The organism is Microbacterium sp. M1A1_1b (assembly GCF_053345565.1).
Genome location: NZ_JBKFAJ010000003.1, coordinates 1 through 55,466, shown reverse-complemented (window position 1 = coordinate 55,466; position 55,466 = coordinate 1). Strand labels below are relative to the sequence as shown.

The 55,466-nt window shown below is 71.6% G+C and carries 57 protein-coding genes (1 of these 57 running past the window's edge); 24 read left to right on the top strand and 33 right to left on the bottom strand.

Annotated elements, in window-relative coordinates:
- A protein-coding gene (locus ACLBWP_RS08875) for a CE1758 family FMN-dependent luciferase-like monooxygenase (protein WP_243562190.1) crosses the window boundary here: on the bottom strand, positions 1–398 show its beginning. Its footprint begins 742 nt before the window's first position; 398 of the gene's 1,140 nt are visible here — the first part of the coding sequence; the start codon lies at positions 396–398; its stop codon lies off the left edge, out of view.
- A 258-nt stretch (positions 399–656) separates the two neighbouring features.
- On the opposite strand from ACLBWP_RS08875, the gene ACLBWP_RS08870 reads away from it, so the two are divergent.
- Complete coding sequence (locus ACLBWP_RS08870; protein WP_243562189.1) at positions 657–1,094, top strand: hypothetical protein; 438 nt, start codon at positions 657–659, stop codon at positions 1,092–1,094.
- A gap of 103 nt (positions 1,095–1,197) precedes the next feature.
- Here the strand turns inward: ACLBWP_RS08870 and ACLBWP_RS08865 are convergent, their stop codons facing one another.
- Positions 1,198–2,112, bottom strand: coding sequence for a phosphatase PAP2 family protein (locus ACLBWP_RS08865; RefSeq protein WP_243562188.1), 915 nt, complete (start codon positions 2,110–2,112; stop codon positions 1,198–1,200).
- 253 nt (positions 2,113–2,365) lie between these two features.
- Here ACLBWP_RS08865 and ACLBWP_RS08860 point away from each other — a divergent pair, with 253 nt between their 5' ends.
- On the top strand, positions 2,366–2,812 hold the full coding sequence (locus ACLBWP_RS08860; protein ID WP_243562187.1) for a DUF4383 domain-containing protein: 447 nt from the start codon (positions 2,366–2,368) through the stop codon (positions 2,810–2,812).
- Positions 2,813–2,897: 85 nt separating this feature from the next.
- Here ACLBWP_RS08860 and ACLBWP_RS08855 read toward each other — a convergent pair whose 3' ends face one another.
- The 11 genes from ACLBWP_RS08855 to ACLBWP_RS08805 all read right to left on the bottom strand — a co-directional run bounded on the left by ACLBWP_RS08855 (position 2,898) and on the right by ACLBWP_RS08805 (position 12,441).
- The gene (locus ACLBWP_RS08855; RefSeq protein ID WP_243562186.1) at positions 2,898–4,199 is read right to left on the bottom strand and encodes an ATP-dependent DNA helicase; all 1,302 of its coding nucleotides are present in this window, start codon (positions 4,197–4,199) and stop codon (positions 2,898–2,900) included.
- Positions 4,196–6,214, bottom strand: coding sequence for a cytochrome c oxidase assembly protein (locus tag ACLBWP_RS08850; RefSeq protein ID WP_447654886.1), 2,019 nt, complete (start codon positions 6,212–6,214; stop codon positions 4,196–4,198). Before ACLBWP_RS08850 ends, ACLBWP_RS08855 begins: the two co-directional genes overlap by 4 nt.
- A gap of 118 nt (positions 6,215–6,332) precedes the next feature.
- Positions 6,333–6,620: an HU family DNA-binding protein gene (locus ACLBWP_RS08845; RefSeq protein ID WP_111114318.1), complete on the bottom strand. Its 288-nt coding sequence runs from the start codon at positions 6,618–6,620 to the stop codon at positions 6,333–6,335.
- Positions 6,621–6,898: 278 nt separating this feature from the next.
- Positions 6,899–7,204 carry a 30S ribosomal protein S14 gene (gene rpsN / locus ACLBWP_RS08840; protein WP_243562184.1) on the bottom strand — a complete coding sequence of 102 codons (306 nt, stop codon included), beginning with the start codon at positions 7,202–7,204 and terminating at the stop codon, positions 6,899–6,901.
- Positions 7,205–7,206: 2 nt separating this feature from the next.
- Complete coding sequence (gene rpmG, locus ACLBWP_RS08835; RefSeq protein WP_056123557.1) at positions 7,207–7,377, bottom strand: 50S ribosomal protein L33; 171 nt, start codon at positions 7,375–7,377, stop codon at positions 7,207–7,209.
- The gene (rpmB, locus tag ACLBWP_RS08830; protein WP_056123559.1) at positions 7,377–7,613 is read right to left on the bottom strand and encodes a 50S ribosomal protein L28; all 237 of its coding nucleotides are present in this window, start codon (positions 7,611–7,613) and stop codon (positions 7,377–7,379) included. Before rpmB ends, rpmG begins: the two co-directional genes overlap by 1 nt.
- A gap of 322 nt (positions 7,614–7,935) precedes the next feature.
- Complete coding sequence (locus ACLBWP_RS08825; RefSeq protein ID WP_243562183.1) at positions 7,936–8,382, bottom strand: Fur family transcriptional regulator; 447 nt, start codon at positions 8,380–8,382, stop codon at positions 7,936–7,938.
- Positions 8,379–9,275 carry a metal ABC transporter permease gene (locus tag ACLBWP_RS08820; protein ID WP_447654885.1) on the bottom strand — a complete coding sequence of 299 codons (897 nt, stop codon included), beginning with the start codon at positions 9,273–9,275 and terminating at the stop codon, positions 8,379–8,381. Before ACLBWP_RS08820 ends, ACLBWP_RS08825 begins: the two co-directional genes overlap by 4 nt.
- Positions 9,275–10,156, bottom strand: coding sequence for a metal ABC transporter ATP-binding protein (locus tag ACLBWP_RS08815; protein ID WP_243562181.1), 882 nt, complete (start codon positions 10,154–10,156; stop codon positions 9,275–9,277). The genes ACLBWP_RS08820 and ACLBWP_RS08815 overlap by 1 nt, the downstream gene beginning before the upstream one ends.
- On the bottom strand, positions 10,153–11,067 hold the full coding sequence (locus tag ACLBWP_RS08810) for a metal ABC transporter solute-binding protein, Zn/Mn family (RefSeq protein WP_447654884.1): 915 nt from the start codon (positions 11,065–11,067) through the stop codon (positions 10,153–10,155). The genes ACLBWP_RS08815 and ACLBWP_RS08810 overlap by 4 nt, the downstream gene beginning before the upstream one ends.
- 108 nt (positions 11,068–11,175) lie before the next feature.
- The gene (locus ACLBWP_RS08805; protein ID WP_447654883.1) at positions 11,176–12,441 is read right to left on the bottom strand and encodes a PTS transporter subunit EIIC; all 1,266 of its coding nucleotides are present in this window, start codon (positions 12,439–12,441) and stop codon (positions 11,176–11,178) included.
- Between the two features lie 178 nt (positions 12,442–12,619).
- On the opposite strand from ACLBWP_RS08805, the gene ACLBWP_RS08800 reads away from it, so the two are divergent.
- Positions 12,620–12,856, top strand: a complete 237-nt coding sequence (locus tag ACLBWP_RS08800) for a PTS transporter subunit EIIB (RefSeq protein WP_447654882.1) — start codon at positions 12,620–12,622, stop codon at positions 12,854–12,856.
- A complete protein-coding gene (locus tag ACLBWP_RS08795) occupies positions 12,853–13,305 on the top strand; it encodes a PTS sugar transporter subunit IIA (protein WP_447654881.1) in 453 nt (150 codons plus the stop codon). The genes ACLBWP_RS08800 and ACLBWP_RS08795 overlap by 4 nt, the downstream gene beginning before the upstream one ends.
- Before the next feature lie 158 nt (positions 13,306–13,463).
- On the opposite strand, the gene ACLBWP_RS08790 is transcribed toward ACLBWP_RS08795, so the two are convergent.
- Positions 13,464–14,198 (bottom strand): GntR family transcriptional regulator, encoded by a 735-nt coding sequence (locus ACLBWP_RS08790; protein ID WP_243562177.1) that lies wholly within the window; start codon positions 14,196–14,198, stop codon positions 13,464–13,466.
- Between the two features lie 133 nt (positions 14,199–14,331).
- Here ACLBWP_RS08790 and ACLBWP_RS08785 point away from each other — a divergent pair, with 133 nt between their 5' ends.
- From ACLBWP_RS08785 to ACLBWP_RS08765, 5 genes are all read left to right on the top strand, one after another.
- Complete coding sequence (locus tag ACLBWP_RS08785) at positions 14,332–14,958, top strand: response regulator (RefSeq protein WP_447654880.1); 627 nt, start codon at positions 14,332–14,334, stop codon at positions 14,956–14,958.
- Positions 14,951–16,135 carry a sensor histidine kinase gene (locus ACLBWP_RS08780; protein WP_447654879.1) on the top strand — a complete coding sequence of 395 codons (1,185 nt, stop codon included), beginning with the start codon at positions 14,951–14,953 and terminating at the stop codon, positions 16,133–16,135. Before ACLBWP_RS08785 ends, ACLBWP_RS08780 begins: the two co-directional genes overlap by 8 nt.
- Before the next feature lie 96 nt (positions 16,136–16,231).
- Positions 16,232–18,274: a bifunctional lysylphosphatidylglycerol flippase/synthetase MprF gene (locus tag ACLBWP_RS08775; RefSeq protein ID WP_447654878.1), complete on the top strand. Its 2,043-nt coding sequence runs from the start codon at positions 16,232–16,234 to the stop codon at positions 18,272–18,274.
- Positions 18,274–19,620, top strand: a complete 1,347-nt coding sequence (locus tag ACLBWP_RS08770) for an alpha/beta hydrolase (protein WP_447654877.1) — start codon at positions 18,274–18,276, stop codon at positions 19,618–19,620. Before ACLBWP_RS08775 ends, ACLBWP_RS08770 begins: the two co-directional genes overlap by 1 nt.
- Entirely contained in the window at positions 19,617–19,796 is a 180-nt protein-coding gene (locus tag ACLBWP_RS08765) for a hypothetical protein (RefSeq protein WP_243562172.1), read from the top strand. Before ACLBWP_RS08770 ends, ACLBWP_RS08765 begins: the two co-directional genes overlap by 4 nt.
- A gap of 52 nt (positions 19,797–19,848) precedes the next feature.
- Here the strand turns inward: ACLBWP_RS08765 and ACLBWP_RS08760 are convergent, their stop codons facing one another.
- The 5 genes from ACLBWP_RS08760 to ACLBWP_RS08740 form a co-directional block, all read right to left on the bottom strand.
- Positions 19,849–20,424, bottom strand: a complete 576-nt coding sequence (locus ACLBWP_RS08760) for a GNAT family N-acetyltransferase (protein ID WP_243562171.1) — start codon at positions 20,422–20,424, stop codon at positions 19,849–19,851.
- A 68-nt stretch (positions 20,425–20,492) separates the two neighbouring features.
- On the bottom strand, positions 20,493–22,079 hold the full coding sequence (locus ACLBWP_RS08755; RefSeq protein ID WP_447654876.1) for a dihydrolipoamide acetyltransferase family protein: 1,587 nt from the start codon (positions 22,077–22,079) through the stop codon (positions 20,493–20,495).
- 52 nt (positions 22,080–22,131) lie between these two features.
- A complete protein-coding gene (locus ACLBWP_RS08750) occupies positions 22,132–23,091 on the bottom strand; it encodes an alpha-ketoacid dehydrogenase subunit beta (protein ID WP_243562416.1) in 960 nt (319 codons plus the stop codon).
- An 86-nt stretch (positions 23,092–23,177) separates the two neighbouring features.
- Positions 23,178–24,314, bottom strand: a complete 1,137-nt coding sequence (locus ACLBWP_RS08745) for a thiamine pyrophosphate-dependent dehydrogenase E1 component subunit alpha (RefSeq protein ID WP_447654875.1) — start codon at positions 24,312–24,314, stop codon at positions 23,178–23,180.
- A gap of 5 nt (positions 24,315–24,319) precedes the next feature.
- Entirely contained in the window at positions 24,320–25,417 is a 1,098-nt protein-coding gene (locus ACLBWP_RS08740; RefSeq protein ID WP_447654874.1) for a histidinol-phosphate transaminase, read from the bottom strand.
- Between the two features lie 49 nt (positions 25,418–25,466).
- Here ACLBWP_RS08740 and ACLBWP_RS08735 point away from each other — a divergent pair, with 49 nt between their 5' ends.
- Genes ACLBWP_RS08735 through purB form a run of 3 tightly spaced genes read left to right on the top strand, consistent with a single transcriptional unit; the run spans position 25,467 to position 27,793 of the window.
- Positions 25,467–25,865 carry a phage holin family protein gene (locus ACLBWP_RS08735; RefSeq protein WP_243562167.1) on the top strand — a complete coding sequence of 133 codons (399 nt, stop codon included), beginning with the start codon at positions 25,467–25,469 and terminating at the stop codon, positions 25,863–25,865.
- Between the two features lie 27 nt (positions 25,866–25,892).
- The gene (locus ACLBWP_RS08730) at positions 25,893–26,411 is read left to right on the top strand and encodes a low molecular weight protein-tyrosine-phosphatase (RefSeq protein WP_243562166.1); all 519 of its coding nucleotides are present in this window, start codon (positions 25,893–25,895) and stop codon (positions 26,409–26,411) included.
- Positions 26,408–27,793, top strand: a complete 1,386-nt coding sequence (gene purB, locus ACLBWP_RS08725) for an adenylosuccinate lyase (RefSeq protein ID WP_447654873.1) — start codon at positions 26,408–26,410, stop codon at positions 27,791–27,793. Before ACLBWP_RS08730 ends, purB begins: the two co-directional genes overlap by 4 nt.
- Before the next feature lie 78 nt (positions 27,794–27,871).
- On the opposite strand, the gene ACLBWP_RS08720 is transcribed toward purB, so the two are convergent.
- The gene (locus tag ACLBWP_RS08720) at positions 27,872–28,786 is read right to left on the bottom strand and encodes a LysR family transcriptional regulator (RefSeq protein WP_447654872.1); all 915 of its coding nucleotides are present in this window, start codon (positions 28,784–28,786) and stop codon (positions 27,872–27,874) included.
- Positions 28,787–28,857: 71 nt separating this feature from the next.
- On the opposite strand from ACLBWP_RS08720, the gene ACLBWP_RS08715 reads away from it, so the two are divergent.
- Positions 28,858–29,838 (top strand): EamA family transporter, encoded by a 981-nt coding sequence (locus tag ACLBWP_RS08715; protein ID WP_447654871.1) that lies wholly within the window; start codon positions 28,858–28,860, stop codon positions 29,836–29,838.
- Here the strand turns inward: ACLBWP_RS08715 and ACLBWP_RS08710 are convergent.
- Positions 29,807–30,799 (bottom strand): epimerase, encoded by a 993-nt coding sequence (locus ACLBWP_RS08710; protein ID WP_447654870.1) that lies wholly within the window; start codon positions 30,797–30,799, stop codon positions 29,807–29,809. The two genes, ACLBWP_RS08715 and ACLBWP_RS08710, sit on opposite strands and share 32 nt — an antisense overlap.
- The gene (locus tag ACLBWP_RS08705) at positions 30,796–31,467 is read right to left on the bottom strand and encodes a DUF4166 domain-containing protein (RefSeq protein ID WP_447654869.1); all 672 of its coding nucleotides are present in this window, start codon (positions 31,465–31,467) and stop codon (positions 30,796–30,798) included. The genes ACLBWP_RS08710 and ACLBWP_RS08705 overlap by 4 nt, the downstream gene beginning before the upstream one ends.
- A 48-nt stretch (positions 31,468–31,515) precedes the next feature.
- Here ACLBWP_RS08705 and ACLBWP_RS08700 point away from each other — a divergent pair, with 48 nt between their 5' ends.
- Positions 31,516–32,424 carry a cation diffusion facilitator family transporter gene (locus tag ACLBWP_RS08700; RefSeq protein ID WP_447654868.1) on the top strand — a complete coding sequence of 303 codons (909 nt, stop codon included), beginning with the start codon at positions 31,516–31,518 and terminating at the stop codon, positions 32,422–32,424.
- A 238-nt stretch (positions 32,425–32,662) separates the two neighbouring features.
- Here the strand turns inward: ACLBWP_RS08700 and ACLBWP_RS08695 are convergent, their stop codons facing one another.
- Both ACLBWP_RS08695 and ACLBWP_RS08690 read right to left on the bottom strand, forming a co-directional pair.
- Positions 32,663–33,262: a hypothetical protein gene (locus ACLBWP_RS08695; RefSeq protein ID WP_447654867.1), complete on the bottom strand. Its 600-nt coding sequence runs from the start codon at positions 33,260–33,262 to the stop codon at positions 32,663–32,665.
- 70 nt (positions 33,263–33,332) lie between these two features.
- The gene (locus ACLBWP_RS08690) at positions 33,333–34,604 is read right to left on the bottom strand and encodes an MFS transporter (RefSeq protein WP_447654866.1); all 1,272 of its coding nucleotides are present in this window, start codon (positions 34,602–34,604) and stop codon (positions 33,333–33,335) included.
- 49 nt (positions 34,605–34,653) lie between these two features.
- Between ACLBWP_RS08690 and ACLBWP_RS08685 the strand changes: the two genes are divergently transcribed.
- Positions 34,654–35,562, top strand: coding sequence for a LysR family transcriptional regulator (locus ACLBWP_RS08685; protein WP_447654865.1), 909 nt, complete (start codon positions 34,654–34,656; stop codon positions 35,560–35,562).
- Positions 35,563–35,717: 155 nt separating this feature from the next.
- Here the strand turns inward: ACLBWP_RS08685 and ACLBWP_RS08680 are convergent, their stop codons facing one another.
- From ACLBWP_RS08680 to ACLBWP_RS08660, 5 genes are all read right to left on the bottom strand, one after another.
- The gene (locus tag ACLBWP_RS08680) at positions 35,718–37,130 is read right to left on the bottom strand and encodes a DHA2 family efflux MFS transporter permease subunit (protein ID WP_447655130.1); all 1,413 of its coding nucleotides are present in this window, start codon (positions 37,128–37,130) and stop codon (positions 35,718–35,720) included.
- 31 nt (positions 37,131–37,161) lie between these two features.
- Positions 37,162–37,425 (bottom strand): hypothetical protein, encoded by a 264-nt coding sequence (locus ACLBWP_RS08675; protein ID WP_243562155.1) that lies wholly within the window; start codon positions 37,423–37,425, stop codon positions 37,162–37,164.
- Positions 37,422–38,081, bottom strand: coding sequence for a DUF308 domain-containing protein (locus tag ACLBWP_RS08670; RefSeq protein ID WP_447654864.1), 660 nt, complete (start codon positions 38,079–38,081; stop codon positions 37,422–37,424). The genes ACLBWP_RS08675 and ACLBWP_RS08670 overlap by 4 nt, the downstream gene beginning before the upstream one ends.
- Positions 38,082–38,225: 144 nt before the next feature.
- Positions 38,226–40,112, bottom strand: coding sequence for a hypothetical protein (locus tag ACLBWP_RS08665; protein ID WP_243562153.1), 1,887 nt, complete (start codon positions 40,110–40,112; stop codon positions 38,226–38,228).
- Between the two features lie 196 nt (positions 40,113–40,308).
- Positions 40,309–42,045: a glycoside hydrolase family 13 protein gene (locus tag ACLBWP_RS08660; RefSeq protein WP_447654863.1), complete on the bottom strand. Its 1,737-nt coding sequence runs from the start codon at positions 42,043–42,045 to the stop codon at positions 40,309–40,311.
- A 38-nt stretch (positions 42,046–42,083) separates the two neighbouring features.
- On the opposite strand from ACLBWP_RS08660, the gene ACLBWP_RS08655 reads away from it, so the two are divergent.
- The 4 genes from ACLBWP_RS08655 (at position 42,084) to ACLBWP_RS08640 (ending at position 45,128) form a co-directional block, all read left to right on the top strand.
- Positions 42,084–42,641 carry an NADPH-dependent FMN reductase gene (locus tag ACLBWP_RS08655; protein ID WP_447654862.1) on the top strand — a complete coding sequence of 186 codons (558 nt, stop codon included), beginning with the start codon at positions 42,084–42,086 and terminating at the stop codon, positions 42,639–42,641.
- Positions 42,642–42,802: 161 nt separating this feature from the next.
- Positions 42,803–43,315, top strand: coding sequence for a MarR family winged helix-turn-helix transcriptional regulator (locus ACLBWP_RS08650; RefSeq protein ID WP_243562150.1), 513 nt, complete (start codon positions 42,803–42,805; stop codon positions 43,313–43,315).
- A 96-nt stretch (positions 43,316–43,411) separates the two neighbouring features.
- Positions 43,412–43,918, top strand: coding sequence for a Dps family protein (locus ACLBWP_RS08645; protein WP_243562149.1), 507 nt, complete (start codon positions 43,412–43,414; stop codon positions 43,916–43,918).
- Positions 43,919–43,934: 16 nt separating this feature from the next.
- On the top strand, positions 43,935–45,128 hold the full coding sequence (locus ACLBWP_RS08640) for an NAD(P)/FAD-dependent oxidoreductase (protein ID WP_447654861.1): 1,194 nt from the start codon (positions 43,935–43,937) through the stop codon (positions 45,126–45,128).
- 85 nt (positions 45,129–45,213) lie between these two features.
- Here ACLBWP_RS08640 and ACLBWP_RS08635 read toward each other — a convergent pair whose 3' ends face one another.
- Positions 45,214–46,308 (bottom strand): alpha/beta fold hydrolase, encoded by a 1,095-nt coding sequence (locus ACLBWP_RS08635; protein WP_447654860.1) that lies wholly within the window; start codon positions 46,306–46,308, stop codon positions 45,214–45,216.
- Positions 46,309–46,484: 176 nt separating this feature from the next.
- On the opposite strand from ACLBWP_RS08635, the gene ACLBWP_RS08630 reads away from it, so the two are divergent.
- The 3 genes from ACLBWP_RS08630 to ACLBWP_RS08620 all read left to right on the top strand — a co-directional run bounded on the left by ACLBWP_RS08630 (position 46,485) and on the right by ACLBWP_RS08620 (position 49,396).
- On the top strand, positions 46,485–48,206 hold the full coding sequence (locus tag ACLBWP_RS08630; RefSeq protein ID WP_447654859.1) for an alkaline phosphatase family protein: 1,722 nt from the start codon (positions 46,485–46,487) through the stop codon (positions 48,204–48,206).
- Positions 48,207–48,272: 66 nt separating this feature from the next.
- Positions 48,273–48,569: a hypothetical protein gene (locus ACLBWP_RS08625; RefSeq protein ID WP_447654858.1), complete on the top strand. Its 297-nt coding sequence runs from the start codon at positions 48,273–48,275 to the stop codon at positions 48,567–48,569.
- 101 nt (positions 48,570–48,670) lie between these two features.
- Positions 48,671–49,396 carry a hypothetical protein gene (locus ACLBWP_RS08620; protein ID WP_447654857.1) on the top strand — a complete coding sequence of 242 codons (726 nt, stop codon included), beginning with the start codon at positions 48,671–48,673 and terminating at the stop codon, positions 49,394–49,396.
- 123 nt (positions 49,397–49,519) lie between these two features.
- On the opposite strand, the gene ACLBWP_RS08615 is transcribed toward ACLBWP_RS08620, so the two are convergent.
- The 3 genes from ACLBWP_RS08615 to ACLBWP_RS08605 form a co-directional block, all read right to left on the bottom strand.
- Positions 49,520–50,377, bottom strand: a complete 858-nt coding sequence (locus ACLBWP_RS08615) for a DUF1206 domain-containing protein (protein ID WP_447654856.1) — start codon at positions 50,375–50,377, stop codon at positions 49,520–49,522.
- A gap of 105 nt (positions 50,378–50,482) precedes the next feature.
- Positions 50,483–51,118, bottom strand: a complete 636-nt coding sequence (locus tag ACLBWP_RS08610; protein ID WP_447654855.1) for a DUF6226 family protein — start codon at positions 51,116–51,118, stop codon at positions 50,483–50,485.
- Positions 51,119–51,128: 10 nt separating this feature from the next.
- Entirely contained in the window at positions 51,129–52,295 is a 1,167-nt protein-coding gene (locus ACLBWP_RS08605) for an RtcB family protein (protein ID WP_243562141.1), read from the bottom strand.
- A 502-nt stretch (positions 52,296–52,797) separates the two neighbouring features.
- Here ACLBWP_RS08605 and ACLBWP_RS08600 point away from each other — a divergent pair.
- Together ACLBWP_RS08600 and ACLBWP_RS08595 are read left to right on the top strand one after the other, a co-directional pair.
- On the top strand, positions 52,798–54,627 hold the full coding sequence (locus ACLBWP_RS08600) for a glycoside hydrolase family 15 protein (RefSeq protein ID WP_447654854.1): 1,830 nt from the start codon (positions 52,798–52,800) through the stop codon (positions 54,625–54,627).
- A gap of 64 nt (positions 54,628–54,691) precedes the next feature.
- Positions 54,692–55,288 (top strand): DnaJ family domain-containing protein, encoded by a 597-nt coding sequence (locus ACLBWP_RS08595; protein WP_447654853.1) that lies wholly within the window; start codon positions 54,692–54,694, stop codon positions 55,286–55,288.
- The last annotated feature ends 178 nt before the right edge of the window (positions 55,289–55,466 follow it).

Below are 55,466 nucleotides of genomic sequence, written 5' to 3'. Positions count from 1 at the left end.
GCCAGGTTGACGCCCTGCCGGATGTCCTGCCCGAACCACGGGTAGACCGGGCCGGTGTTGCCGCGGCCCATCATCAGGTCCATGCGGCCGTCGGAGATGACCTGCAGCATCGCGTACTCCTCGGCGATGCGCACGGGGTCGTTCGTCGTGATGAGCGTGGTGCTCGTCGAGAGCGTGATGTTCTTCGTCCGACCGGCCAGGTAGCCGAGCATCGTCGTCGGGCTCGAGGCCACGAACGGCGGGTTGTGGTGCTCGCCGGTCGCGAACACGTCGAGGCCGGCCTGGTCCGCGTGCTCGGCGATCGTCAGGATGTCGCGCACGCGCTGGGTGTCGTCCGGCGTGGTGCCCGTCGTGGGGTCGGTCGTGACGTCGCTGACCGTGAAGATCCCGAACTGCATGGTGGTCGCCTCCTGCGTCCTCGTTCTATGCGTTTGCATCGAACTGACGAGTACAACGTAGCGCAGGCCGGGGCATTCCCGCCACCGTGCCCGACTCCCTCGTGGGCGCGTGGTGGGTCACCGGGTCCGCTGCCTGCCCCCCCGAGATCACCCCTGGTTGGGTGCCATCCGCGGGCAGCGCGACGGTGCCGATCACCGGTAGCGTCGATGCAACGCCCTCACCAGGCACGATGATCAGGACTCCACGGAGGTGTCAGCGTGACCACCATCACCTCGACCGCGCGTCTCGTCCGCGACGAGTGGGTCCTGACCTGCATGGACTATCCCGCGATCGAGCACCACGGGTCGTGGCTCGACGAGGTCGTCGTGCAGCACCGCTCGATGGTCCGCGAGTTCTCGGGCGTCGACCCGGACATCGAGTACCTGCTCGGGGACGCGGACACGATGGCCCGCATGGCGACCGTTCGCCAGGCCGCAGCACGGGCGCGGGAGCTCCGCGACGAGGCCAGGGCCGTCGAGGACTCGGTCGCCCTCGAGCGCGACCGTCTGGTGCAGGAGCTGTCGGACCTGCGCGTCGCGCCGTCCGAGATCGCCGTCGTGCTCGGCGTGCCGGTCCGGTCCGTGCGGCACGATGCCGGCGCCGACGAAGAGGCGCGCATCGCACGTCGGATCCTGCGGTCCATGCACGCGGTGTGACCGACCGGGCGGCGCTCTGGAGGCCCGGGGCCGGGTCCAGACACGGGTCCGGCCCGCTTCGTGGCCGCTTCCGTGCGCGGTTCCGGCCCGGTTCCGAGTCCGGTCAGACAGGCGTCGGCGTGCCGCTGGTGTCGGTCGTCGGCGCCGCGTGGTGCATCCCGTCCGCCAACCACACGACGGTGACCACCACCAGCACGCTCGCCGACGACGCCATACGGCCCGCGACGAGCAGCGCGTCGTGGTCGTGGCCCGAGCCGGTCGCGAGCGCCACGACAGCCGCGGCCGCACCCACGGCGAACGTCACACCGGTCGAGACGACGAGGATCGCGGTCACCAGACGGCGCGGTCCACGTCGGCCGTCGCGGTCACCGCGCGCACCCTGGTCGACCCGCGGACCGACCGCACGGACGATGCCGACCCAGAACAGGGCGACGGCGCAGGCCCCCACGATGTCACTGACGCGGTGCCAGCCGTACACGACGGTCTGGTTCGCGACGAAGACGGCGTAGGCGGCCCCGACCAGCAGCACCACCGGCCGGAAGCGCCTGGGCGTGACCATCAGCACGGCGAACAGCGCGGCGAGGGCGATCGTCGCGTGGCCCGAGGGGAACGAGTTCGGCGTCGTCGACTGGGCGATCTCCGGGCGGACGGCGATACGCTTCACCAGGGTCGAGGTGCCCGCCGACGCGAGCACCACCAGACCCGCCGCCAGTCCCACGGCGAGCCGCCTCCGGGCGAACGCCACGGCGGCGATCACGACGATGAGCAGCAGCACGACCGGGACCGAGATGACGTTCAGGGCGGTGTCCGACCCGAACAGGTCGGTCTCGCGGACGCCGCCGAGCGCGGAGTCCTCGACTCGCTGCCCGACGGGCGTCAGCACGGCGACCGCGTACACGAGAGGCACGATCACGAACCCCACACCGGCCAGCACCCCCCACCGCAGCCGCCGAGACACGCTCGGCCCGCGGGGGTCCTCACGCGAGAACGGCGCACGGCGGTCGGGCGTGCGGGTCACGGGGATCGTCCTCCTCGGCGTGGTCGTCGCGGGACTGCTCGTGCGCCTGGTGACGGCGCTTCGATTGGGTCGGTCGGGGCGGGACACGATACCGTTGACCGGCCGGTCGGACGCTGGGAACCAGGGCGCCGTCGCGCCGGGTGCGGGTCCGGTCGCAGCCCGCTCGCCGGGGACGTCCGCCCGGACGGCACCGGCAACAGCGTCCCGCACGACATCACCGTCGGCCCTGGTGGCACGAGAAGAGGAGACCGAAGTGGCAGTCAAGGAACCGAGCATCATCGCCTCGCCGAACCGAGGGCTCGCGCTGACCGTCGGCATGCTGCTCGCCGTCTGGGGCGTCCTGGGCTTCTTCTTCGCCGGTGACAACGGCGCCCGCTTCTTCGGCGACAGCGGCGGCCTGCTGTGGAACGCCTTCCTGGTGAACGCCGCCCTCGTCCTGATCTGGACGGTGCTCGCCGCTGCGCTGTTCATCGTCGGCCTCGGCAACACCATCGGCTCGCGCAACGTGAACCTGGTCGTGGGCGTCGTGCTGATCGTCATGGCCGTGTACGGCTTCGTGTTCATGAACACCTCGGCCAACGTGTTCGCGATGAACCTGGCGGACAACATCTTCAACGCGATCGTGGGCGTCGTGCTGGTGCTCACCGCGCTGGGTGCGGACAAGCAGAACATCGCCGCGCTGCGGGCCGCCCGCGCCTGACACCTGCTCCCTCGCCGCCCGTCTGCCGCACCGGCAGGCGGGCGTCGTCGTCGGGCGGGCGGGCGTCGTCGTCGGGTTCGCCGCGTCAGGCGTCGGGCTTCGGCGCTTCGAGCTGCGTCGCGACGACGCGGGGCGCCTCGGACATGAAGCGCCGGACGTCCAGGTCCACGATGATGTCCGACGGGCGCAACGGCCGCGTCAGGTAGAGCCCGTCCAGCGAGGTCAGTCGGGAGAGCGCGACGTAGGTCTGCCCCGCGCTGAACACCCGGTTGCCCAGGTCGATCACGGCCCGGTCGTAGGTGCTGCCCTGGGACTTGTGGATCGTCACGGCCCAGGCGAGCCGCAGCGGGAACTGCTGGAACTCCCCCACGGTGTCCTTCTTGAGTTCCTTCTTGTCGGCGTCGTAAGAGTACTTGAACTTCTCCCACACCGATGGCTGGACCTCGAAGGACTCACCGTCGATGTCGACCCAGACCGTGTCGCGGATGGTCTGCACGACGCCGAGCGTGCCGTTCACCCAGCGTTGATCGGGGTCGTTGCGCAGGAACATCACGTGGGCGCCGGGCTTGAGCTCGAGGGCTTCGTCCGCCGGGAAGTTCCGACCGCCGAAGTCGCCGTTGACGTCGGCCCGGGCGGTCTTCACGGTGCCGGGCAGCCGTTCGAGCGCCGCCTTGTTGATCCGCGCCACGGTGTCGTTGCGGGTCGCGAGGGTGATCGCGTCGTCCGGAGCCGGACGCGCACCGGCCTCGTTCAGGCGGTTCGCCACGTCCGCGGTGACCCGACCGTGCCGCACGGCCGTCAGCATCGCCGCGAAGGCGTCGTCCCGCTGCCGGTGGACGGTGGCGAGCTCGATGATGTTGAGCTCGGCCTCGAGCCACACCTTGGCGTCGAAGAACCAGAGCGATCGGTAGTGGTCGGTGAAGTACGCGCGCTCGTCCCCGTCGCCCGGCACCGGCGGCAGCTGGTACGGGTCACCGAACATGACGACCTGCACGCCACCGAACGCCTCGAACTGGCGGCCGCGGGCCTTGCGGAGTGAGCGGTCCATGGCGTCGAGCAGGTCAGCGTTGACCATCGAGACCTCGTCGATGACCAGGGTGTCGATCGTGTTGAGGAGTTTGCGGGTGTCCGGGCCCTGTCGCAGCTCGGCGTCCGCGATGAGCCCGATCGGCAGCCGGAACAGCGAGTGGATGGTCTGGCCGCCGACGTTGAGGGCTGCGACGCCCGTGGGGGCGCAGATGACGACCTGCTTCTCGGTGTTCCACGACAGGTGGTTGAGCAGCGTGGACTTGCCCGTCCCCGCGCGCCCGGTGATGAAGACGTGGTCGCGGGTGGACTCGATGTGGTCGAAGACGGCGCGCTGCTCAGCGCTCAGCTCGATGCTCACGAGACGCTCGTCTCGGTGCCGGGGGCCACGGCGCCGGGCGTCGCACCCCCGTGCGGACGTCGCGCCCCGTCCCCCGCGGGCGCGACGCCCGCAGAGGGGCGCGATCCGGAGTCGCGGGGCCCGGGCGCGCCCGCACGGTCGTGCCGCAACCGCACGACACCGACGACCACCACGGCGACGACCAGCAGCACGCCGGCCACGACCAGGACGACGCCGGCGCGGGCCTGGTCGACCAGCGGGTCCGGCCCCCACGTCCGCCCCGTCGCGCCGAACCACGACGCCTGCAGCAGTCCGAGGGCGCCCTGCATCGCGATGCCGAGCGACACCATGCCCCCGGCGACGACCACGGCACCGGCAGCCCGCACCGCGAACGCCGCCCGCGATGCCGACCGGGCACCGGCGGCGACGGGCGTCAGGAGCGTCGGCAGCGCGAGGAGCCCGACCAGCAGGAACACCACGTCGATCACGGTGCGACCGATCGAGTCACTGGCCGACCACCGCACCGCCTGGGTGCCGACGAACGCCCACCAGAGCGCCGCCAGCAGCACGAACGCCGGGAAGGGCTGCACCAGGTAGCGCACGGCGGCGTTGTCGACGAGGACACCGGTCCACTCGCGGACGCCCGTGCTGCCGTCGTCCCGCGGGTGCACTGCCGCACGGATGAGCTGCACCGGTGCCGCGGCCCACACCAGCGCGGGGACGACCACACCGAGCAGCACGTGCGCACCGACGTCGGCAGACAGCAGGAACCGGTCGTACTGGTGCAGCGAGCCCGAGGTCGCGACGACCAGGCTGACGACGGCGATCGCAGCCGCGACACTGCGACGGACCGGCCAGGACACTCCGCGACGACGGAGCCGGACCACGCCGGCGATGTAGGTGGCCACGAGGAGCACGGCGACCATGAGCCAGAACAGGTCGATGTTCCACTGCGTCAGCCACCCCCACGTGCCGGGCGCCCGGGGCAACGGGTCGTCGGTCAGGATCTCGGCCGGAGAGGGATCACTCGTCTTGCTCAGGGCGATCTGGTCGACCGGCGTCGCCGTGCGGCCGAGCGCCGCCGCGAAGCCCGAGGCGACGCCCATGACGGCGAGCTCGAGCACCACCAGGGTCCAGAACGGCCGTGCACGCCCAGGCGTGGCCGTCAGGGCGACGACGGCGCGACGACGCTGCACCGCCCCGAGGACGCCGAGCGCGATGATCGCCGCGGTCTTCACCAGGACCAGCGCGCCGTACGGGGTGAACAGGTTCGAGAACGCGCCGACCCGGATCTGCGCGGACGCGACACCGGAGACCGCGACCAGGACGAAGCACCCGAGCGCGATGCTGGAGTACCGACCGACCACGAGTGCCAGGCGGTCCCCCGGCACCACCGCACGGACGAGCGTCAGCATCACGAGCCCGCCGATCCACAGAGCGGCGCCGACCAGGTGCAGCCCGAGCGCGGTGACCGCGGCGTCGTGGCTGGCCGTGCCGGCGGCGTGCCCCTGCTGCGCGAGGGGGACGAGGCCGATCATCGCGACGCCGGCGGTCAGGGCGACCATGCCCCGCGACCGGACGGCGAAGCAGAGCACCGTGACGGCGGCCGCGACCAGCACGGTGACCAGCCACGCCAAGCCCAGGTCGGTCCCGGTCAGGAACACGCCCATCGACTGGCCGAACTGGTCGTCGAGCGAGATCCGCGACCCGGCGACGCTGAGGAACGTGAAGAAGGTCGTGACGGCCGACGCGACGGTCCAGACGCCGGCCGACGCGGCCGCGACGTCGATCGCACGGTTCCACTCGGGGGCCGTCCGTGACAGCCCGATGGTCACGAGCGCGAGACCGCCGATGGTGGCCGCAGCGGACAGGTCGACGACGACCCGGGCGATCGGCAGCCCGAAGCGCACCGCGGAACCGGGGTCGGCGATCAGCGCGGCGTCGGCCCCGCCGCCGATCACCAGGGCGACCAGCAGCGACACGAACGCGACGAGGACCAGCACGGCTGGCCCGGCGATGCGCGCGATCCGGTTCACCCGACAAGCCTAGGCGCTGCCCACCGCGGCACCGAACGCCGGACCCGGACCTGTGGAGGACCGGCAGGAACGACGAAGGGGACGGCCGGAGCCGTCCCCTGCGTGCCGTACGACAGTCTTACTTGACCGAGGCCTTGAGCTTCGAGCCGGCGCTGACCTTGACCGAGTCGCTCGCGGCGATCTCGATGGCTTCACCCGTCTGCGGGTTGCGGCCGGTGCGGGCGGCGCGGTGCGTCTTCTCGAAGGCGATCCACCCGGGGATCGTGACCTTCGTGCCGTCGGCGACGGAGCCCGAGACGACGCTGAAGAGCGCGTCGACGACGCCGTTGACGGTGGCCTGGCTCTGGCCGGACTCGGCGGCGACGGCAGCGACGAGCTCGGTGCGGTTCAGTGACTTGTCAGCCATTGGATGTCCTCCTCGGACTTCTTGCGTATCGGTCGGACGCACGTGGCGCCCGGTGCCCTGAGCGGTTGCCCCGGGGCTTCGGACCAGCGGGCCGAGGGCCCGGCGGAACCAGAGGTGAACCTACCAGCCGGTCGCGATGATGACCGCCGACTCGCCCGGATTTCCGGGGGTGTCGCGGGATGCAAGGGACGGATGGGGCCAATGTGACGAACCTGTCCCCCGAAACGACGAACACCCCGTCACCGGTGTGGGTGACGGGGTGTTCGTGGAGTGGGTGCTTACCAGGAGCTCTTGGTGATGCCCGGCAGTTCGCCACGGTGCGCCATGTCGCGGAAGCGGACACGGCTGATGCCGAACTCACCGAGGTGGCCACGGGGGCGGCCGTCGATGGCGTCACGGTTGCGGTAGCGCACCGGCGAGGCGTCGCGGGGGAGCTTCTGCAGCCCCACGCGAGCGGCCTCACGCGACTCGTCCGTGCCGTTCGGGTCCACGAGGGCCTTCTTCAGCTCGAGACGACGCTCGGCGTAGCGCGCGATGACGACGGCACGCTGGTTGTTCTTCGCGATCATGCTCTTCTTGGCCATGCTTAGCGCTCCTCACGGAAGTCGACGTGCTTGCGGACGACCGGGTCGTACTTCTTCAGCACGAGACGGTCCGGGTTGTTGCGACGGTTCTTCTTGGTCACGTACGTGAACCCGGTGCCCGCCGTCGAGCGGAGCTTGATGATCGGACGGACGTCCTGACCCTTCTTCGCCATCAGATCTTCTCCCCACGGGCGAGGACGTCCTTGACGACGGACTCGATCCCACGTGCGTCGATGACCTTGATGCCCTTCGCGCTCAGGGTGAGCGTGACGTTACGACGAAGCGAGGGCACGTAGTACGTCTTCTTCTGCACGTTCGGGTCGAAGCGACGCTTCGTCCGGCGGTGCGAGTGCGAGATGTTGTGTCCGAAGCCGGGGGTGGCTCCGGTCACCTGGCACACTGCTGCCATGGTTTCCTCCTGATGATTACCGTGCGGCCGATCGGTCGCACCCAAGGTCACTTGCCTGGCGCACACGCGCGTGGTCACCGTGGGTGACGTTGCGAGGGGGTTGTGTGCACCGCCCAGTTCGACTGCGAGAGACGAACACGTCCGTCTTCGAGAGACGGATCCGCGCAACCGCGGCGTTCGCGACGGTCGGAGGGCTGAACAACGGGCCCGCGCAAGCACGGACCAGCAGCCAACGATACGCGAAGGTCGGGCGTGTCGCAAACCCGGTCTGGAGGCCCGGCCCGGCTCGGTCCCGCCGGCGCGGTCCACGGGGTCGGCGGTCTCAGGCCCCGGTGCGCGCCGCCGTGCAGGCAGCACACTCGCCGAAGATGTCCACGACGTGGCTGGCGTTCGTGAACCCGTGCTCGGCGGCGACCTGCTGGGCCCACCGCTCGACCGGGTCCGCCTGGATCTCGACCGTCCGTCCGCAGTTCCGGCAGATCAGGTGGTGGTGGTGCTTGTCGGTCGTGCAGGCCCGGTAGAGCGACTCGCCGTCCTGCTGCAGGGAGTCGGCGTCACCCTCGGTCGCCAGGTCGGCGAGCGCGCGGTACACCGTGGCAAGCCCGATCGTCGAGCCGCCGTCACGCAGGTGTGCGTGCAGCGCCTGGGCACTGACGAACCCCTCGGTGGAGTCGAGCGCGCCGCGGACGGCCTCGCGCTGCCAGGTGTTGCGCTTGGCCTTGGGCGCTGCGGACTGCGGTGCGGCGGCGGGCTTCTGGACGGCGTTCATACGGCGACCTCCTGCTGGGGTGCGGACTGCTGTTCGCGGACGGTGACGCGGTCGCGACCACGTCGTTCGCGGCGCGCTCCGACGACGCGGCAGACCACCCAGATGGCGAACGAGATGGTGGTGACGTACGGGCTGATCGGCAGTCCACCACCGAGCGCCAGCAGGATCCCGCCGACGACCGACACGACGGCGAACAGCATCGACAGCAGCGGGACGAGCACGGGGTGCACGGTCAGGCGGAGCGCCGCGGCCGCTGGCGTGACCAGCAGCGAGAGCACGAGCAGGGCGCCGACGATCTGCACCGAGACCGCCGTCGCGAGCCCGAGCGCGAGCATGAAGACGAGCGCGAGTGTCCGGACGGGGACCCCCGCTGCCGCCGCGACGTCGGGGTCGACGGACGCGAACATCAGGGGGCGCCAGATGACGACCAGGATCGCCACGACGACGGCGCTGATCACGATGAGCGAGGTGAGCTGCGGGTTGTCGACCGAGACGATCTGCCCGGTCAGCAGCCCGAACTTGTTGGCCGCACGCCCCTTGTAGAGCGCCAGGCACAGGATCCCGAGTCCAAGCCCGAACGGCATGAGCACGGCGATGATCGAGTTGCGGTCGCGGGCCCGCGAGCCGAGCAGTCCGATCAGCAGCGCGGCGATCACCGAGCCCACCAGGGACCCGGTGACGACGTTGACGCCGAGCAGCAGCGACGCGCTGGCACCCGCGAACGACAACTCGCTGATGCCGTGCACCGCGAACGGCATGTTGCGGGCGACGACGAACGGCCCGATGAGCCCGCCGACGATGCCCAGCACCGCGCCGGCCCAGATCGAGTTCTGCACGAGCGCGACGAGCTCGGGCCAGTCCTGGAACGAGAAGACCGTCGACCAGACGTCCATCACAGCCGCCCTTCGTCCGGGCCCGGCGTGTGCGGGTCCGCTTCGCAGTGGTGGTGTTCGCCGGGGGCCTCGGCACCGCCGACGATGACGATCCGCCCCATCGTGCGCACGACGTCGACGGGCGTGCCGTACAGGTCGGACAGCACGTCGGCGCGCAGGACCTCGTCCGGGGACCCGATCCGGAAGCGGCCGCCCGCGATGTACAGGACCCGGTCGACGACGTCGAGGATCGGGTTCACGTCGTGCGTGACGAACAGCACTGCCGCGCCCTGCTGTCGGCGCTGGCGGTCGATGAGCTCGGTGACCCCGCGCTGGTGGCGCAGGTCGAGCGAGATGAGGGGTTCGTCGCAGAGCAGCAGGGCCGGGTCGGCCGCGATGGCCTGTCCGACGCGGGTGCGCTGCTGTTCACCGCCGGAGAGCTCGGCCACGGGGGCGTCGGCGAACGCGGTGGCCCCGACCTCGTCGATGATCCGGTCGATGCGCTCGCGCTCGGCCCCGCGCTCGGGTCGGATGCCCCAACGGTGCCCGGTCACGCCCTGGGCGATCATGTCCCGGGCGCGCAACGGGGTACCGGACTCCATCAGGCGCTGCTGCGGGATGTACCCGATGCGGCGGTGCCCACGGCGGATCGGCTGGCCGAGGAACGTCATCGACCCGCTGGTCAGGCGCTGCTGCCCGAGCACGGTCCGCAGCAACGAGGTCTTGCCGGCGCCGTTCGGCCCGAGCACCGCCAGGAACTCCCCCGGTGCCACGTCGAGGTCGAGGCCGTCCCAGAGCTTGCGCGCCCCGTAGGACAGCCCCGCGTCGTGCAGCGCGAGCACGGCGGGACCGCCGCTGCGCTGGGCAGCGGCGGTCCGCGTCTGGTCCTGGATCGTCGTCACTTCGTCAGCGCCGCCTTGACCGCGTCGATGTTCGCCTGCTGCCACGAGACGTAATCCTCCCCCTTCGGGAGCGTCTCCGTGACACCCACCACCGGGATGCCTGCCGTGTCGGCGGCCTTCTTGACCTGTTCGGTCTCGGGGCTGGAGGTCTGCTCGTTGTAGGCCAGCAGCTTGACGGTGCGGTCGCTGAACAGCTTCAGGGTGTCGTTGAGCGACGCGGGCGGGACGTCGTTGCCCTCTTCGATCGCCTCGGAGAAGGCCTGGGGCGTGACGTTGTCGAGTCCCATCGCCTGGAAGAGGTAGCCCGGCACGGGCTCGGTGTAGGCCACCTTGTCGCCCTGGTCGGACTGCTTGGCGGCGGCGGTCTGCGACTCGAGGTCCTGCAGCTTGGCCGTCAGGGCCTTGGCGTTGGACTCGAACGTCGCCTTGTCCGCGTTGTCGAGGGTGCCGAGGCGGTGGGCGATGTCCGCGACGAGCGTGACCATCGTCGGGTAGCTGTAGAACACGTGCTCGTTGAACTCGGTGTCGCCGGCCTTGTCGAGCCCGGACAGCTTCACGACGTTGATCGTGTCGGCCGTGGTGTTCGACGACTTCGCCAGCGTGGTCATGAAGTCGTCGTACCCGCCACCGTTCTCGATGAGCAGGTCGGCCTTGGACACGGCGAGCTGGGTCTGCGCGCTGGACTCGAACGAGTGCGGGTCCTGCGAGGGGTCCTCGAGGATGCTCGTCACGCTGACGTGCTTGCCACCGATCGTCTCGACGAGCGAGCCGTACACGTTGGTCGAGGCGACGACGCGGACGGTGCCGTCACTGCTGGCACCGGAGGACCCGGACGAGGTCGCGCAGCCCGTCAGGGCGAGCGCGGCGGCGCCGACGACGAGCGGCAGGGCGAGGAGGCGACGGTTCTGCATGTCGACGACGCTAGTGCTAGTTGATAACGATTGTCAAAACCAACGCGAGCCGAGACGGGAGGCTCGGTGCCAGCTGGCACCGAGCCTCCCGTCTGGTGGTGGTCGCGACTAGGCCTTGGTGGCCGCGTCGATCGCGTTCTCGGCGATCGTGTCCTCTTCGCGGCCGGGGGTCCGCAGGTTCCACTTCTTGATCACGAAGCTGAACAGGAAGTAGTAGACGACCGCGTAGCCCAGGCCGATCGGGATGAGCCAGATCGCCCCGTCCGCCTTGCCGAAGTTGAGCACGTAGTCGATCGCGCCGGCCGAGAACGAGAACCCGTCCCGGATGCCGAGCGCGTTGACCAGCGCGAGCGAGGTCCCCGTCAGCACTGCGTGGATGACGTAGAGCGGGAACGCCACGAACATGAACGAGTACTCGAGCGGCTCGGTGATGCCCGTCACGAACGACGTCAGCGCGGCGGAGATCATGATGCCGCCGACCAGCTTGCGGTTCTGCGGCTTGGCGTTGCGCCAGATCGCCAGGGCTCCGGCGGGGAGCGCGAACATCATGATCGGGAAGAAGCCGGTCTGGAAGATGCCCGCGGTCGGGTCGCCGGCCAGGAAGCGCGCGATGTCGCCGTGGTAGGTCACACCGCCGGTCGAGAAGCTGCCGAGCTGGAACCACGGGAAGAAGTTGAGCAGCTGGTGCAGGCCGATCGGGATCAGCATGCGGTTGACGAACCCGAAGACGCCGCCACCGATCACGGCGTTGTCGGCGACGGCCTGACCTGCCGCCGTCAGGGCGATGTCGAAGTAGCGGTACACGAAGGACATGAGCACGGCGATGACCAGACCGGCGACCGCCGTGAGGATCGGGACCAGGCGACGGCCCGAGAAGAACCCGAGGAAGTCCGGCATCTTCGTGCGGTGGAAGCGGCTCCACAGCCCGGCCGCGACCAGACCCATCACGATGCCGCCCAGGACGCCGAAGTTGATCGTCGCCTGGTCGCCGTTCGCGTCCTTGACCCCGGCGAGCACGATCGGGGACATCGCCGCGAACACCTGGTACATGACCATGTAGCCGACGACCGCGGCGAGCGCCGTGGTGCCGTCGGACTTCTTGGCCCAGCCGATCGCGATGCCGACGGCGAACAGCAGTGGCAGCCACGTGAAGACACCGTTGCCGGCGGCGGCGACGATCGTCGCCCCCTTGGCGAACCCGGGGATCGCGCCGAGCATGTCGGACTGGCCGAGGCGCAGCAGGATGCCCGCGGCGGGCATGACCGCGATCGGCAGCAGCAGGCTCCGCCCGAGGCGTTGCGCGTTGGCGAAGAGCTTGCTCTGCTTCTTCGGCGTCTTCTTCTCCGGCACATCCGTGGTGGCAGCAGTGCTCATCGGAGGTCCTCTCGTCATCGGGTGGAGCTGTCGGGGGTGGGTTGAGTCGTGGGGGCGGCGCAGGTAACCTCGGCGGTGTCGCCAGGTCCGGTCCTGTCCGGTCATGACCAGTCCGTAGTCTCCGTGACGACGGCATGCATGTCAACCTGGGCAACGACCCTGAACGAGGAGGAAACCGATGGCCGACATCAAGGCAGCCGACATCATCGCCGCGCTCGGCGGCGCCGACAACATCGAAGAGGTCGAAGGCTGCATCACGCGCCTCCGCGTCGAGGTGGAGGACGGCGACCTCGTCGACAAGGACGCGCTGAAGTCGGCGGGCGCGCAGGCCGTCGTCGGTGGCGGCACCGGCTGGCAGGTCATCGTCGGACCGATCGCCGACAACCTCGCGCAGGACATCCAGGACGAGCTGTGACCGCAGTCCTGACCCCGTTCGCCGGCCCGGTCGTCGCACTCGCCGACGTGCCCGACCCGGTGTTCGCCGGGCAGCTCGTCGGTGCCGGGGTCGCCGTCGACCCGACCGGCGTCGAGGGCACGGTCACCGCGGTGGCTCCCGTCGCCGGCACGATCGTCAAGCTGCACCCGCACGCGTTCGCGATGCAGGGTTCGGCGGGGACGGACGTCCTGGTGCACGTCGGCATCGACACCGTGAAGATGGCCGGGCAGGGCTTCGAGCTGCTGGCTGCCGAGGGCGACACCATCGCTGCCGGTGACCCCGTCGTCCGGTTCACCCCGGCGACGATCACCGCTGCCGGGTACTCCCCGGTGTGCCCCGTCGTCGTGCTCGGTTCCGCGCCGGACTCGATCCCGCAGGACACCGTCGGCACCAAGGTCGCCGAGGGCGCCACGCTCTACACGGTCTGACCCGCGAGAGCGACAGTTCGCGGGGCACTGCCGCGCAACTCCTCCGCGAAAGCGACAGTTCGCCGCCGATCTTCGGGCGCGAACTGTCGCTTTCGCAGAGGGGACCGGCGGCCAGCGGCGGAGCCGGCCTGCGGCGGGACCGGCCGGCGGCGGCCGGGTCAGGCGACCGCGCGGGCCGCCGTGACCTCCATCTGCACGCGGTAGCGGTCGGAGCGGTACCACGACATCGCGTGCTCGACGGGCCGGTCGCCCGAGTACGAGACCCGGTCGAACTCCAGCACCGGAGCACCCGTCTTCGTGCCGAGCAGCGTCGCGACGTCGTCGGCTGCGGGCTTCGCCGCGACGGTCTGCTGGGCCCGGTCGATGGGCATGCCGTACTCGTTCGCGACGATCGAGTACACCGACCCGGACAGGTCGTGTTCGAGGAGCCCCGGGAACGCGTCCGCGACCAGCCATGCGTCGTCGATCGACACCGGCGCCCCGTCGGCCATGCGCAGGCGCTTCAGGTGGTACGCCGCGACGCCCTCGCCCAGGCGCAGTGCCGCGGCGGTGTCGGCCGGCGGGACCCGCTCCTCACGCACCAGCACGACCGTGGTCGGCACGTGGCCCATCGCCCGCATCTCCTCGGTGAACGAGGCCAGGTGCAGGGTCGACTGCACGGGCCGGTGGGCGACGAAGGTGCCCTTGCCGCGGACGCGCTCCAGGTAGCCCTCGTTGACGAGCTGGCCGAGGGCCTCGCGCACCGTGATCCGTGATACGCCGTACTCGGCGATGAGTGCCCGCTCGGACGGGATCGCCGCCCCCGGGGCCAGTCGGACGGTGGCCAGCTCGAGCAGGATCCGGCGCAGCTGCTGGTGCTTCGGCTCCGCGCCTTCGGTGATGCGGCTCGTCATCGGTCCCTCGTGCTCCGTTGCGGTGTCGGTGGTCGGCCGGGTGGTCCTGGGCGGACATGACCAGTTCCATCACAGTAGCGATCCCTGGGCAGAAGGTCGATGTACCCCGGAGAACCCGTGCCAGGATGTGCCCGTGATCTCCGTGGTGATCGTCGACGACGAAGCGCTGGTGCGGTACGGCTTCGAGCTGATCCTCGGCGCGGCACCCGACATCGAGGTGGTGGCGACGACCTCGGACGTCGACGCGCTCGCCGTCGTCACCGAGCACCGCCCCGACGTGGTGCTGCTGGACGTCCGCATGCCCCGCATCGACGGACTCGACCTGCTCGGTGCGATCACCGCGTTGCCCGAGCCCCCGGCGGTCGCCATGCTCACGACGTTCGACGCCGCCGAGCACCTGGGCCGGGCGATGGAGCTCGGCGCCGCGGGGTTCCTGCTCAAGGACACCGACCCCGAGGGACTGGCCCAGTACGTGAGAGTCCTGGCAGCCGGCGGCGTGGTGCTCGCGTCGGAACTCGACCGGGCCAGGCTGTTCGCCCCGTCGGTCACCGCGACCGAGGCGCCACCGATGACGGACCGTGAGCTCGCGGTCCTGCAGCTCGTCGCCGACGGGGTCAGCAACCCCGAGATCGGTGCGCGGCTCGGCGTCAGCACCGGCACCGTGAAGGAGGACGTCCGCGCGCTGCTCGCGGCCTTCGGCGTCGCGAGTCGTGTGCAGCTGGCCCTGCGCGCGGCCGCGGCCGGGCTGCTCCGTGTCTGAGTCGCGCGTCCGTCGGGCGCTCGACACGACGGACAGGAGGCTCGACACCGTGGTCGACGCCGGCCTGCGCTGGATCCGTGGTCACCGGCCGCCCTGGTGGCTGGTCGACGCGTTCTTCGTCGCCGCCGCCGTCGGGGACGCCGTGCTCGACATCTCCGGCGCCACCACGTTCGAGACGTCGATGTCCCTGCTGGCCGCCGCAGCCCTGCTGCTGCGCCGTCGCCTGCCCGTGACGGCGTTCGCGCTGACCCTGCCGGGGCTGTTCGTCGGGTCCGCGGTGGTGGCATCCGTCGTGGCGCTGTTCACGATCGGGCAGCGGACCGAGCGGCGGTGGCTGATGCTGCTCGCCGCGGTCGTCGAGTTCGTCGGGTTCGGCGGGTTCGTCGGCCCACCGCAGACCTTCGAGGACGTCATCGTCTCGATCATCTACGCCCTGATCTTCGCGCTCGGCCCCCTGTCGATCGGGCTGCTCGCCCAGACCCGCCAGCGCCTGACCGAACGGCTCGCCGAACGTGACACCGCCCGCGCCGAGGAACGCCGACAGGCCGCCGAGGTCGCGCTGTCCCGCGAACGGGCCCTGCTGGCGCGCGAGATGCACGACGTCGTCTCGCACCAGGTCACCCTCATCGCCGTGCAGGCCGGCGGGATGCAGATGGCCGGCCGGGACGAGGCCGAACGCGGCTTCGCCCGGACCATCCGGCAGTTGTGCGTCGTGACCCTGCAGGAACTGCGCGAGATGGTGCAGGTGCTCCGGGCCGCGGGTGGCACCGACCGCCAGATCGCCCCGCAGCCCGTCCTGGCCGACCTCGACCGGCTCGTCGCCGCCGCGGGGCTCGACACCACGACCGCGGTCGCGTTGCCCGAGACCCTGTCCCAGCCGGTGCAGCGTGCGGTCTACCGCTTCGTGCAAGAGGCGCTGACCAACGTCCGGAAGCACGCCCCCGGCGCCGCCGTGCACGTGTCGGGAGCCGTCGTCGACGGGGCCGTCGCCGTGCACGTCGTGAACGGGCCACCGGCGTCGGCGCGTCTGGAGCTGCCGGGGTCCGGCCTCGGGCTCATCGGCCTGAGCGAACGGGCGTCGCTGCTCGGCGGTGCACTCGTGAGCGGTCCCACCGAGGACGGCGGGTTCGCCCTGCACCTGACGCTGCCGGTCGACCACCTGCCGCCGACCGGCTGAGCGGACGGGTCCGAGCACGTCCGATGGCCGATCGGCCATCGCGGTTCAACCCCAGGGTCGATGTCCTCGGACCCCCGGATGCACTGAGATGGCACCGTGGCCATCCGTCCCGTCCTCGACCGGCTCCGCCGGTACCCCGTCACCCTCGTCGTGACCGGGGCCATCGTCGTCCTCGTGGTCGGCGCACGCCTGGCGCACGCCGAGCCCGACTTCCCGCACCACCCGCCCGTCGCCTGCCTGGCGCTCGTCGCGACGGTGCTCGCCACGGCACTCGCCGAGCGCACCCTGGGGTCCGTCCGGACGGCCGTCATCGGTGTCGTCGTCCCGACGGTCGCCGTCCTCGGCACGCAGCTCGCGGTGACGATCGGCGACGCGCTCGGCGAGGCCCACGCCGAAGCGACGCGCGGGCAGCCGATGCTCGCGCCGTCCGTCATCGCCGTCACCCTGTTCGCCGCGGCATCGGCGGGCCTGCCTGCCCAACGCCGCTGGCGGATGCGGACCGTGTTGTGGACGCTGACGCTCACCCTGCTGCTGTTCGCGGGTCACGGGTCGGACGTCACCCGCGCCCTGGGCGCCCTGCTCGGCACAGCGGCCGGCGCGCTCGTCGTGCACCGAGCCTCCCGTCCGACCACCCGGGACCACCTGACCCCCCGCACCGTCGTCGTGGCCACGCTCGTCGCCCTGGGCGGCGGCACCCTGGTGACGCTCGTCGTGCCGGACCCGGACGGCGTGCTGTCGCCGTTCGCCGACGCGATGAGCGACCGTGCCGGCGTGCTCGTCGGCGTCCTGCTGCTGGTCGCCGCGTGGCTGGTGCACCACGGGCGGCGTGCGGGCGTCGTCGTGGCGACCGGCGTGCTCGTCGTCCTGACCGCGGTGCTGGCGGACGTGTTCCTCATCGAGCCGATGACCGACTCGGCCGTGCAGTGGCAGGGCCTCGGGCTGGACGAGGTCGAGTGGCAGGTGACCCTGCTGGGCGCGTGGGTGGTCCCCGCGGCCGTGCTGCTGGCGATCCTGGTGCTGCGCGGTCGACTGGTCCGCGCGCCGTTCCGCGCCGCGTCCGAACCGTCCGCGCTCGTGGCGATGCTGCGGGGTGGCGACGCCGGTTCCCTCGGGCACATGGGCACGTGGCGCGGCAACGCGGTCTGGTCGCACCCGGACGGACTCGGCGCGGTGGCGTACCGCGTGCGGGGAGACGTCGCCCTGACCGTCTCCGACCCGGTGTGCGCCGCAGCGGACCGGGCCACGGTGATCGACGCGTTCGTCGTGCACTGCCAGGACAACGGCTGGATCCCGGCGTTCACGAGCGTGCACGAGCCGGTGCGGGCGATCCTGGCGCCCGAGGGCTGGACGGCGCTGCCCGTCGGGGTCGAGGCCGTCCTCGACGTCACCACCTTCGACCTGCGCGGCAAGCGCCGACAGGACCTGCGGACAGCGTCGAACCGTGCCGACCGCGAGGGCGTCCGCGACGAGTGGACCCGCTTCGAACAGCTCGACGCCGGGCAGCGCGCCGAGGTCGAGGCGATCTGCACCCGCTGGGCCGCCGATCGTCGCCTGCCGGAGATGGGCTTCACGCTGGGCGGCTTCCGCGAGCTCGACGACCCCGACGTCCGCCTGGCGTTGGCGGTCGACGCGTCCGACCGGGTCGTCGCCGTCACGAGCTGGCTGCCCGTGTACGCGCACGGCGCCCTGACCGGGTACACGCTCGACGTGATGCGCCGCGGCGACGGGGGGATGCCCGGTGTCGTCGAGTTCCTGATCGCCCGCACCGCTCTGCGCTCGCGCGAGGCCGGCCTGACCACGCTGAGCCTGTCCGGCACCCCGCTCGCCGCGCACGACCCCGCGTCGCACGCCGTGATGGACCGGGGTTCGCGGCTGCTCGCCCGTCTGCTCGAGCCCGCCTACGGGTTCCGGTCGCTGCAGCGGTTCAAGGAGAAGTTCGGCGCAGCGCACGAGCCGCTCTGGCTGGTGGTCCCGACCCCGTTGCACGTGCCCCGGGTCGCCCGGGCGCTGGCGAGCGCGTACCTGCCCGGGCTGCGACCGCGGCACCTGTGGGAGCTGCGTCGCGCCCACCGGGCTGCCGGGGCCACGGCAGCCGCCGGAGCGGGCCGGACCGAGACACCCGCCGGGGGCCGCGACTGATGCTCGACCCGTTCCACTGGGCGATGGGGACCCGGCTCGAGGTCCCCACGAAGCTCGTGCCCGCCGACGTCGTGTTCGGGGTGCTGGCCCTGCTCGTCCTGCTGCCCGCGCTGCGCACCGGACTGCGTTCCGGACCGGCGTGGCGGCGCACGGGCCTGCGCGCCGCGATCGCCGCGGGCGGAGCGGTGCTCGGGCTGCTCGCCTGCTGGGTCGTCGGGGACCTGCTCAACGCCTTCGACGTCCGGCTGACCGACGTCACGAGGATGTGGGTGGCGTTCGCCTTCGCGGCGCTCGCCCTGGCCGTCACCGGGATCGTGCACGGCGGACGCGGACGCCGGGTGCTGGCGGCCGTGCTGGTCCCCGCGGCGCTGCTGGTGCCGGCCCTGGGCATCAACGTCGACTACGCGGCCTACCCGACGCTCAACGCACTCGTGCAGACGAACCCGTTCCCGACCCTCGACCTGGGATCCGAGTCGGGCATCGACGCCGCGGCGGTCCGGCCGGCGTCACGGTGGACAGCACCCGTCTCGATGCCGACCGCCGGCCGCGTCGGCACCGTCCGCATCCCCGGTACCCGCTCCGGCTTCCCGGCCCGACCGGCCGTCGTGTACCTGCCCCCGGCCGCGCTCACCGACGACCCCCCGACCCTGCCCGTGGTCGTGTCGCTGTCCGGGCAGCCCGGCACCCCGAGCGACATGTTCACCGCGGGTGGCATCGCGACGGTGCTCGACCGGTACGCGGCCGCCCACCACGGACTGGCGCCGATCGTGGTGTCGGCCGACCAGCTCGCCGTCCCCGGCCACAACACCATGTGCGTCGACTCGTCGATCGGCAACTCCGCGACCTACATCACCCGCGACGTGCCGGACTGGATCACGGCGCACCTGCGCGTGCCGACCGATCCGCACGGATGGGGCCTGGTCGGGTTCTCGCAGGGGGCGACCTGCGCGATGCAGTTCCTGACCGGTGACCCGGACCGCTTCAGCGCGGCGCTGGCGATCTCGAGCGAGCTGCACCCGGTCGACCGGTCGCCGCAGAACAGCGCGGACGAGGCGTTCGGTGGGTCCCTGGCACGCTGGCGTGCGGCGTCCCCCGGCGCCCTGATGGCCGCGAACGGTCCCTACTCCGACGCGCACCTGTGGTTGACCGCCGGCGCGAACGACCACGAGTTCACCGAGTCCGCCCGCACGCTCGGCCGGGATGCCGTCCGCGCGGGGATCCACACCGCGGTGGCGTCGTCGCCCGGCAGCGGACACGACTGGAACACCGTGCAGTGGTCGCTCACGAACGAGCTGCCACGCCTGGCCGACGAGCTGTTCGAGGCGCCGGGGAGCGTGCGCTCGTGAACGACGCGTCCGGCATGCTGCTCGTCCGTCTGGGCCTGCTCGGGACCGCGGTGCTCGTGCTGGTCGCCGTGCTGTCGTTCAGCCCGTGCGAGGTCTGCGTCGTCGCGGCCGTCGTGCTCGGCCTGGCAGCGGCCGCCGCCGGGCTGGTCGGCGCGATGGTGCTCGGACGGCGCTGAGCGATCCCGCGGCCCAGCGGTCACAGCGGCTGCCGCAGCCACTGCGGCGGTCTCAGGCGTTCGCGACGAGCCAGGCGTGCTGCTGGTCGGTGAGCGCGCGGTCGGTCCAGACCTGCCGCTCGGCTCCGTCCGGCGCCGGAGCAGCGGTCGTGCCCTGCCAGACCAGCGCGAGCCCGGCCTTCGCGAGCACCCGCGCGGACGCGGGGTTGCTGGTCAGGACCCGGCCGGTCACGGGCACACCGGGGGCCGTGTCGTGCGCCGCGGTCATCGCCGCGCGGGCGATCTCGGTCCCCAGACCCGTGCCCCACGCCGACGGTGTGAGTCGGTAGCCCAGGTTCCAGACGCCGCCGGCGGTCATGTCGACCCCGCCGACGCCGAGCACGTCGCCACTGTGGGCGTCGCGGACCGTCCACGACCCCAGCCCGTGCCGGACCCGTCCGCCGATCTTGCGCTGGACCAGGTCGACGGTCTGCTCGCGCGCCGTGTGTCGCCCGCTCGGCAGGTGGGTCCAGGTGCGGGCGTCGGAGAAGACCGCGTGCACGGCGTCGATGTCGGCCGGGGTGACGGGAGTCAGCAGGAGGCGATCCGTTCGGATCTCCTGCGGGGCGCTCAGGAGCTGGTGGACCATGTGCTGATCATCGCCCGCTCCACCGACATCCGCGTGAACACCACGCCAACGAGCGGCAAGCCCGTGTGTCAGTCGAGCAGCAGCGCGGGTTCCTCGATGACCGAGGCCACGTCGTGCACGAACCGCGACGCCACGTCGCCGTCCACCACGCGGTGGTCGAACGAGGCGCCGATGGTCGTCACCATGCGCGAGCGGACCTCGCCGTCGACGACCCACGGCTTCGGCTTGATCGTGCCCATCGCGACGATGGCGACCTGACCGGGGTTCAGGATCGGCGTGCCGGTGTCCATCCCGAACACCCCGATGTTCGTCACGGTGATCGTGCCGTCGGCCATCTCGGCGGGGCTGGTCTTGCCGTCGCGGGCCGTCAGGGTCATCGCTTCGAGGGCCTTGGCCAGCTCGAACAGCGACATGTCCTGCGCGTCCTTGATGTTCGGCACGATCAGACCGCGCGGGGTCGCGGCGGCGATGCCGAGGTTCACGAAGTGGTGGACGATGATCTCGCGGTCGGTCCACGACGAGTTGACCGACCGGTTGCGGCGGACGGCCCAGATGACGGCCTTCGCCATGATCAGCAGCGGCGAGACCTTGACCCCGGCGAACGTCGGCGACGCCTTGAGCCGCTTGACGAAGTCCATGGTGCGCGTGGCGTCGACGTCCACGAACAGCGACACGTGCGGCGCGGTGAACGCGGACGTCGTCATCGCAGTCGCGATCGCCTTGCGGACGCCCTTGACCGGGATGGTCTCCTGGCGGACGTCACCCCACTCGGGAGTCTGGATGTTGCGGAAGACCGTGGCCTGCGTGGCGTGGCGGATGACGTCGTCACGGGTGACCTCACCGGCGAGTCCGGTCGGCACCACGACGGCCAGGTCGACGTCGAGGTCCTTCGCGAGCTTGCGGATCGGCGGCTTCGCCATCACGGCGGGCGCTGACGGGCGCGCGGGACGCTGTCCCTGTGCGGCGACGGCGTCGGCGGTCGCGGCCTCGCCCTCGTCCGTCAGGACCAGGTCGGTCTCCCGACTGGAGGCCCGACTCGCCTGGGCAGCGGCGGCTGCGGCCCGGCGGGCGCCCGGCTTGCGGCGTGACGGTGCGCTGGTCGCGGAGCCGTAGCCGACCAGGACGGCCCCGGAGGACTCGTCGGTGCCGACGACGGACGCACCCTCGGCCGCGGGCAGCGAGGCGGGCATGCGGGACTCGGCAGGCGCGGGCGGGGCCGCCTGCGCCGGGGCGATCACGGGTGCCGGCGCCGTGGCCCGGGCGGGAACCGCGACGGGCGGGGCGGGCGTGACCGGGGCACTGGGAGCGACCACGGGCGACGTCGGAGCGGCGTCGTCGACGTCAGCCGCGCCTCCGGTCGGGGCAGCCGGAGCCGGGTCGGCCGGAGCCGGCACAGCCGCAGCCGGCACGGACGAGCTGGACTCGACCCGGATGATCGGGCGACCGACCTCGACGGTGTCGCCCTCGGCGACCAGCAGACCCGTCACCGTGCCCGCGAACGGGGACGGCAGCTCGACCAGGGACTTGGCGGTCTCGATCTCGACCAGGACCTGGTCCACCGCGACATCGTCACCGATCGCCACGCGCCACTGCACGATCTCGGCCTCGTTGAGGCCTTCGCCCACGTCGGGGAGGGGGAATTCGGCGACGGCCACGTCGGCTCCTTCGTCGGTCGTTCGTACGGTGGGTGGTCCGGTCGGGACCAGGTCAGTAGGCGAGGGCGCGGTCCACGGCCTCGAGGACGCGGTCGGCGTCCGGCAGGTGCAGGTGTTCGAGCTTGGACTGCGGGAACGGGATGTCGAACCCAGACACCCGCAGCGGCGGCGCCTGCAGCGTGTAGAACGCCCGCTCGGCGACGGTCGCGGCGATCTCGCTGCCGACGCTGACGAACTCGGACGCCTCTTGCGCCACGACCAGGCGGCCGGTCTTGCGCACCGAGGCCAGCAGCGGTTCCCAGTCGATCGGCGAGATCGAGCGCAGGTCGACGACCTCGCAGCTGGTGCCCTCGGCGTCGGCGATGTCGGCGGCCTGCATGAGCGTGGCGACCATCGCGCCGTGCCCGACCAGGGTGACCTCGGTGCCGGTGCGTGCGACACGAGAGGTGTGCATCGGCACGTGGCCGTCGAGCAGGTCGACCTGTCCCTTGGGCCAGTAGCGCGACTTCGGCTCCATGAAGACGACCGGGTCCTTCGAGCGAACAGCCTCTTGGATCATCCAGTAGGCGTCGTTCGGGGTGCTCGGGCTGACCACACGCAGACCGGGGGTGTGCGCGAAGTACGCCTCGGGCGACTCCTGGTGGTGCTCGATCGCGCCGATGTGCCCGCCGTAGGGGATGCGGATGACGATCGGCAGCGACATGTGCGCCGGCAGCCGGTTCGCCATCTTGGCCAGCTGCGAGGTGATCTGGTTGAACGCGGGCCACACGAAGCCGTCGAACTGGATCTCGATGACCGGACGGTACCCGCGCAGCGCCAGGCCGATCGCGGTGCCGACGATGCCCGACTCGGCGAGCGGGGTGTCCCGCACGCGGTCGGCGCCGAAGCGCTCCTGCAGGCCCTCGGTGATGCGGAAGACACCGCCGAGCTGCCCGATGTCCTCGCCCATCAGCAGGACCTTGTCGTCCGCGGCCATCGCTGCCGCCAGGCCGGCGTTGAGCGCCTTGGCCATCGGGATGGTCGGGGTGGGGTCGGCGGGTGCCTGACCGGCGCCGGGGTGCGACCGGAGCGTGTAGTCGACCAGCTGCTCGGTGGTGCTCATGCGTTGGCTCCTGCGTCCTGGGAGGACTCGTAGTCGTGCAGCCAGGCGCGCTGCTCGTCGATGCGCGGGTGCTGCTCGCGGTAGACGTTGTCGAACATGGCGTCCATCGGGGGTGCCTGCAGCGCCGAGGTCTTCGCGCGGATGTCGGCCGCGATCTGCTCGCCCTCGGCGTCGAACTCGGCGAACTGCGCGTCGGTGGCCCCGCGGCTGCGCAGGTACGCCTCGGAGCGGGTGATCGGGTCACGCGCGACCCAGTCGGCGAGCTCGTCGTCGCCGCGGTAGCGCGTGGGGTCGTCGGAGCTGGTGTGCGCGCCGATGCGGTAGGTCTCGGCCTCGATGAACGCCGGGCCCTGCCCATTGCGAGCGTGCTGCGTCGCGACGGTGCTGACCGCGTAGGACGCCAGCACGTCGTTGCCGTCCACCCGGACGCTCGGGATGCCGAAGCCGCGCGGGCGGTCGACCAGCGGGGTCGGCGACTGCACCGACACCGGGACCGAGATCGCCCAGTGGTTGTTCTGCAGGAAGAAGACGACCGGGGCCTTGTGCGACGCGGCGAACACGTACGCCTCGTTCACGTCGCCCTGGCTGGTCGCACCGTCACCGAAGTACACGATCGAGCACTCGTCGACGTCCGGGTCGCCCGTGCCGACGACGCCGTCGAGCGCCTGGCCCATCGCGTAGCCCGTCGCGTGCAGGGTCTGCGCACCGATGACGAGCGTGTAGACGTGCGTGTTGCCGCGGGCGTCCGGGTCCCAGTTGCCGTGGGCCTGACCGCGGAAGAGCGAGATGATCTCCATCGGCTCGACCCCGCGCTGCAGGACGACGGCGTGCTCACGGTACGAGGGGAACAGGTGGTCCTGCGGGCGGAGCGCGAAGGCCGAACCGACCTGGGCGGCTTCCTGCCCGTGGCTCGGTGCCCACAGGCCGAGCTGCCCCGTGCGCTGCAGGTTGCCGGCAGCGTGGTCGAAGCGTCGGGTGAGCACCATCTGGCGGTGCATGGCGAGCAGCGTCTCGTCCGGGAGCTCCTTGACGATGCCCGCGTACTCGGCGTTCTCGTCGGTCTCCACGAACCGGCCCTCGGTGTCGAGGAGCCGGACGGTGGTCGTCGCGGGGGCCGCGGCGTGGAAGGACATGCCGGTCAGCGTAGCGGCCGGGTCACCGCGGCCGTTGTGAGACCCCCGACAAGTGAACGGGCGGTATCGAGGAGCTTCTCGACAGCCTCGTGCTCGCCGATCGAGATGCGGATCCCCTCGGTGCCGAAGGCGCGGACGATGATCCCCGCGTGCTCGAACTGCTCGGCCGCGTGGCCCGTCTGCTCGCCCGTCGGCAACCACACGAAGTTGCCCTGCGCATCGGGGACGTCCCAGCCCTGGCCGCGGAGCGCGCCCACGATCAGGTCGCGCCGCTGGGTCAGGTGGGTGACGCGCTCGAGCAGCTCGGTCTCGCGTTCGAGACTGGCCAGCGCGGCGGCCTGCCCCTGCGCGGTGACGCTGAGCGGGATGGCGCAGGCGCGGACGGCGTCCAGGACGTATGCCGGTCCGAGCGTGTACCCGACCCGCAGGCCCGCGAGTCCGTACGCCTTGGAGAACGTCCGGAGCACGACGAGGTTGGGGTGGCGCTCGAGCAGGGGCACGCCGCGCACGGCGTCGGGGTCGGTGACGAACTCGGCGTAGGCCTCGTCGAGGACCACGAGCACACTCGTCGGGACCCGGCCCATGAACCGGTCGAACTCCGCGGCGGTCACCACGGGGCCGGTGGGGTTGTTCGGCGTGCAGACGATCACCATGCGGGTGCGCTCGGTGACGGCAGCGGCCATCGCGTCGAGGTCGTGACCGCCGTCCGGCCGGTTCGGCACCTGCACGCTGGTGGCACCGGCGACCGTGACGACACCCGGGTAGGCCTCGAACGACCGCCACGCGTACACGATCTCGTCGCCGGGGCCCGACGTGGCCTTGGCGAGCTCGTGCAGGATCGCGACGCTGCCCGGCGCGACGTGGACCTCGTCGACGGTGACGCCGAACCGGTTCGCCAGCGCGGCACGCACGGCGAGCGCGGAGGCGTCGGGGTAGCGGTTGTAGGCGGTCTGCGCCTGGACCGCCTCGACGACCCCGGGGAGCGGCGGGAACGGGTTCTCGTTGCTGGACAGCTTGAAGGCGTCGGCCGCGGCCTGCCGGCCCTGCTTGTAGGCAGGCAGAACAGCGATCTCGGGGCGGATGTGCACGGGCTGGTCGGTCACGACCCCAGCGTAACGGGGCGTTCCCACGGACCACAGGCATCATGGACGCATGCGATTCCTCGTCCGCCTCGTCATCAACGCCGTCGCGCTGTGGCTCACCACGCTCATCGTCAGCGGCGTCTCCGTCACGGCCTTCGGCAGCGGTGGCACCGTCGAGACCGTCCTGACCTTCCTGCTGGTGGCGTTCGTCTTCGGACTCGTCAACGCCGTGATCGGCACGGTCATCCGGGTCGTGGCCTTCCCGGTCTACGTCCTGACGCTCGGCCTGATCTCGTTCGTCGTGAACGCGATCCTGCTGCTCATCGTCGCCGGCATCTCGACCGCGATCGGCTTCGGCCTGCACGTCGACTCGTTCGGCTGGGGCATCGTCGGCGCCTTCGTGCTGGCGGTCTTCGCGTGGCTGATCGGGCTCTTCGTCCGGCCGGTGCTGAACCGCCCGCGCGCCTGAGCGCGGCTGGTGCGCCATGATGTGGGCATGACCACGGACGCCGGCGCCCCGTCGACCTTCCGCGTCTCGTTCGTCTGCAGCGGCAACATCTGCCGATCGCCGATGGCGGAGATCGTGTTCCAGCACGTCGTCGACCAGGCCGGCATGACCGACCGGTTCCAGGTGCAGTCCGCCGGCACCGGGGACTGGCACGTCGGCGAACCCGCCGACGAGCGCACGATCGCCGCGTTGGCGGCGCGCGGATACGATGGGTCCAGGCATCGCGCCCGCCAGTTCGACCCGGACCGGTTCCCGGATCTCGACCTGGTGGTCGCACTCGACCGCTCCCACGAACGCATCCTGCGCTCGTGGGCCCCCACGATGGACGACGCCGCCAAGGTGACGCTCCTGCTGCGGTACGACGACGCCTGGCCAGAGCAGGCCGACGTGCCGGACCCGTACTACGCGGACCGGCACGAGTTCGACCGGGTCCTCACCACGGTCGAGCGTGCCTGCCGCGCACTCTTCCACCAGATCGAACCGGCCGTCCGCCAGGGAGCACCATGACCCCCCTTCCCCCGCAGCCGATCAGCCCGCTCGACGGGCGGTACTACCCGGTCGTGCACACGGTGGGCGAGCACCTGTCCGAGGCCGGACTCAACCGTGCGCGCATCACCGTCGAGGTCGAGTGGCTCGTCTTCCTGACCGACCACGCGATGTTCACCACCTCGCCGCTGAGCGTCGACGACAAGGCCGCCCTGCGCGCCGTCGTGACGGACTTCGGGCAGGCACAGATCGCCGAGCTGGCCGAGATCGAGGCCACGACCCGGCACGACGTCAAGGCAGTCGAGTACTTCGTCCGCCGTCGCCTGTCCGACCTGGGACTCGACGCGATCGCCGAGCTGACCCACTTCGCGTGCACCAGCGAGGACATCAACAACCTGTCCTACGCGCTGACCATCAAGGACGCGACCGAGCACGTCTGGCTGCCGGCCTTCCGCGCCGTCGTCGCCCGCCTGCGCGAGGTCGCCCTCGAGCTGCGCGCCGTGCCGATGCTGTCCCACACGCACGGCCAGCCCGCCACCCCGACCACGCTCGGCAAGGAGCTCGCCGTGGTCGTGTACCGGCTCGAGCGCGTGCTGGCGCAGATCGAGGGCAGCGAGTACCTCGGCAAGTTCTCCGGCGCCACGGGAACGTTCTCGGCGCACATGGCCGCCGACCCCGAGGCCGACTGGCCCACCCTGTCGCGGGAGTTCGTCGAGGGCCTCGGCCTGACGTGGAACCCGCTCACGACGCAGATCGAGTCGCACGACTGGCAGGCCGAGCTGTACGACCGGATCCGGCACGCCAACCGCATCCTGCACAACCTGGCGACCGACGTGTGGACCTACATCTCGATGGGGTACTTCACGCAGATCCCGCAGGCCGGCGCCACGGGGTCGTCGACGATGCCACACAAGATCAACCCGATCCGGTTCGAGAACGCCGAGGCCAACCTCGAGATCTCGTCGGCGCTGTTCTCGACGCTGTCGGAGACCCTCGTCACGAGCCGTCTGCAGCGCGACCTGACCGACTCCACCACGCAGCGGAACGTCGGCGTCGCGGTCGCACACTCGCTGCTCGCACTCGACAACCTGCGTCGTGGGCTCAGTGAGATCGCCGTGAACGAGCAGCGCCTGGCCGAGGACCTCGACGGCAACTGGGAGGTGCTCGGCGAGGCGATCCAGACCGTCATCCGTGCCGAGGTCACCGCCGGGCAGTCCGACATCGAGGACCCCTACGCGATGCTCAAGGAACTCACGCGCGGCAAACGCGTCAGTCAGCAGGACCTGATCGCGTTCGTCAACGGGCTCGACGTCTCGGACGGTGCCAAGGCCCGCCTGACCAACATGACCCCGGCGACCTACACGGGGCTGGCGGACGAGCTGGTCGACCACCTGGACGTCTGAGCGACGCCGCCCGGACCGTCGGACCGTCGGACCGTCGGACGGGAGGCCCGGCCCGGCCCCGCCGCACACGTCACCACCTCAGGTGGTGACGTCGACCGCGGTGGCGACCAGGGCCTCCAGGACGGTGCGGACCACGGGACGGGCCATGCGATCCGGTCGGACGAGCGCCTCGATCCGCCGTCCGGCGCGCACGTCGGCCAGCTCCGCCAGGTGGAAGCGCCCCGGCGCCCGCGTGCCGGAGGTGTAGCGCGGGACCAGGGCGATGCCGTGTCCGGCTGCCACCAGGTTCTCGATCACGGGCAGGTGGATCGTCCGGAAGGCGACCTCGGGTGGTGCGTCGGTGGCCGCGGCCATCGCGGTGAGCACCCGGTCGATGGGGTACCCCTCGGGCACACCGATCCACGTCTCGCCGACCACCTCGTCGATCCGGACCCGCTCGCGACCGGCCAGCCGGTGCCCGTCGGGCAGTGCGACGTCGAGCGGTTCGCGGAGCAGGGCGACGGTCTCGAGTGCCGAACGGTCGGGCGCGGGCGCTCCGTCCGGTCGGTGTCCGACGACGACGTCGTGGTCGGCGGCGAGCGGGGCGAACGCGTCCTCGCTGACGTCGACGTCGGACAGTGCCAGGTCGATGCCCGGGTGGTCCCGCATCCGTGTCAGCAGGCCGGGCAGCAGGAGCTCGGCGGCGGACGGGAAGATCGCCAGCTGTACGGTCCCCGACGCTCCACCGAGGTGCTCCTGCCAGGCGGCGTCCGCAGTGGCGACGGCGGTTGCGATGCCTCCGGCCAGGCCGGCGAGCACCCGGCCGTCGTCGGTCAGGCGGACCCCGCGACCGACGCGTTCGACCAGCGGGACGCCGACCTGGCGCTGCAGGGTCCGGAGCTGCTGCGACACCGCGCTCGGCGTGCGGTGCGTGGCCGCGGCGACGGCGCTCACCGAGCCGCGTTCGTGCAGTTCCGCCAGGACGGGGAGCAGCGTGACGTCGAAGCCGACCATGCAGGGACCCTACAACGACGGTGTCCGAACGTGCGCTGGTCCTTCCGTGTCCGCTGCGCGACGATCGAGGGGTGCTGCTCCGTGACCGTTTGCTCGCCCTGCTGGTCGCCGTCGTCTGGGGACTGAACTTCCCCGCCACGGCCCTCGCACTGACGCACTTCCCACCGTTCCTGCTGGCAGCCGTGCGGTTCACCCTGCTCGCCGTGCCGACGCTGCTGTTCGTCCCGCGGCCCGCGATGCCGTTCGGGCGGCTGGTGCTGATCGGCTCGGGGCTCGGGGTCCTGCAGTTCGCGTTCCTGTACCTCAGCATGGCGTCCGGCATGCCCTCGGGGTTGGCGTCGCTGGTGCTGCAGGCCTCGGCACCGTTCACCGTCGTGCTGGCGGGGGTGTTCCTGCGTGAGCGGCTGACCGGGCGTCAGGTCGTCGGTGTCGCGGTGGCCGTGGCGGCCCTCGCGGCGATCGCCGTGCACCGTTCCCAGACCGCGGCGCTGCTGCCCGTCGTGCTGGCACTGTGCGGGGCACTCGGGTGGGCGGTCGGCAACGTCGCCACACGCCGCGCGGGGCCGGTCAACCCGCTGCACCTGACGCTGTGGTGGTCGGTGGTGCCGCCGATCCCGATGGCCGTGCTGTCGTTCGTGGTCGAGGGGCCCGACCGCATCGGGGCGTCGCTCGGCACGGTCTTCACGGTGTCGGCGCTGTCGGCCGACCTGGGGCTGCTGTACATCGTGCTCGTGGCGTCGCTGGTGGGCTACGGGCTGTGGTCGCGGCTGCTGGGCCGGTACCCGTCGAGCACCGTCGCGCCGTTCTCGATGCTCGTGCCCGTCGTCGGGGTGCTGGCCTCGTGGCTGGCGTTCGGCGAGGTGCCCGACCTGGTCGAGGTACTCGCGGGCGCCGTCGTCGTGGGCGGCGTGCTCTGGGCGTCACGCGCCGGGAAGCCCACGCTCCCCGCGCCGTCGAGGGAGCAGGAATCGTCGGGTGCGCTGCCCGCAGGCGACGATTCCTGCTCCGTCGACGGCGCCCTCAGCCCCGGTGCTGGCGGCGCTCCGCGATGATGTGCGCGAGTGCCCCGCGCAGCAGCGGGTACCGGAACTCGTAGCCGGCCTGCACCAGGCGGGTCGGCACCACCCAGCGGCTCTTGAGCACCAGCTCGGTCTCGGTGCGGATCGCGATCGACCCGAGTTCGAGCATCCACCGCCAGGTCGGTAGCCCGAACCGCCGTCCGACCGCGTCGCGGATGGTCGCCATCACGGTGCGGTTGTCCGACGGGTTCGGGCTCGACAGGTTCACGGCGCCGTCGATGTCCTCGTGGTCACGGATGAAGCGGATTGCTCCGAGGACGTCCGCGATGTGGATCCAGCTGAACCGCTGGCGCCCGTGGGTGTGGCGGTCGTGGTGGTACGTGCCGGCGGCGAGTCGTGCGCGGGTCGGGAACCACGGCCCGTCGTACTGCGGGCCGCCCAGTCCGGCCTGCGCCAGGCGAACCAAGGGCACCAGGGCGCTGCCGTCGCCGAAGACGATCGCCATCCGGAGCGCCACACGACGGGTGCCGGGCAGGTCGGCCGCGAACAGGGCGTCCTCCCACGCACGGGCGACCCCGACCGAGAAGCCCTCGCCGAGCTCGCCCGTCGCCTCGTCCTGCGCACGGTCGGTCGCGTGGCGGTAGATCGTCGCCGTCGACGCGTTCATCCACAGCGGCGGCGGGTGTTCGGACGTGCGGATCGCCTCGGCGAGTTCGAGTGTCGTGTCCACCCGCGAGCGCAGGATCTCCGCCCGGTTCCGGCGCCCGTACCGGCAGTTGACGCTCTTGCCCGCCATGTTCACGACGATCGCGGCACCGTCCACCAGCGCACGGATGCGGAGCGTGTTGCCCCACACCGCGTCGCCGGTGCGGCCGATCGTCACGACGTCGTAGCCCTCGTCGCGGAACGCGTCCTGCAGGAACCGGCCGACGAAGCCGCTGGCCCCCGCGATCACCGCGCGGCCCCTGGTGGTGTCGGTGCTGTCGTCGCTCATGTGCTCCCCCGTCCTGGGTCCGGTGCGATCGCGTACCGGAACGCCCCCTCGTACCGGTACAGCGTGCCGACCACCGGCGCTGACAGCACCAGGGACACGCGCTGCAGGTCGGCTTCGTCATCGAATCGTTCTGTGAGCGTCACACGTGGTGCGATCACACCCGGGAGGCTCCACGCGCGTCCCAGCGCACGGAACGACACGCGGGTGGAGACCAGGTGCAGCGCTCCCGCGTCCGGCCCGTCGGCGTCGACCGTCACCGCGAGCCGGGCGCTGACGCGCCCGTGGCGACCGAGGTGGTCGACCAGCCCCGCCGGCTCGGCGGTGATGGCGTCCACCATGGTGCGGTCACCGGAGCGGAAGTGGAAGGTGCGGTGCGCGCGGACGGCGAGGTGGGCCTCCTGGCCGGTGCGACCACGTCGGACGGTGACCGGGCGGTTCTCGACCGTGAACGGGACGTCGCGCTGCCAGACCGGGAACATCACGGCGTCGCGAGCGAACAGCGCCAGGACCGGCCACAGCCACCGGCGCGGGGTGCCGACGACGGTGAAGACGCCCTGGCCACGGCCGACGTGCCCGGCGGGGATCGGGCCGAAGTAGGTGCGCAGCCGCGGGTGCAGGCGGGCGAGGACCTGGGGAGGAGCGCTGCGCTCGTACGGTGACCGGGACATGTCTGCCGATCCTGGCATGTCGTCAGCGCCGGTCCCTACGATCGAGGCATGGGACACGACCACGGGCACGCCGGCGCGAACGAGCGCGCGCTGCTCGTGGCGTTCTGCATCTCGGCGACGATCCTGCTGGCCGAGGTCGTCGGTGCCGTCGTCACCGGGTCGCTCGCACTGCTGGTCGACGCCGGCCACATGGTCGTCGACACCGGCGGGATCGGCATCGGGCTGGTGGCCACACGGCTCGCCCGGCGCTCCCCCACCTCGCAGCGCACCTGGGGCTTCCAGCGCGCCGAGGTGCTCGGCGCGACCGCGCAGGCCGCCATCCTGCTCGCCGTCGGGGTGTTCGTCATCGTCTCCGCGATCCAGCGACTGTTCGTCCCGGCCGAGATCCACTCCGGGCCGCTGCTGGTGTTCGGCATCATCGGACTCGTCGGCAACCTGGTCGCCTACGCCGTGCTGATGCGGGCCTCGGGCGAGAACTTCACGTCGCGGGCCGCCCGGCTCGAGGTCCTCAACGACACGCTCGGCTCGCTCGCCGTGATCGCCGCGGCCGTGGTGCTCGGCTTGACCGGGTGGGAGCGCGCCGACTCGGTCGCGGCGCTCGTCATCGGCGGGTTGATCCTGCCGCGGGCCGTCCGGCTGCTGCGCGAGACCGCGAACGTGCTGCTCGAGTCGACGCCGCCGGGGCTCGACCTGGAGGACGTGCGGGGCCACATCCTCGAGCTGGACCACGTGATCGCCGTGCACGACCTGCACGCCACGCTCGTCGCCACCGGGGTGCCGAACCTGACCGCACACGTCGTGGTGGACGACCACTGCTTCACGACGTCACACGCCCCGGCCATCCTCGACGAGCTGCAGCGGTGCGTGGCCGAGCACTTCGACGTGCCGGTCGAGCACTCCACGTTCCAGCTCGAGCCCGCGTCGCACCAGCGGCACGAGCACGACGTCCACGCGTAGGGGGGGGCCACGGGCCCCGGCCACCTGCGCGACATCGACGTTGTCGCACGACATCGGCGTTGTCGCACGCCCGGCACCGTGCCGCCGCTCACCCGGTCCCCGCCACCCCCGCGACACCGACGCTGTCGCACGACATCGGACTCGTCGCACGCCCGGCAACGTGCCACCCGCGCGACATCGACGACGTCGTACGACATCGGACTTGTCGTACCGAGTCCGCGCACACCCGCGCCCGGCGTCAGCAGTCGTCGGTGCGCGTGGGGTAGGCGGTGATCACGCGGTCGGTGGTCCTCGACACGATGACCTTGACGAAGGCGTCCGGCGAGGGTGCCGCACCGTCGTCGAACCGCATCGCCGCGGCGTAGCAGACCTTGCCGTCGCCGGCATCGCGCGGGAAGCCCGAGCGCGGGGTCGTCAGCGCGGTCTGCACGGCGGTCAGCATCGCGTCGTCCCAGTCGCGGCTGCCCCGCCCGCCGACGACCTGTCGCCAGTCACCGGTGTGGCGCACGCGGATGTGCTCGTAGCCCTGGCTGGAGGTGCCACACTGCAGCACGACGTCGCCGAGTGCCGCGGTGTCGTAGCGCGCGACGTCCGCCCGGCTGTCCGTGTCGCAGCGGTCGAGGACAGCGCCGCCCGGCAGGTCCGGACCCTGCCGGTCGAGCACGACGACGCCGTCCGCGGTGGCCTCGGCCGTCGGCACCGACGACGCAGTCGGGCCCGCGAGCACCGGGTCGTCGGTGCCCTGGCGTGCGGTCAGCGCGAACCCGCCGGCCACCAGCCCGGCCGCGACCAGCGCGGCGAGCCCGGTCAGGACGGAACGGTTGCGGCGGGTCGGCATGCGGCCAGTATGCCGGAGGCGAGCGGAGCCTCCCGTCTGGTCGTCCACCGGCCGGGAGGCTCCGCTGGCGTCAGGCGCGTGCGGCCAGTCGGGTCCCGGCGACGACGGCCAGCACCGAGACGAGCACCACGTACCCGATCAGGACCGGGAGCGTCGGGAGCACCAGGAGCGCCGCCCCGACGGCCACCACCGGCACCGTCAGGCCGGCGTACGCGATGAGGAACACCGCGGCGAGCACGCCGCCGCGCTGGTCGGGCTCGGCGAGGGCACCCGCGCTGCCGATGCTCGCGCGGAACAGCAGCCCGACACCGGCGCCGGCGACGACACCGCCGCCGATGAAGCCCGCGACCTGCAGCACGACCGCAGAGACGGCCAGGCCGGCCAGGCCACCGACCAGCAGCACCATGCCGAGGCGGATCTGCGTGCGTTGCGCGAGCCAGGCGAAGACGACCTGCGACAGGGCACTCGCGGCGAAGACCCCGAACGTCGTCGCGCCGGCGGCCAGGCGGTCGGTGACGTGGAAGGTGGTGCCGAGGAACGTCGGCGCGACCGAGGTGAACAGCCCTTGCACGGCCAGCGCGGCGAACGCCCCCGTGCCGGCAGCCCAGAACGCGGCGGACTTGCCGGCCGGCGCCTGGATGCGCTGCGGGCGGTAGGCGACACGCTGCTCGGGGCGGTCGACCGTCTCCGGTGCGACCAGGACGACCACGAAAGCGACGACGAGCGCGACCACGAACACCGCGTAGGGCACCAGCAGGGGCTGCCCGACGAACTCGGCCAGCGCCCCGCCGACCAGGGCGCCGAGCGACAGGCCACCCAGGTTCACGACGCCCGCGGCGACGCTCGCACCCTTCGCGGACCCCTCGTCACCCGTTGCCCGCACCCGGAGCTCGCCGAGGTGCGCGGTCGCCGTGGCGGTGAGCGTCCCGATGCCCAGCCCGGTGACCAGGCGAGCGACGATGAGCCCGCTGACGTCGTTCCACACCAGGAACAGCACCGCGGCGACGAGCTCGAGGGCGATGGACACCAGGAGGAGCGGCCTGCGCCCGTGCACGTCGCTCAGGTGCCCGGCGAGCCAGAGCGACCCGACGACACCGACGCCGTACGCCGCGAACACGATCGTCGTCGTGAACGTCGGGAACCCGTCGCGCGCCTGGTAGATGACGTACAGCGGCGCGGGGACGGTGGCGAACGCCATCACGGCGAGGAACGCGAACGCGACCGCCCAGAAGCCGACGTCGTGGCGACGCCGCGTGTGCGCGCGGCGGCCGCGCGGGGCCTCGGCGACGGTGTCGCCGGTCGTGGCGGAACGGGAGGCTGTGGTCGCGGTGGTCGAGGACATGTCCCGATGATCGCTCCACCCGACGGATCGAGTCCAACGGATGTGCTTGATGCGCACCATCGATCCGGTCGATGATGTCGGCATGGAGACCCGTCTGCTCGAACAGTTCGTCGCCGTCGCCGCCGAGGGCAGCGTCACCCGCGCCGCCGAACGGCTGTGGGCCGCGCAGTCGACCGTGTCCGCGGGGCTCGCGAGCCTGGAGCGCTCGTTCGGCGTGCGGCTGTTCGACCGCACCGGGCGGCAACTGGTCCTGACCCCCGCGGGCGAGGACCTGCTGCCGCACGCACGCGCCGTGCTGGCGTCGCTCGACCGGATGCGCGACCTGGCGACCTCGGACGATGCCGACCTGCGCGGCCGGGTCCGGCTCGGGATCTTCACGAGCATGGACGTCGTCGACCTGACCGGGGTGCTGCGGGCCTTCCGCGGGCGCTACCCCCTGGTGACGGTCGAGCTGATGACCTCGCCGTCCGGCACGACCGGGCTGGTGCAGGACCTGGTGTCCGGGCGGCTCGACCTGGCGTACTCGGGGTTGCCCGTCGTGCCGTCGGGGATCGTCGTCGAGCCGCTGCGCGAGATGCCGTTCCGGGTGTTCCTGGCGGCGGACCACCCACTCGCCGCACGGGCAACGGTGTCCTTGGCCGAGCTGGCGGACGAGTCGTTCATCGACACCGCGCACGGCTTCGGCAACCGGCTGATCCTCGACCAGGCGTGCGAGCGGCTCGGGATCCGCCGGCGCATCGTCGCGGAGATGAACGACATGCCCGCGGTGGTGCGGTTCGCGGCCGCGGGGCTCGGGGTGGGGGTGGTGCCCGACGCGGGGGTGGCGCACGACGGGGTCGCGATCGAGCTGTCGGACCACGTGGAGCCGCTGCGGGTCGGACTGGCGATGCGTGGGGACGTCGAGCCGACGCGGGCGGTCCGGGCCCTGGCGCGCGACATCGTGGCCGCGCGGCGCTGACGGCGAGGCCGGAGCTTGCCGGCTGGCGCGCGCTCGCCGGTCCGCTGGCGTGCTCGCCAGTCCGCTGGCGTGCTCGTCGGCCCGCTGGCGTGCTCGTCGGCCCGCTGGCGTGCTCGTCGGCCCGCTGGCGGCGGGCCGTGTGGGCCCGCGCTTGCTCAGGCGTCGAGCAGCGGTGCCACCCGTTCGACCGACCGACGTGCTGCGGCCGAGGACGACACGAACCCGACGACCGTGATGGCAGCACCGATGCCGACGACGATCCACCACATCGCGTGCGTGGCCACCGCGAAGTCCACGCCGACGCTCGCGACGGCGCTGGCCCCGGTGACGGTGCCGGCCAGCGCCACCCCGAGCGACACCCCGGTCTGCCGGCTGGTCGACGCCACGGCGGCTGCCGAACCGGCCTGCGCGCGGGGCATGCCCGACACCGCGGTGTTCGTGATCGGGGCGTTCACCATGCCGAACCCGAAGCCGAACAGCACGAACGCGGCCACCAGCACGAGCATCGGCGTGTGCGCGTCGATCGTCGTCAGGACCAGCCCGGCGCCGAGGATCCCGATGCCGGCGAGCACGAGCGGCACCCGCGTGCCGACGGACGCCACGAGCCGGCCGGACAGCGGCGAGACGAGCATGGTCGCCAGTGCTGCGGGCAGCGTCCAGAGCCCGGCCTGGAACGGGGTCATGCCGCGCACCTCTTGCAGGTACAGGGCGTTGAGGAACAGGAACGCACCGTTCGCCCCGAACGCCACGACCGCGGTGACGACAGCGGACGAGAACGGGATGCTGGCGAAGAAGCGGACGTCGATCAGGGGTTCCGGCCGCCGCCGTTCGACGATGACGAGCGACACGAGCGCTACCGCCGCGACGACGAACAGCCCGAGGGTGCCGACCGAGGCCCACCCGAGTCGGGGCCCCTCGATCAGCCCGCCGACCAGGGTGGCCAGCAGGACGATGACGATGCCCTGCCCGAGCGGGTCGAGGCGCCGGGGCTTCGGCGCGCGGGACTCGGGGACGAACAGGAACGTCAGGACGATCGCCGCGATGCCGATCGGCACGTTGATCCAGAAGATCGCACGCCAGCCGACGGTGTCGGTCAACGCGCCGCCGACGAGCGGGCCGACCCCCATCGAGACGCCGACCACCGCACCCCACACGCCGACCGCCTTGGCGCGTTCCTTCGCGTCGTCGAACGTCGCCGTGATGATGGACATCGCAACGGGGTTCATCATCGAGCCGCCGACGGCCTGCACCATGCGGAACACCACGAGCCAGCCGACGCTCGGCGCAACGGAGCACAGCAGCGACCCGATCGAGAACAGCGTCAGGCCGATCTGGAAGGTCCGGCGACGGCCGATCCGGTCAGCGGTGGACCCGGACAGCATGAGCAGGCTGGCCAGGACGAGCGTGTAGGCGTCGATGGTCCACTGCAGGCCGGAGATGGTGCTGTGCAGCTCGCGGCCGATCGAAGGCAGGGCGACGTTCACCACGGTGGCGTCCATCGAGACGATGAACAGGCTCATGCAGCAGACCGCGAGGATCAGGTACCGGTGGCGGTACCTGCTCGGCAGTTCCGGGGCGCCCGGCAGCGGGCGGCGGACGTCAGTGGAAGCCGTCGGTGTCTCCCTCACCCGGGGTCTTGTGGCCGCCGAGCATGTCGTTGTCGTCCTGGTCGCTCGTCGAGGCGAGCTGCAGCATGGCCAGCACGACGACCACGACGATGAACGCGACGCCGAGGAAGATCAGCGCGAGCGTGACCTCGCGCGTGGAGAACAGCACGACGAGCCCGACGAACACCGCGACGATCGCGGAGATCCCGAGGAGCTCGACCGGGCGCAGACGGTCACGACGGCTGGGGGTGGTCATGCGTGTGGTGCTCCGTCCGGGGACGCCGCCGGAGCGACCGTCCCCCACTTGTGCGAGAGGCCGGCGATCACGTGGAAGACCGCCGCGATGGCGAGGTAGGCGCCCAGCAGACCGACCAGGACGACCGAGGCGTCGAGTGTGCCGGGCACCTTCTCGATGCCGCCGAGCTGCTGCGAGTAGTCGGGCGGTGTCACCAGGAAGGCGATCGCCAGCAGCAGGGTGAGTCCGCCGATGGTCATCCAGTCGCGGGCGAACGGCGAACGCCCGCGGGACCGGAGGCCCTGCGTGAGTTCGAGCGCCCCGGTCAGGACGGCGAACACGACGACCACGGCGATGAAGGCCGTGAGCCCGAACCCGTTGGTCGCGATGGCGACGATGCCCGACACCACCGTGGTGACGGACTGCGCCAGTGCGGTGCGGCGGGAGCGCTCGTCGTCGCGCAGTCGGGTCGCGCTGCCGATGCCGAGGACCGCGCCCTCGACCACGGCGAAGACCCCGAACAACAGCAGGCCGTAGCCGGCGGCGTGGTTCGAGGAGAAGGTGATGACGAGCGCGATGACGGCGGCCGGGACGGCCCGGAGGACGGGGATCGGCCAGTACCGCGCGCGCTGGTGTGCGTCGGCGACGGAGTCGGACACGAGACCTCTTTCGGGCATGCGGATCGTAGGAACGATCCTACCGCCGCCGCGCATGTGCCCTCTCCGTGCACGGACGCCCGAAGGCCCCCGGGGCTGAGGATGCTCCGACCTGGGCCGCAGCGGACCGCGGTCCGTGCGCCCGGGCCGGAGCACCCCGCGGCCTCAGTCCGACGGTCCACCGTCCGCCGCGCGCGTCCGGCGACGGAGCCACCACCACGTGGACAGGCCGGCGACGGCGAGCACTGCGCCGACGGCGCCGAGTCCGGCCAGGCCCTCGGCCCCGGTGTACGCGAGCGCTCCGCCCGTGCCACCCGACCCAGCACCGGTGTGGTTCGCTGCGCCCGTTCCCCCGGTGGGTCCCGCCGTCGGGTGCCGGGTCGGCGTCGGCGTCGGCGTCGCCGTCGGTGCCGGGCCCTGCGGGTCGACGACACCGATGTCGACACCGGGCGACGGGTCGCCGCCGTCCGGGTCGGTCGGCGAGGCGGCTGTGGCGACGTTCACCACGTCCGAACCGTCGCCGCGGTAGTCCGGGTCGAGCACGGTCCGGAACCGGAAGGCGGCGTCGGCCCCGGGGGCGAGGTCCTGGCTCGCACGGCACGTGACGCGCTGGCCGTCGGCGGTGCAGTCGTCGTCACTGTCGACGAACGTCAGCGGAGCCGGCAGGTCGTCGACCACCGTCACCTGGCGGGCGAGGGCGGGCCCGTGGTTCGCAGCGGTGACCGTGTACTCGAGCTCGTCGCCCGGGTGCACGCCGGTGGACGGGGTGACGGACTTGTCGGTGCCGAGCTGGGCAGCGACGGAGACCGGTGCGCTGGCGACGGAGACGTTGTCGGACTCGTCGGTGTCGGCCAGGTGCGGGGCGGTGGCGATCTCGGCCCGACTGTCGATCTGCCCGGTGGCGGCCGGGTCGAGCGTCCCCTCGATCCGGATCGTCGCCGACGCGCCGCGCGGCAGGTCGAGCGCGGTCGCGACGTCACCGGTACCGGAGTCGTCTGCGCACGCGGCAGCGGGCTCGCACGTCCAGTGGACGTCGTGGAGCTCGTCCGGCACGTCGACGGTCAACGGACTGGGCGCGGAGTCGTTGATGCCGACGTTCGACGCCGTCACCGTGTACGCGACGTGCTCGCCCGCGATCACGGGTGGCATGTCGTGGACGACGCGCAGGTCGGTGGGCTGCCGCACGTGCAGGTCGTCGATCTCGTGCACCTCGGAGAAGGACCCCGTGGCCCCCGCGAACCCGAGGCGCAGCGTGTCCGGCAACGGGACCTGGCCGGCGCCGTGCAGCGGCACGTGGTCGAACACGGTGCGCAGGGCGCCGCCGGCCTGGAGTCGGACGGTCACGAAGAGCTCGCCCTGCGCGCCGGGGAGCAGCGTGACCCGGACCTTGCGGGGCGTGCGGCCGTCCGAGCCGACGCCGCCGGGGGCGGGCGCGTTGGTGACGAAGCGGTAGCCGTCGTTGCCGTTGCCCGAGCCCCGGACCACCACGGCGTCCGGGGTCGCTCCGGGTCCGCTGCCGTTCATCGGGAGTGAGAAGTTGCCGTAGCGGTCGAGCGCGACCGCGGCGAAGCCACCGGGGACACCGGGGTCGTCGCACGGCCCCTGCCCCTGCGTCGCCGCGTTCGCACACGTGTAGCCGAGTCCGGCGCCTGGTGCACCGACACCGGGCGCTGCCGCGCCGTCAGCCAGGTAGAGCAACAGTCCGTCGGCCCGGGTCTTGGCGACGTCGCTGTACATCGCGTAGTCGAACTCGATCTCGAGCCCCGCGGTGGACGGGAACGTGTCGTCGGTCGACCACGAGCCCGCCTGGCTGCGGACGTCGTCCGTCAGGCGGAGCCGTCCGTCGACGATGCGCGCGGCACCGTTGAGCGTGCCGCCGGCAGCGGACGAGAAGTCGTCGTCGAACGGGAAGCCCAGGTCGGCGGCGGAGGCCGTCGGCGCCGCCAGGGCGCCCCCGGCAGCGAGCCCCGACAGTGTCGCGATGGTCGTCAGGGCCGCGGCGACGCGCCGCCGGGCCCTGCGTGGAGTGGATGGTGTCCGTGGAGGTGTCATGCATCGATGCTCGCCAGCAGGGCTCGCGTGCCGACCCGGCCTGACGCATCTGTGGACGGCATCCCGGTGACGCCGCAATGTGGAGGGACGAGCGGGCCAGGCCAGCCAGCGGGCCAGGCCAGGCCAGCCAGCGGGCCAGGCCAGGCCAGCCAGCGGGCCAGGCCGGGCCAGCCAGCGGGCCAGGCCAGCCAGCGGGCTACGCCAGCCAGACCGTCGTGGCGCCCGGCAGCTCGCCGCCGTCCGCACCGTCGCCGAGCGGCCCGGACGCCAGCAGCACCGAGCCCGCCGGCATCGGCACGGGCGCATCGCCGAAGTTCGTGTACGACCGCCAGCCGTCGTGCCGCGCGAACCCGACGACCGACGGAGGCGTCTCCAGCCACGTCAGCGACTCCCCCTGCTGCAGTCGTCGTCGTGCGGCGAGCGCCGCGCGGTACATCGACAGCGTGGAGTCCGGGTCGCCGTCGAGCGCCTCGACCGAGTCCGCCCCGAAGTCGACCGGCTGCGGCAGGAACGGCGCGACGTCCCCGAAGCCGAACGACGGCCCCGACGTCGTCCACGGGATCGGCACGCGGCACCCGTCGCGACCCTTGACGGTGTGTCCCGAGCGCAGCCACTTCGGGTCCTGCAGGTCCTGGCGCGGGATCGCCACGGCCTCGTGCAGGCCGAGCTCCTCGCCCTGGTAGGCGTAGGTCGACCCGGGCAGCGCCAGCAGCAGCATCGTCGCGGCGCGTGCCCGACGCAGCCCCAGCGCGCGGTCGAGCGGCGGCGTGGCGCCGTCGGTCATCAGCCACGCGTCCGTGTCGGTGCCCTGCGGCAGGCCGTACCGCGAGGCGTGCCGGACGACGTCGTGGTTCGACAGCACCCAGGTGCTCGACGCGCCGGACTCGTCCGCCATCGCCAGGTTCTGCTCGATCAACCGGCGGAACACCACCGGGTCGAACGGTGCCTCGAGCAGGTCGAAGTTGAACGCCTGCCCCAGCTCGGTCGGCCGGGCGTACAGCACGCGACGCGGGGCCGGAGCCCAGGCCTCGGCGATCGCGGCCCGGGGCGGGTCGTACTCGTCGAGCACGGTGCGCCACGTGGCGAAGATCGCGTGCACCTCGTCGCGGTCGTACAGCGGGTCGGACCCGTCGAGCGGCAGCTCGTGTTCGTTCGACGGGCGGTACGGCACGGACAGGTCCTTCGCGAGCCCGTGCGCGACGTCCACCCGGAAGCCGTCGACCCCGCGGTCCGACCAGAACCGCAGGGTGTGCTCGAAGTCGGCGCGGACCTCGGGGTTCGACCAGTCCAGGTCGGGCTGCTCGGGGGCGAACAGGTGCAGGTACCACTCGCCGTCCGGCACGCGGCTCCAGGCCGACCCACCGAAGTTGGACACCCAGTCGCTCGGCGGCAGCGAGCCGTCCGGTCCCGAGCCCTGGCGGAAGACGTACCGCGCCCGCTCCGGCGAACCCGGCGCAGCGGCGAGCGCTGCCCGGAACCACGCGTGCTGGTCCGAGGTGTGGTTCGGCACGACGTCGACGATCACCCGGATGTCGTGCGCGTGGGCGGTGCGCAGCAGGTCGTCCAGGTCGTCGAGCGTGCCGAGCCGCGGGTCGACGTCGCGGTAGTCGGCCACGTCGTAGCCGCCGTCGGCGAGGGGCGAGGGGAAGAACGGCGAGAGCCAGATCGCATCGACGCCGAGCGACGCCAGGTACGGCACGCGGCTGGTGATGCCGACGATGTCGCCGAGCCCGTCGGCGTTCGAGTCGGCGAAGCTGCGCGGGTACACCTGGTAGACGACGGCTTGCCGCCACCAGTCCGGGTCGGAGGTGCTGGGGGTGCTGGAGGGCGTCCGGAGGGTCACCCCGCCGAGCGTACCGATCGTCGACACGCCGCTCACGGACCGCGCGGGAATGCCGATCACTGCGAACGCATTGGTTGTTGCTGTAACCATTCCGTTGGACAACGGATCATCGCAACGAAAGGGTCACCATGACGAACGTCGTCGTGCTCGTCGGCAGCCTCCGCGCCGGCTCCATCAACCGCCAGCTCGCCGAAGCCGCGATCGACCACGCCCCCGAGGGCATCGACCTGTCCGTGTACGACGGCATCGTCGACCTGCCCTTCTACAACGAGGACATCGACGGCGACACCCCGCCCGAGGCAGCGGTCGCGTTCCGTCAGGCCATCGCGGACGCCGACGGCATCCTGCTGATCACGCCCGAGTACAACGGCACGATCCCGGCCGTGCTGAAGAACGCGCTCGACTGGGCCTCGCGTCCGTTCGGCTCGTCGCCCATCTCCGGCAAGCCGCTCGCCGTCATCGGTTCGGCGTTCGGCCAGTACGGCGGCGTCTGGGCACACGACGACGCCCGCAAGGCCGCCGGCATCGCCGGTGCCGCGGTGCTCGAGGACGTCAAGGTCGCCATCCCGCAGTCGGTCGTCCGCTTCGCCGAGACGCACCCGCGCGAGGACGCCGAGGTCACCGAGCAGCTCCAGCAGACGCTCGACGCCATCGCCGCGGCCGCTGCGGAGCGCGTCGCCGCGTAACGCACCCGCGCAGGTGCACGACGGTCGCGACGCGACCACAGGACGGACGGGAGGCCCGTGGCGACACCGCCACGGGCCTCCCGTCCGCCTGTCTGGACGTCCGCTCGCAACTCCGACGGTCGCTAGAGCGCCTGGTAACCAGACGGGTTACGCTACCGACCATGACCGCGACGGAGATCACCGAAGCGTCCGGGTACTGGTTCCCCGACGACGACGCGACCCAGCGCGGGGTCGCCGTGCTGAACGCGCTCCGTCGCTACCGTGCCGCCGAGACCGCCATGCGACGCCGCACCCGCGACTCGATGGGCATGGGCGAGACCGACCTGCTGGCCGTCCGCTTCCTGCTGCAGGCGCAGCGCTCGGGCCGCGCGGTCAGCCCCAAGGACCTCGCCGCGTACCTCAAGATCAGCTCCGCGTCGACGACGATCCTGATCGACCGACTCGTCAAGAGCAACCACGTCCGGCGTGAGCCCCACCCGACCGACCGCCGTGCACTGCTGATCACGCCGACGATCGAGACCGACGACGAGGTCCGCGCCACCCTGGGCGTGATGCACCGCCGGATGATGTCCATCGCCGAGGGCCTCGACGCCGAACAGGCACGCACCGTCGCCTTCTTCCTCGAGCACATGCGCGAGGCCGTCGACCAGGTCGACCAGACCGCCACGCACTGAGACGCGCCCACGGGGGACGAACCCTCACCGTGCTCTGTGAAGGCGTCCTGCCGCGGCGCGTAGACCGGAGTGGTCACCGACGCGAAAGGAGTCATCATGCACGCATCGGACAAGATGGCCAAGAACCTCCAGGCGGTCCTCGTGGACCTCATCGACCTGCACGTCCAGGGCAAGCAGGCCCACTGGAACATCCTGGGCACGAACTTCCGCGACCTGCACCTGCAGCTCGACGAGATCGTCGACGCCGCACGCGAGTTCGCCGACGACACCGCCGAGCGCATGCGGGCCCTGTACCTGGTGCCGGACGGGCGTTCCTCGAGCGTCGCCGCGCAGAGCCACCTCGACCAGTTCCCCGAGGGCGAGATCACCACGCACGACGCGATCGACCAGATCACGCTCCGCCTGTACCAGGCGACCGGCACGATGCGCGACGTGCACGACGAGGTCGACGACGAGGACCCGACGACCGCGGACCTGCTCCACGGGTTCATCGAGCGCCTCGAGCAGCTCGCGTGGATGGTCAGCGCCGAGAACCGCGCCCCGAGCACACCGCTCGCCGCCGCCGTCTCGCCGTCGACCGCCGAAGCGTCGGCCCACGCCTAGGCGCGGCCGCGACGACATGACCGACTACCGCTACCTCATCGTCGGCGGCGGGATGGTCGCGGACGCGGCCGCCCGCGGCATCCGCGAACTCGACGACTCCGGCACGATCGGGATCATCAGCGAGGAGACCGACCGTCCCTACGCCCGTCCGGCCCTGTCCAAGAAGCTGTGGACCGACCCGGACTTCAGCTGGGACGAGAAGGTCGACCTGCACACCGAGGAGACCGGTGCCGAGTTCGTGCTCGGCACCGTGGTCACCGCGATCGACCGTGACGGCAAGACCGTGACCACCTCGGACGGTGGCGCCTTCGGCTACGAGCGCCTGCTCATCGCCACGGGTGGCCACCCACGCGGCCTGCCCGACCTGCAGCCGTCCGACCGGGTGCTGAGCTACCGCAGCGCCGACGACTACCGACGCCTGCGGGCCCTGGCTGACGCCGGCGCCCACGTGGTCGTGGTCGGCGGCGGCTACATCGGCACCGAGATCGCGTCGGGCATCGTGCAGAACGGTGCCCGTGTCACGCTCGTCGACCCGGACGAGGTCGTCGGCGGCAGCACGTTCCCGCCGGACCTGGCCCAGGCGTTCCAGCAGCGCTTCGTCGACCACGGCGTCGAACTGCGCACCGGCCGACGCGTGACGACCGGCACCGACACCGGATCCGGCGTGACGCTGACGCTCGACGACGGTTCCGTCATCCAGGCCGACGCCGTCGTCGCCGGCCTGGGCATCGAGCCCGCCACCGAGCTCGCCGCCGCCGCCGGGCTGACGGTCGACGACGGCATCGTCGTGTCCTCGACCCTGGTGACCGACGACCCCTCCGTGTTCGCCGCGGGCGACGTCGCCGAGTACCCGGACCGCATCCTGGGCACCCGCCGCGTCGAGCACGTCGACAACGCGCAGCAGCAGGGACGCCAGGCCGGCCGCAACCTGGCCGACGCCGACGAGACCTACGACCACACGCCGATGTACTACTCGGACGTGTTCGACATGGGCTACGAGGCCGTCGGACAGGTGTCCACCTCGCTGCACACCGTCGAGGACTGGCAGGAGCCGACCGTCACGGGCGTCGTCTACTACCTGGACGACGACGACACGGTCCGCGGCGTGCTGCTGTGGAACGTGTGGGACAAGACCGACGAGGCCCGCAAGGTCCTCGCCGACGCCAACTCGCTGACGCGCGACATGCTGCCGGGTCGCATCACCGCCTGATCCGCAGGCCACGCGCCTCGGGCGCAACCGACGGGAGGCCCGTCACCGGTCCCGGGACCGGTGACGGGCCTCCTGTCGGTGCGCCTCAGGCCGGGTCGCGCGGCTCCGCGGGCTTGCTGTCGGTGTGGTCCAGTTCCGGTGCGACGGCCTGCACGATCTCGTGCCGCACCGACTCGGGCACCGGCGCATCGGCGTCGTCGGCCATCGCGAGGGCGTGGGCGGACTTGCCGGCCTCGAGCACCTCGTCGTCACCCTTCGCCATCCCGAGCAGCTCGGTGAACCGTGCGCGGACGACCAGCCACGCGTCCCCCGGGCTGAGCCGGGAGAGGTCGGATGCCGTCGAGTCGTCACGGACCCGCTGCATCGAGGACACCCCGCGGTCCGGGATCTCGTCGCGGACGTGCGCCACGGCGAGCCGGGCGACGGCGTCGGCCTGCGCGTGCATCACGGAGTGCGCGCCGTCGACGACCTCACGCAGGACCGCGTACGGGAACACCCGAGCCAGGCGACGCACCCAGTCGCGCGGCACCATCGCGTCGTGCTCACCGCGGATGATCAGGACCTTGGCCTGCACGTGCGGGGCGCGCTCTTCGATGGGGAAGGCGACCATCTTCGGCAAGACCTTGCGGAACCAGTGCCAGCCGCACAGCGCATAGGCGGTGACGGCGTGCCACCGAACGGCCGCGGGCTCGTGCAGCGCCGACCGCGCGAAGCGGACCGCGGACTCGCTGATCGTGCGGGCGGACGAGTCGACGACCGGGCTGATGAGCACCACGTGGGTGTACTCCGGGTGCCGGGCAGCGACCTCGGTGACGACCTGGGTCCCCATCGAGTGGCCGACCAGCACCGGGTTCGTCAGCCCGAGCTCGGCGATGACGGTCTCGACGGCATCGGCGTAGCGCTCGATCGACACCGGACCTGCGAACTTCGGGACACCGGCGAAGCCGGGCAGGTCGAGTGCGCGGACGGGGCCGAACTCCTCGAGGTTCGGCGCGAGCCGCTCGTAGTAGGTCGACGCGATGCCGAGCCCGGCCACGAGCAGGAACGACCGCTCCCCGACCTCGCCGATCGACGACACCCGGACGTTGGTGTGGTCGACGGGGATCCGGTCGACCTTGACCACGACGTCGGCGGTCTCCGCGTCAAGAGCGTCGGCGTGCCGTGGGGTCTGCTCGTTCACGGGGTCTCCTTGCGGGGTCGGGCGGTCGACCGGCGGGGGCCGGGCGGTCGCCCAGCGTGGGGCCGGGCGGTCGCCCAGACTACCGCCGGTGTCCCCCGTCCGCGGGTGAGCGGTGACTCAGCCGCGCGCGGAGCACGTGCTTGCCCGTCGCACTGTCCGTGCACGACACTGCTGCCATGGGCCGAGACGCGGACGCAGGTGACCGCCACCACTCACGTCGTGCGTTCCTGCGCCGTGCCGGGATCGGTGCCGCCGGAGCCGCGGTCGGTGCGGGCGCCGTCGGCGCGGGTGTCGCCTACGACCAGCGGGTGCAGGACGAGCGGTACGGGTTCACCCCGCTGCCCGAACGGCGGGAGCCCGGGTTCGACCACGTCGTCGTGCTGATGTTCGAGAACCGCAGCTTCGACCACGTGTTCGGCCGGCTCTACACCGACGACGAGCTCGGCGACGGGCAGTCCTTCGAGGGACTGCAGCACGGCACGCACGCCAACACCGCGCCCGACGGCACCATCGTGCCCGCGCACGTCTACCAGGGCTCGACCGACTCGGTGATGAGCCAACCCGATCCGGACCCCGGCGAGTTCTATCCTCACGTCAACACGCAGTGGTACGGAACCGTGGACCCGGAAGGGAACGCCGATCCGACCCGGAACGGGTACGCGGCGCCGTACAACGTCCCGTCGGACACGAGCGCGCCGACCATGTCCGGCTTCGTGCACGACTACGTCGTCAACTACCGGATCGAGCGCGGCCGCGAACCCACCGTGCAGGAGTACTCCCGCGTGATGGGCGGCTTCTCGCCCGAGATGCTCCCCGTGTTCTCCACCCTGGCCAAGTCGTTCGCGGTCTACGACCACTGGCACTGCGCCGTGCCCTCGCAGACGTTCTGCAACCGGTCGTTCTTCCACGCCAGCACCTCGCACGGCTACGTGACGAACGGACTGCAGGACGGCCCCGGCAAGTGGCTCGACGCGTCGGACGTGCCGACGCTGTTCAACCGGCTCGAAGAGGCCGGCAAGAGCTGGCGCGTGTACTTCGACGCCGACCAGGTGGTGTCCCTGACCGGGTTCCTGCACGCGCCCTCGATCGAGCGGTACTGGAAGAGCAACTTCCGCAGCATGGAGCAGTTCCACGCCGATGCCGCGGCGGGTACGTTGCCCGACTACGCGTTCGTCGAGCCGCGGATGGTCTTCGATCACAACGACATGCACCCGCCGGTCAGCCGCCCCGGTGCCGGCGCCGATCAGGCGGCCTACGAATCGGCGACGTCGGACGTGCGTGCTGCCGAGGTGCTCCTCGCCGAGGTCTACGGCGCGGTGCGTGGCGGGCGTTCGACGACCGGTTCGAACGCCGTGAACACCGCCCTCGTCGTCACGTTCGACGAGCACGGTGGCATCTACGACCATGTCCCACCACCCGGAGCCGTCCCACCGTCCGGATCGGCCCAACCCGGCGAGATGGACTTCACGTTCGACCGGCTCGGTGGACGCGTCCCCACGTTCGTCGTGTCGGCCTACACCGAACCGGGCACGATCATCAACGAACCGATGCACCACGCCGCGATCGTGCGCACCCTCACGCAACAGCACGGTCTGGAACCCCTGACCCACCGCGACGCCGACGCCCGCGGCATCCAGGACGTCCTCAACCGGACGGTCCCGCGGCAGCCCCAACTCTGGCCCGACGTCGCGAAGCCCTACGTGCCGCGGAATCCCGAGCACCGTCGGTCGGCGCCGAACGAGCGGGACCGGCGACGGCCACTGAGCGCTCCCGGCAAAGGGCTGCTCGGGTTGCTGCTGGCGAAGTACGAACCCGACGCACCGGTCCCCGAGACGTTCGGTGACGCCTACGACGTCCTCACCCGGCACGGCATGGGCCTGTTCGGGGACCGCGACTGACTCGCAGTTCTCCACAGATCGCCGTTACGGGCAACAGCTGCTCCACGGCGCTGCCAGCGTTGCCGGATGACCTGTCCGCTGCACGCGTGGGGTGACGAGAGCATCCGTTCACACGGGCTCGACGCACCCGCGTACCTCCCCCGCGCCTCGTTGATCGACGTCGACCAGGCCGACAGGGTCCGAGACCAGATGCGGCGACTCCGCGCAGGGGCGCGGAAGCTGCACTGGTACGACATGAACGAACGTCATCGACGACAGGTCATCGATCAGGTCCGTCGGCTGGATGCCGGTCACCTGATCGTCATCGACAGCCCGATGCGCTCCGCCGGCACGAGCATCGAGATCGTCGAGATCGACCCGTGATCCGGCTGTGGCCCCCGACAGCGCGGAAGCCGGGTCCCATCGAAGGACGGGGAGCACCGGCTTCTCCTTCTCAGGCCCCGAGGGACAAGAACAGGACCAAGATGTCAGATGCGGGCGTACTTCGCGCGGAGGAAACTGTCGGCGCCGAATGCCGGGAACCCGATCCCGATCACCAGGAGCAGCAGCCCGGGAGAGTGGTCATCCCGCGAGATACCGTGGACTCTGCTCGCGGTGCCGGCACGTGCGAACGTGGACCGATGATCCCGCCGCTGCACGCATGGGGCGACGAGAGCGTCCGTACCCACACAGCCGGACAGCCGCGGTACCTCCTCGCTGCGTCCGTCGTCGACTCGAACGACGTGGAGGCGTCCCGTGCCCTGCTCGAAGACCTCCGTCCGACGCGCGGGAAGCTGCACTGGCACGACTTGAACGACCGGCAACGGAAACGCGTCATCGCCGCAGTCGCCGAGATCGACGCGGTGCACCTCATCGTGATCGCCGCCCCGATGGATCCACGCCGCGAGGAGCGCGCTCGGGCCGTCTGCCTGGAGCGGCTCGGTTGGGAACCCGCGCGTCAGGACGTCGCACTGCTCACGCTGGAGCAGCGCGCCACTGCACTCGCGGCGCGCGACCTGCGGGTCGTCGAGGCGTTGCGGGGTCGAAGGATCATCCCCGCCTCACTCCGTGTCGAGCACGGTGATCCGACGGCGGAGCCGATGCTGTGGCTGCCGGACCAAGTCCTTGGAGCGTTCGGTGCGGCGAGTGAGGGTCATCCAGTTCCGCCGTCACTCAGTGCGGCCATCGAAACGTACGACGTCGAGCCGTGACAGGCCGGGGACAGCGCAGGAGCCGGGATCTGGTATACCCCAGATGCACCGGCTCCGACTTCTCTTCCCCCCAGCAGGAGGCGAGCTGACACCAGTGTGCCAGATGGCAACGGGTCGCGGGTATCAGATGCGGGCGTACTTCGCGCGGAGGAAACTGTAGGCGCCGAAGGCCAGGAACCCGATCCCGATCACCACGAGCAGCACACCGCCACCGGGCACCGCATTCACCGCGTCGAACGCCGCGTCGAGCCCCGATGCCTGCTGCGGATCGCTCCGGAACCCCGCGACCGCGACGAGCACGCCCACGATCGTCACGGCGATCCCCTTCGCCACGTAGCCCGTCACCGCCAGGACCGTCAGCGGCCGCTCGACCGACTTCGGCGGCGTCACGAGCTGCTTCCGGTACGAGCGACGGACGCCGATGACGACCAGCCCGACGCCGATCGCGATCGCGACCGCGCCGGCAGCCAGCACCAGGAACACCCCGCCGGGTGTCGCGATCGCCTTCGCGGCGGCTCCCCGCGTGGAACCCGACGAGCTCGTGCCGGCACCGAGCGCGAACGACGCCGACGAGGACGCGATCAGGCCGTAGACGACGGCCTTGCCGGCGTTCTTCGCCCGGTTGAGCCAGGAACGCGCGGTGTCCGTCCGGCCACCGACGACGGCCTCGACGACCAGCCGGATCGTCAGCGCGGCGGTGCCGATCGCGACGAGCCACAGCAGGACGACCCCGCCCGGCACCGCGGCCAGCTGGGCCAGCGCACCGGACTGGTCGGTCTCGCCGGACTGCGAGCCCTGCGCGCCGCTGTTGCCCGCGGTGCTCCCGATGCCGAGCAGGACGACCAGGTACCCGATGAGCAGGTGCACGACACCGCTGCCGACGAAGCCGGCCCGCGCGGTCACCTCGAACCAGCGGCTGTCGGCAGCGCGGCGCACCTGTCGTCCGGTCTCGCGGGCAGTGGCTTCAGCGCTGTCGGTCACGGGAGACCACACTGCCCGACGCGGCTGCGGGTGTCCGGCGCACCATCCGCGGACGGGAGGCGCGGTGCGGGGCCGCACCGCGCCTCCCGTCCGCCTCGCACGGAGTCAGACGGTCCACCAGGACGCACTCACCAGGGTCCGGTCGCCGACCCGCTCGCCCCGGCGAGCGCGACGGATCGCGTCGTCGACACCGCGCGTCCATCCAGCGGCGGACCACTCGTCGGGCGACGCGACGATCTTCCGGCCACGCGGCCCGACCACGACGATCAGGTCCCCTCCCAGCAACCGTACGATGTCGTCGTCGATGGCACCGAGCAGGTCGGCAGACCCGGTGTCACAGGCATCGCAGCCGCAGTCCGGCTCGAGGCCGACATCGACCGGCGGCGCACCGAGGGCCAGGTCGACGACCGTGCCCGGTACGTCCTCGAGTGACCGGGTCGTGATCTCCAGCGGCAGCGCCACGGGCACCGTGGGGACCAACCGGACACGCTCGACTCCGACACCGACCACGTCGGGCGGCACCGCGAGCGGCTCGGACCGCGCGAGCCCGAGCCGGACGAGGGCCGAAGCCCACGTCGCGGCCCGGGCACCGACGACCCGGTAACGCTCGGGGTCCGTCACCTGCGAGTACTCCTCGGTCAGCGGAGCACGATCCGGATGCGGGTCGGGCCACGCGATCCTGGACTCCGGGCGGACGGCCCACTCCTGGTCGACGACACGTCGCACGTCGGCCAGGGTCACGCGGGCCACCTCAGTCGCCCTTCACGTTGACGACCTGGCGCAGCGTGTGGCGGATGGTCACCAGGTCCTCGGCGTCGGCCATCACCTGGTCGATCGGCTTGTACGCCGCCGGGATCTCGTCGAGGAACGCGTCGGTGTCGCGGTACTCGATCCCGACCATGGCGGCCCGGAGCTCGTCGTGTGTGAACGTCCGACGGGCTGCCGACCGCGAGTACATCCGTCCGGCACCGTGCGGCGAGGACTCGAGTGACGGCTTGTTGCCCCGTCCCTCGACGACGTACGACGCGGTGCCCATGGACCCGGGGATCAGCCCGAGCTGCCCCTCGCGCGCCTGGATCGCACCCTTGCGGGAGACCCACACGGACTTGCCCCAGTGCGTCTCGCGCTGCGTGAAGTTGTGGTGGCAGTTGATCCGCTCCTGCTCGTCGACCGCGGTTCCCATCACCTCGGACAGCTGCCGGACGACCCGGTCCATCATCTCCTCACGGTTGAGCAGCGCGAAGTGCTGCGCCCACCGCAGCTCGGCGATGTAGCGGTCGAACTCCGGGGTGCCCTCGACCAGGTAGGCCAGGTCGGGGTCCGGCAGCGTGATCCACCAGCGCTCCATCGCGGCCTTGGCGACCTTGATGTGCCGCTGGGCGATCTTGTTGCCGACGCCCCGCGACCCGGAGTGCAGGAACAGCCAGACCCGGTCCTCCTCGTCGAGGCTGACCTCGATGAAGTGGTTGCCGGACCCCAGGGTCCCCAGCTGGTTGCGCCAGCCGCCGAGTGCCCCGGCGGGGTCGAAGCCCGCGGCCTCGGCCATCGTCTCGAGCTCGGCGATCCGCGGTGCGGCGGTCGCGACGATCTTGCGGTTCGTCGCGCCGGCGGACAGTGGGATCGCGCGCTCGATCTGCTCGCGGAGCGGCCGCAGGTCTGCGGGCAGCTCGGCCGCCGTGAACTGGGAGCGCACGGCGATCATCCCGCAGCCGATGTCGACGCCCACGGCCGCGGGCATCACGGCGCCGAGCGTCGGGATGACCGAGCCCACGGTCGCGCCGAGGCCCAGGTGGGCGTCGGGCATGAGTGCCAGGTGCGGGAACACGAACGGCATCGCCGCCGTGGTGCGGGCCTGCTGCTCCGTGTTCTCCTCGAGCAGTGATGCCCAGGACAGCAGCCGGCCGGTGATCTTCTGCATTGCTTCTTCTCGTCTCGTTTCGTCATTGCGAGTGGTGACGGTCCGAGGCGGACGTTCGCCGGGCCTCCTGTCCGGTGCGGACGCGTGTCCTGTGGACGCGACGTCCGGGTCGGACGATGCGCGTCGTGGACGCGTGGAGGGCGGCGGGCGATGCCCCGGGCCGGGTGGGCACGGGGCGTCTGGTGACGGTCGTGCCTACGCGGGATACCCGGTGGACTGCTCGTTGCGCTGTTCGGGCAGCACGAGGAGCAGGTCGAGCCAGCGCTCGTCCTGCTGTTCGCGGTGCTGCACGGGGCGCATGCGCGGTCCTTCCGGTCGTTCCGCCGCGTGGCGGACGGTCTGCCCGGGGCGGGCAGGAGAGCGAGACTAGCGCGACACGCCCGGGATGCACAACCCGCTTCCGGCGTGGTGCGGACCACGGCCGGGAGGCCCGGTGCGGGTCCGCCAGGCGGGGTACGGGCGACATGTGGTCACCGTCGGGGGCTCCGGGCAGCATGGACGCATGCCTGCACGTTCGCGCGACTCCACGGAGACCTCCGACAGCCCCGTCACCCGGGAGCGCGTCGACGGCTACGTCCCCCTGCGCTCCTACGGCGCCATCGGTGACGGCCGCACCGTCGCGCTGATTGCCCGTGACGGCCGGATCGACTGGCTGCCCATCCCGTCGATGGACTCACCCCCGGTGTTCGCCAGCATCGTCGACGCCGAGCACGGCGGCCACGTCGCGCTCCGGCCCGTGGACGGCACCGCGACGATGACGCGCGAGTACCTCCCCGGTACGAACGTGCTCGTCACGACGTGGACGACCGCGTCCGGCAGTGCCACCGTCACCGACGCCATGGTCACGGGCGTCGCCGGACGACTGCCGTGGGCCGAGATCGGCCGATGTGTGCAGGGCGTCGAGGGGTCCGTCGACATGGAGTGGGCGGTCGTGCCGGGCACCCTGCTGAACACCGCCGAACCGACGCGGCTCGACACGGCGAACGGTGCGGTGATCGGCATCGACGGCGTCACGATCGCCATCGTCGAGCACGGGTTCGAGCCGGTCCACGACGACGGTCCCCAGTTCTCCGGGCGGTTCACCGCCACCGCGGGGGCGAAGGCGATCCTGACGATCGTCGGCACGAAGGACGAGCCGATCTTCATGCCCGACCCCGAGAGCACCCTCGACGCGGTCGACCGCACGATCGAGAACTGGGCGACGTGGTCGAAGGAGTTCTCGTACGACGGGCCGTGGGCCGAGGCCGTGCAGCGGAGCGCTCTGGCGCTGAAGCTGCTCATCTTCTCGCCGACCGGCGCCATCGCTGCCGCGCCGACGACCAGCCTGCCCGAGGACCGCACCGGCGGGAAGAACTGGGACTACCGCTTCGCCTGGGTGCGCGACCTGTCGTACACGGTGCACGCGCTGACCCGCTTCGGTCTGCGCGAGGAGACCCATGCCGCCGTGTCCTGGATGATGCGCACGATCGGCGAGCACGACGAGACCATGCCGATCTTCTACCGGCTCGACGGGTCGAAGACCGACCAGGTCGAGGAGCGGGACGTGCCCGGCTGGAACGGCATCGGGCCGGTGACCGTCGGCAACCGTGCGGGCGACCAGCTGCAGCTCGGCGTCTGGGGTGACGTCTTCGAGATCATGCGGCAGTACGTCCGCGCCGGCAACGTGCTCGACCGTGCCACCGCGAAGGTCCTGCAGGAACTGGCGGACGACGCGTGCCACCGCTGGGAAGAAGCCGACTCGGGCATGTGGGAGCTGCAGGAGACGCAGCACTACGTGTCGAGCAAGATCGGGTGCTGGCAGGCCCTGGATGCCGCGATCGAGCTGCACGACGCCGGCATGATCGACGGCCCGCGCGACAAGTGGACCGAGAACCGTTCGCTCATCGAATCGTGGGTGTCCGAGCACGGATGGGACGAGGACCTCGGGTACTACGTCATGTACCCCGGCTCGGAGGCGCTCGACACCTCGATCCTGCTGCACGCGATGTCGGCGTTCGACCGCGGACCCCGCATGCAGTCGACGATCCGCGCGATCGAGGACCAGCTGCAGCACGGACCCCTGGTGTACCGCTACACCGGGATGGCGGACGAGGAGTCCCCCTTCGTCGCCTGCTCGTTCTGGCTGGCCGCGGCGATGGCCTGCGTGGGTCGGGTCGACGACGCGACCGCCCTGATGGACGAGATGGTCGACCAGGCGAACGACGTCGGACTGTTCAGCGAGATGCTCAGCGCGGTGGACGGCGAGTTCATGGGCAACATCCCGCAGGGGCTGTCGCACCTGGCACTGATCCAGGCGGCGCTGACGATCGAGGAGATCTCGGCCGAGCACTGACCGCGGAGTCCAGATCGTCGTCCTGGGTGACGATCCCGTCGCTGCGAGGCATCATGGACTGACCATGAACGACGTCGACGCACGCATGGACCGCCTGCGACGGGCCGCGCGGTACCGCTACCAGCAGCTCGTGGACAGCGAGGTCCAGCGGGGCTCGCTCGACCCGGACGAGGTGCGCGAGGAACGACGGCTGCTCAAGGCCGCCGACGTCGCCGCACATGCCCGGGCGCAGATCGAGGAAGCGGAGCGGCGCGGGGTGTTCGAGGGCAACCCGTACCACGGCAAGCCCCTGCCGGGGAACGACGGGCACCACGATCCGGACTGGTGGATCCGCTCGAAGATCGAACGCGAGGACATCCGCGGCATCGCTCCGCCCGCCTTCGCGCTGCGGACCGAGGACGCGGGCCTGGACGACGCACTCGATGCCCTGTCGCACGAGGGCGACGTCCGTGACGTGCTGGTGGACTTCAACGCGCGCGTGCGCGAGGCCCGGCGGCAGCTGCTCGGTGGCCCGCCGGTCGTGACCCCGATGCGCGACGTCGACGCCGAGGTCGCCGCCTGGTCCACGCGGCGCGAGGAGCGACTCGCCGCCGCAGCGCGAGCCGCGGACGACGCACGGCAGGCGGAACAGCCACGCCGGTGGTGGCGCCGACGCGGCTGACCCGCATCGGGCCGGAGTGCCACCGACACGCGAGAACGGCCGGTCCCCGGGGTGGTGGGGACCGGCCGTTCTGGTGTGCGGGGTGTTACTTGATCTGTGCGGTGATGGTGGCGGTGCCGACGAGCAGGCCGCCCTTGACGGCGTCGGTCTTGAAGGTGCTGTTGAGCAGCTTCGCGGC

Coding starts and splice junctions, on each gene's coding strand:
- ACLBWP_RS08845 (WP_111114318.1), bottom strand. CDS start 6,620: ATGGCTGACAAGTCACTGAACCGCACCGAGCTCGTCGCTGCCGTCGCC.
- rpsN (WP_243562184.1), bottom strand. CDS start 7,204: ATGGCCAAGAAGAGCATGATCGCGAAGAACAACCAGCGTGCCGTCGTC.
- rpmG (WP_056123557.1), bottom strand. CDS start 7,377: ATGGCGAAGAAGGGTCAGGACGTCCGTCCGATCATCAAGCTCCGCTCG.
- rpmB (WP_056123559.1), bottom strand. CDS start 7,613: ATGGCAGCAGTGTGCCAGGTGACCGGAGCCACCCCCGGCTTCGGACAC.
- ACLBWP_RS08825 (WP_243562183.1), bottom strand. CDS start 8,382: ATGAACGCCGTCCAGAAGCCCGCCGCCGCACCGCAGTCCGCAGCGCCC.
- ACLBWP_RS08820 (WP_447654885.1), bottom strand. CDS start 9,275: ATGGACGTCTGGTCGACGGTCTTCTCGTTCCAGGACTGGCCCGAGCTC.
- ACLBWP_RS08810 (WP_447654884.1), bottom strand. CDS start 11,067: ATGCAGAACCGTCGCCTCCTCGCCCTGCCGCTCGTCGTCGGCGCCGCC.
- ACLBWP_RS08805 (WP_447654883.1), bottom strand. CDS start 12,441: ATGAGCACTGCTGCCACCACGGATGTGCCGGAGAAGAAGACGCCGAAG.
- ACLBWP_RS08800 (WP_447654882.1), top strand. CDS start 12,620: ATGGCCGACATCAAGGCAGCCGACATCATCGCCGCGCTCGGCGGCGCC.
- ACLBWP_RS08790 (WP_243562177.1), bottom strand. CDS start 14,198: ATGACGAGCCGCATCACCGAAGGCGCGGAGCCGAAGCACCAGCAGCTG.
- ACLBWP_RS08770 (WP_447654877.1), top strand. CDS start 18,274: ATGCTCGACCCGTTCCACTGGGCGATGGGGACCCGGCTCGAGGTCCCC.
- ACLBWP_RS08760 (WP_243562171.1), bottom strand. CDS start 20,424: ATGGTCCACCAGCTCCTGAGCGCCCCGCAGGAGATCCGAACGGATCGC.
- ACLBWP_RS08750 (WP_243562416.1), bottom strand. CDS start 23,091: ATGGCCAAGGCGCTCAACGCCGGCCTGGCGGCAGCGATGGCCGCGGAC.
- ACLBWP_RS08745 (WP_447654875.1), bottom strand. CDS start 24,314: ATGTCCTTCCACGCCGCGGCCCCCGCGACGACCACCGTCCGGCTCCTC.
- ACLBWP_RS08735 (WP_243562167.1), top strand. CDS start 25,467: ATGCGATTCCTCGTCCGCCTCGTCATCAACGCCGTCGCGCTGTGGCTC.
- ACLBWP_RS08730 (WP_243562166.1), top strand. CDS start 25,893: ATGACCACGGACGCCGGCGCCCCGTCGACCTTCCGCGTCTCGTTCGTC.
- purB (WP_447654873.1), top strand. CDS start 26,408: ATGACCCCCCTTCCCCCGCAGCCGATCAGCCCGCTCGACGGGCGGTAC.
- ACLBWP_RS08720 (WP_447654872.1), bottom strand. CDS start 28,786: ATGGTCGGCTTCGACGTCACGCTGCTCCCCGTCCTGGCGGAACTGCAC.
- ACLBWP_RS08710 (WP_447654870.1), bottom strand. CDS start 30,799: ATGAGCGACGACAGCACCGACACCACCAGGGGCCGCGCGGTGATCGCG.
- ACLBWP_RS08705 (WP_447654869.1), bottom strand. CDS start 31,467: ATGTCCCGGTCACCGTACGAGCGCAGCGCTCCTCCCCAGGTCCTCGCC.
- ACLBWP_RS08700 (WP_447654868.1), top strand. CDS start 31,516: ATGGGACACGACCACGGGCACGCCGGCGCGAACGAGCGCGCGCTGCTC.
- ACLBWP_RS08695 (WP_447654867.1), bottom strand. CDS start 33,262: ATGCCGACCCGCCGCAACCGTTCCGTCCTGACCGGGCTCGCCGCGCTG.
- ACLBWP_RS08690 (WP_447654866.1), bottom strand. CDS start 34,604: ATGTCCTCGACCACCGCGACCACAGCCTCCCGTTCCGCCACGACCGGC.
- ACLBWP_RS08685 (WP_447654865.1), top strand. CDS start 34,654: ATGCGCACCATCGATCCGGTCGATGATGTCGGCATGGAGACCCGTCTG.
- ACLBWP_RS08675 (WP_243562155.1), bottom strand. CDS start 37,425: ATGACCACCCCCAGCCGTCGTGACCGTCTGCGCCCGGTCGAGCTCCTC.
- ACLBWP_RS08670 (WP_447654864.1), bottom strand. CDS start 38,081: ATGCCCGAAAGAGGTCTCGTGTCCGACTCCGTCGCCGACGCACACCAG.
- ACLBWP_RS08665 (WP_243562153.1), bottom strand. CDS start 40,112: ATGACACCTCCACGGACACCATCCACTCCACGCAGGGCCCGGCGGCGC.
- ACLBWP_RS08660 (WP_447654863.1), bottom strand. CDS start 42,045: ATGGTTACAGCAACAACCAATGCGTTCGCAGTGATCGGCATTCCCGCG.
- ACLBWP_RS08655 (WP_447654862.1), top strand. CDS start 42,084: ATGACGAACGTCGTCGTGCTCGTCGGCAGCCTCCGCGCCGGCTCCATC.
- ACLBWP_RS08650 (WP_243562150.1), top strand. CDS start 42,803: ATGACCGCGACGGAGATCACCGAAGCGTCCGGGTACTGGTTCCCCGAC.
- ACLBWP_RS08645 (WP_243562149.1), top strand. CDS start 43,412: ATGCACGCATCGGACAAGATGGCCAAGAACCTCCAGGCGGTCCTCGTG.
- ACLBWP_RS08640 (WP_447654861.1), top strand. CDS start 43,935: ATGACCGACTACCGCTACCTCATCGTCGGCGGCGGGATGGTCGCGGAC.
- ACLBWP_RS08630 (WP_447654859.1), top strand. CDS start 46,485: ATGGGCCGAGACGCGGACGCAGGTGACCGCCACCACTCACGTCGTGCG.
- ACLBWP_RS08625 (WP_447654858.1), top strand. CDS start 48,273: ATGACCTGTCCGCTGCACGCGTGGGGTGACGAGAGCATCCGTTCACAC.
- ACLBWP_RS08620 (WP_447654857.1), top strand. CDS start 48,671: ATGTCAGATGCGGGCGTACTTCGCGCGGAGGAAACTGTCGGCGCCGAA.
- ACLBWP_RS08605 (WP_243562141.1), bottom strand. CDS start 52,295: ATGCAGAAGATCACCGGCCGGCTGCTGTCCTGGGCATCACTGCTCGAG.
- ACLBWP_RS08600 (WP_447654854.1), top strand. CDS start 52,798: ATGCCTGCACGTTCGCGCGACTCCACGGAGACCTCCGACAGCCCCGTC.
- ACLBWP_RS08595 (WP_447654853.1), top strand. CDS start 54,692: ATGAACGACGTCGACGCACGCATGGACCGCCTGCGACGGGCCGCGCGG.